A 57,671-nucleotide genomic window follows, 5' to 3' on the forward strand; every position below is an offset into this window, starting at 1 on the left:
CGGTCGACGAGGTGAGGCGGCGTGTCCAACAGGAGACGCTCGGGCATCGCGGACGGAAGGGCGACCCGCTCTACGGGATCCAGACCATCTTGCGCGCCGGACGGGAACGCCTCACCGAGAAGCAGCGCGCTCGCCTGGCCCGGGCGATCGAGGCCGACCCCGCGCACGAGGAAGTGCTCGTCGCGTGGCAGTGCGCCCAACAGCTCCGCGACGCGTATCGACAGGACAACCTCGCCGCGGGACGCCAGATCGCCGAGCAGGTCGTCGCGTCGTTCTCGTCGTGTCCGATCCCGGAGATCGCGAGGCTGGGACGGACATTGAAGCGCTGGAAGGACGCGTTCCTCGCCTACTTCGGCACGAGCCGCGCGAACAACGGCGGCACTGAGGCGATCAACGGCATCATCGAGCTCCACCGACGACTCGCCCGCGGGTTCCGCAACCGAGACAACTATCGACTCCGGATGCTCCTCGCCGCGGGCGGCCTCACGCCATGACCCCTACCGGATGTCCCAAGAGCCCCTTTCGTCAACTCGTGGTTCCCGCCGAGCGGGCGGGGCCTCGCCCTGGGCATCTACGGCGCCGGCATGGTCGGCACCGCGATCTCCGCGTTCACCACCGTGCCCCTCTACGTCGAGGCGGGCGAGACGATCCCGTTCCTCGTCGCCGCCGTGGTGCTCGCCGCCTACGCGGTGACCGCCTGGTTCCTCATGAAGGACGCACCGGGCTGGACCCCCTCGCGCACCTCGATGGTCGCCAAGGTCGGCGCAGCCGCCAAGCTGCCACTGACCTGGCAGGCGATGTACCTCTACGCCATCGCGTTCGGCGGGTACGTCGCGTTCTCCGTCTACCTGCCGACCTACCTGCAGAACGAGTACGGGCTCGACCCGGGCGACGCCTCCGCGCGGATGGGCGGGTTCGTCGTCCTCGCCGTCGCCTGCCGCGTGATCGGCGGGCTGCTCGCCGACCGGATCGGCGCCGTGACGACCCTGCTCACGTCCTACGTCACGGTGACCGCGATGGCGGTCGTCCTCAGCATCAACCCCTCGCTCGGCGGCATCGGCACCGTGGCCTTCCTCGTCATGGCGATCGGCCTCGGCCTCGGCACGGGCGCCGTGTTCGGTCTCGTCGGCCAGGCCTCCGACCCCGCGAAGGTCGGCGCGATCACCGGCCTGGTCGGGGCCGCCGGCGGCCTGGGCGGCTTCGTCCCCCCGCTCATCCTCGGCCAGCTGTGGATCAACCAGTCCAACTACGGGCTCGGGCTCCTCGCCCTCGCGGTCGCCGCCGCGGGCGCCATCGTCATCACGCTCATGGTGGGCCGGGCCGCGAGACGCAGGGCCGCCGACGTCGGCACCCCCGCCACCACCACCTCGTCCGACGACGCCGCACCGGGCGCCACCACCGACCACGGGAGGACCTCATGACCGTCAAGGACTCCGACCGAGGCACCGCGGCCGGGCTCGACAGCTCGCTGTCCGACGCCCTCATCGGCGTGCGGAAGATGTTCTCGAAGGCGCCGGTCTCGACCGACAACCGGGAGATCCACTACGAGGGCGGCCGCTCGGGCGACTCCTTCTACCGGGACCGGTGGAGCCACGACAAGGTGGTCCGCTCCACCCACGGCGTCAACTGCACGGGGTCGTGCTCGTGGAAGGTCTACGTCAAGGACGGGATCATCACCTGGGAGTCGCAGCAGACCGACTACCCCTCGACCGGGCCCGATCGCCCGGAGTACGAGCCGCGGGGCTGCCCGCGCGGCGCCTCCTTCTCCTGGTACACGTACTCGCCCACGCGGGTGCGCTACCCCTACGTGCGCGGCGAGCTCGTGAGGATGTTCCGCGAGGCGAGGGCGCAGGTCCCCGGCGGCGACCCGGTGCTCGCGTGGAAGTCGATCGTCGAGGACCCGGAGAAGGCCCGCCGGTACAAGTCGGCGCGCGGCAAGGGCGGCCTCGTGCGGGCCACGTGGAACGAGGCGGTCGACATCGTCGCCGCCGCCTACGTCTACACGGTCAAGGAGCTCGGCCCGGACCGGGCCACCGGGTTCTCCCCCATCCCCGCGATGAGCCAGGTGTCCTTCTCCTCGGGCGCCCGCTTCCACCAGCTCATCGGCGCCTCGATGCTCAGCTTCTACGACTGGTACGCCGACCTGCCGCCCGCCTCGCCGCAGGTCTTCGGCGACCAGACCGACGTCCCGGAGTCGGGCGACTGGTGGGACGCGTCCTACCTCATCATGTGGGGCTCCAACGTCCCGCTCACCCGCACGCCGGACGCCCACTGGATGACCGAGGCCCGCTACCGGGGCCAGAAGGTCATCTCCGTGGCGCCGGACTACGCGGAGAGCGTGAAGTTCGCCGACGAGTGGCTCTCCCCGCACCCGGGCACGGATGCCGCCCTCGCGATGGCGATGGGCCACGTCATCCTCCGCGAGTTCTTCGTCGAGTCCCCCACCGCGTACTTCACGGACTACGTCACCAGCTACACCGACCTGCCGTTCCTCGTGGAGGTCACGCAGGACGAGCACGGCACGTGGCGGTCCGGGAAGTTCGTCGTCGCCGAGGACCTCGGCGCGGACCTCGTGGGCGAGGAGGCGAGCACCGAGCACGCCGCGTTCAAGCCCGTCGTCCTCGACGCCGCCACCGGGCGGCCCGCCGTCCCCGGCGGCACGCTGGGCCACCGCTTCGCCGCGGACGGCGAGGGGCGCTGGAACCTCGAGCTCGGCGACATCGTGCCCGCGCTCGGCCTGCTCGAGCACGCCGAGGAGTCGGTCGAGGTCGCGCTGCCCCGGTTCGACACCGCGGACCAGGGCGAGGCCCACGACGTGCTGCGCGGCGTGCCGGTGCGGCGGGTCGGCGACCGCCTCGTCACCACGGTCTACGACCTCCTGCTCGCCCGGTACGGGGTGAGCCGTCCCGGCCTGCCCGGGCAGTGGCCCACGGGCTACGAGGACGCCACCCAGCCTGCGACCCCGGCCTGGCAGGAGGCGATCACCGGTGTCCCCGCGGCCGCGGCCGCCCGGATAGCCCGCGAGTTCGCCGCCAACGCGCGGGACTCCAAGGGCCGCTCGATGATCATCATGGGCGCCGGCACGAACCACTGGTTCCACTCCGACACGATCTATCGCACGTTCCTCACGCTGACGAACCTCACCGGCTGCCAGGGCGTCAACGGCGGCGGCTGGGCGCACTACGTGGGCCAGGAGAAGGTCCGCCCCATCAGCGGGTGGCTGCACCTCGCCAACGCCCTGGACTGGTCCCGCCCGCCGCGCCAGATGACGCAGACGACCTACTGGTACATGCACACCGACCAGTGGCGCTACGACCAGTTCGGCGCCGACCGGCTCGCCGCGCGCACGGGCGCCGGCTCGTTCGCCGGCACCACGACCGCCGACGCCGTGGCCCTGTCCCAGCGCCTGGGCTGGCAGCCCTACTTCCCGCAGTTCGACATCAGCTCCCTCGACGTCGCCGACCGCGCGAAGGAGGCGGGCCAGGAGACGATCCCCTACCTGGTCGACCAGCTCAAGCAGGGCGGGATCAGCTTCGCCGCCGAGGACCCGGACGCCCCGCAGAACTACCCGCGGATCTGGTCGATGTGGCGCGCGAACACGCTCGGCAGCTCCGCCAAGGGCGACCAGTACTTCCTCAAGCACCTGCTCGGGGTGGACAACGACGTGCGGGCGGAGGAGACGCCGCCGGAGTTCCGGCCGCGCGACGTCACGTGGCGGGACGAGGCGCCGGCGGGGAAGATCGACCTCGTCCTCACGCTCGACTTCCGGATGACCTCGACGACCCTGCACTCGGACGTCATCCTTCCGGCGGCCACCTGGTACGAGAAGCACGACCTCTCGACGACGGACATGCACCCCTTCGTCCACTCGTTCAACCCGGCGATCTCCTCGCCCTGGCAGTCGCGCACCGACTGGGACTCGTGGGGCACGATCGCCAAGCGGTTCAGCGAGCTCGCCGTCGGCCACCTCGGGACGCGGACCGACGTCGTCGCCTTCCCCCTCCAGCACGACTCCCCGGACGCGATGGCGACCCCCCGGGGCAAGGTCCTCGACTGGAAGAAGGGCGAGTGCGAGCCCGTCCCGGGCAGGACGCTGCCGAAGCTGGTCGAGGTCGAGCGGGACTACACGAAGATCCACGAGAAGTTCACGTCCGTGGGCCCGCTCCTCGAGAAGCTCGGCATGACGACGAAGGGCGTCACCTACGACGTGCGCGAGGACGTCGAGGAGCTGAGGGCGCTCAACGGCCGCGTGGAGTCGGGCGTGGGGGCCGGTCAGCCGAGCCTCGAGACCGACCTCAAGGCAGCGGAGTTCATCCTGCGACTGTCCGGCACCACCAACGGCGAGATGGCACTCCAGGGCTTCCGCACGCTGGAGAGACGCACCGGCGTCCGCCTCGCGGACCTCGCGGAGGAGAACGCCGGCCGGCACGTGACGTTCAAGGACACCCAGGCGGCCCCGGTGCCGGTGGTCACCTCGCCCGAGTGGTCCGGGTCCGAGACCGGCGGGCGGCGCTACTCGCCGTTCACGATCAACGTCGAGCGGCGCAAGCCCTGGCACACCCTCACCGGGCGCCAGCACTTCTACCTCGACCACGACTGGATCCTCGAGATGGGCGAGTCGCTGCCGGTGTTCCGCCCGCCGCTCGACATGACGGCGCTGTTCGGCGAGACGCGGGTGGGCGAGCGCAGCGGGGACGGCATCGCCGTCCGCTACCTCACGCCCCACAACAAGTGGGCGATCCACTCGATGTACATGGAGAACTTCTTCATGATGAACCTGTCCCGCGGCGGGCAGACGATCTGGATGAGCGTCGAGGACGCCGAGGCCGTGGGCATCGCGGACAACGACTGGATCGAGGCAGTCAACCGCAACGGTGTCGTCTCGGCCCGGGCGGTCGTCAGCCACCGGATGCCGCGCGGCACGGCGTTCATGCACCACGCGCAGGACCGCACGGTCAACGTGCCGCTGTCCGAGACCTCGGGCCGCCGCGGCGGCATCCACAACTCGCTCACGCGGATCATGCTCAAGCCGAGCCACCTGGTCGGCGGGTACGCCCAGCTGGCCTTCGCCTTCAACTACTACGGCCCCACCGGCAACCAGCGCGACGAGGTCACCGTGATCCGCCGCCGCACCACGCCGGTCGAGTACTGACCGCCCCCGCCACCGAAGGAGATCCGACATGCGAGTGATGGCCCAGATGGCGATGGTCATGAACCTCGACAAGTGCATCGGCTGCCACACCTGCTCGGTCACGTGCAAGCAGGCGTGGACCAACCGGCAGGGCACCGAGTACATCTGGTTCAACAACGTCGAGACGCGGCCCGGCCAGGGCTACCCGCGCGGCTACGAGGACCAGGAGAAGTGGAAGGGCGGCTGGGAGGTCTCCGGCTCGGGCCGGCTGCGCCTCAAGGGCGGCGGGCGCGTGAGCAAGCTGTTGCGCATCTTCAACAACCCCAAGCTCCCCGGCATCGAGGACTACTACGAGCCGTGGACCTACGAGTACGACAACCTGCTCGCCTCGCCCCAGCAGCAGCACATCCCCACCGCTCCCCCGAAGTCGCTCATCACCGGTGAGCGGGTCCAGGTCCAGTGGTCGGGCAACTGGGACGACGACCTCGGCGGCACCTACGCGGCGGGCGACAAGGACCCGATGCTCAAGGGGCTCGAGGACAAGGTCAAGCTCGAGTTCGAGAACACCTTCATGTTCTACCTGCCCCGCATCTGCGAGCACTGCCTCAACCCCAGCTGCGCGGCGAGCTGCCCCTCGGGCGCGATCTACAAGCGCGAGGAGGACGGGATCGTCCTCGTCGACCAGGACCAGTGCCGCGGCTGGCGCATGTGCGTCTCGGGGTGCCCGTACAAGAAGATCTACTTCAACCACAAGACCGGCAAGGCCGAGAAGTGCACGTTCTGCTACCCCCGCATCGAGGCGGGCGAACCGACGGTGTGCTCCGAGACCTGCGTGGGACGGCTGCGCTACATCGGCCTCGTCCTCTACGACGCCGACCGCGTGACGGAAGCCGCGTCCGTGAAGGACGAGCACGCGCTGCTCGAGGCGCAGAAGGACGTCATCCTCGACCCGCACGACCCCGAGGTGCAGGACGCCGCCGAGAAGGCCGGCATCCCCTACGACTGGATCCAGGCGGCCGGGCGCTCCCCGGTGTGGCGGCTCATCAAGGAGTTCGAGGTCGCCCTCCCCCTGCACCCGGAGTACCGGACGATGCCGATGGTCTGGTACGTCCCGCCGCTGTCCCCGGTCGTCGACGTCGTCCAGGAGACCGGTGCCGACGCCGAGGACGCCGCCACGCTCTTCGCCGCGATCGACCAGATGCGGATCCCGGTGGAGTACCTCGCCAACCTCTTCACGGCGGGCGACGTCGTGCCCGTCCAGCGGGTGCTGGCCCGCATGGCCGCGATGCGCTCGTACATGCGGGACATCAACCTCGGCGGCGAGCCCGACGAGGAGATCGCCGAGGCGGTCGGCATGACCGGCGCGTCGATGCAGAAGATGTACCGGCTGCTCGCGATCGCCAAGTACGACGAGCGATACGTCATCCCCGTGGGCCACTCCGAGCAGGCGCACCAGCTCGAGGGGACCGGGACCGACTGCCCGCTCAACTCCGACGGCGGCCCCGGCATGATGCACCTGCCCGAGCAGGACATGGGCATGGCCGGCGTCTCGGCGGGCGGGCCGGCCGGCCCGATCAACACCCGCCCCGAGGAGCCCGGCCGCGTCAACCTTCTCAACTGGGACGGGAAGGGGATGCCGTCCGGCCTGTTCCCCTCGCGCCGCCCCGCCGCGGGGACCGCCTGATGGGTGCCCTCGCGCGGCTCGTCGAGCGCGCCTTCCCCGCGCTGGGCGGGCGGTCCGGACAGGCAGGGAACGGCCCGACGACGAACGGCGGTTCGTCGTCGAGGGCCGCCGGGAGCCCTGCCCGCGGCCCGTCGGCGCCCGGCCGTACCGCCGCCGGTGACCCGGTCGAGGAGACCCAGGCCGTGTGGGCCGCGGCGTCGTGGCTCGTGGACTACCCGGGCGACGAGCTGCTCGCCCGCCTGCCCGACCTGCGCCGGCTCGTCTCGCGGCTGCCGCAGCGGTTCGGGCCGATGCTCGACCCGGTGCTCGACGCGCTGTCGGCCACCGACGTCGAGGAGCTGCGCTCGACCTACGTCGACACGTTCGACACCCGCCGGCGCGGGTGCCTCCACCTCACCTACTTCAGCCACGGCGACACGCGGCGCCGGGGCCTCGCGCTCGTGCGGGTCAAGGACGCCTACCGCCGGGCCGGGCTCGTGGTCCGCGACGACGAGCTCCCGGACCACCTCACGCTCGTCCTCGAGCTCGGTGCGGGCCACGACGCGGCGGCGGCCGAGAAGATCCTGCTCGCCAACCGCGCGGGCCTCGAGCTCCTCCGGCTCCACCTCGAGGACATCGGCTCGCCGTGGCACGGCGCCGTCGAGGCCGTGTGCGCGACCCTGCCCGAGCTCGACGGCGAGGACCGTGCGGCGGTCCGCCGCCTCGTCGAGGAGGGGCCGGCGGAGGAGATGGTCGGCCTCGACGGCTACGGGGCCGAGCACGACATGCCGCCGCTCATGCACGGCGACGACACCTGCTCCGGGCACGACCACGGCCCGGTGCCCGCCGGCGTCGGTGCCGGCGCCGCCCCCGCGACCGGCCCGGGCGGGCACGAGCTCCTCCCCCTGACTCCCGTGAGGAACCGGTGATGAACGAGACGCTGCAGACCGTGCTGTGGGTGGTCGTGCCGTACGTCGCCCTGGCGGTGTTCGTGCTCGGCCACGTGTGGCGCTGGCGCTACGACCAGTTCGGGTGGACCACCCGGTCGAGCCAGATCTACGAGTCGAAGCTCCTGCGCATCGGGTCGCCGATGTTCCACTTCGGCATCATCGGCATCTTCTTCGGCCACGCCGTGGGACTGGGCATCCCCGCCTCGTGGACGGACGCGATCGGGCTGAGCGACCACGCCTACCACCTCATGGCGATCACCATCGGGCTCGCGGCGGCCGTCGCCTGCGTGGGAGGGCTGTTCCTGCTCATCTACCGGCGACGCACGAACCGGCGGGTCTTCGGCGCGACCACCGTGATGGACAAGGTGATGTACCTGCTCCTCACGGTGACGATCCTCGCCGGTGTGGCCGCGACGATCTTCGACTCCGCGCTCGGCGACTACGACTACCGGCAGGGTGTGTCGATCTGGTTCCGCCAGTTCTGGACGCTGCAGCCCGACGTCGAGCTGATGTCCGCCGCCCCGGTGCTGTTCCAGACCCACGTGTTCTCGGCCGTCCTGCTGTTCGCGCTGTGGCCGTTCACGCGGCTCGTCCACGTCTTCAGCGTGCCGCTCGGCTACCTCACCCGCCCCTACATCGTCTACCGCTCGAAGTCCGGCGCCGCCCCGCAGGGCCGCCGGGGCTGGGAGAAGGTGAACTTCTGATGCCGGCCGCGATCGTGCTCGCGGGCGGCGAGGGCCGGCGCCTCGGGGGTGTCTCGAAGCCGGACGTCACCGTGGGCGGGCGCCGCATGCTCGACCTCGTGCTCGACGCCCTCGCCGGGGCGCACCCACGGGTGGTGGTCGCGTCCGACGCGGTCGAGGTACCGGCAGGCGTGCTGCGCACCCTCGAGGACCCGCCGCTCGGAGGGCCGGCCGCGGGGATCGCCGCCGGCCTGCGCGCGCTCGACGGCGGGGCGAACCGCACTCTCGGCAACGAAGGCTCGGCGACGCCCGACACGGCTCCCAACCGCACTCTCGACGACGAGGTGCTGGTCCTCGCGTGCGACCTGCCCGGGGCCGCGGCGGTCGTGGCCACGCTCGAGGCAGCGGGGCCGTTGCCCGACGGCGTCGACGGCGTGGTCCTCGAGCGACCCGACGGCCGCCGGGAGTGGCTCGCCCTGCGCGCCCGTACGGCGTCGCTGCGCCGGGCGGTGACCGAGCTCGGCTTCCCCCATGACAGGTCGGTGCGCGACCTGCTCGCCCCCCTCGTGCTCGCCGGCGTCCCTGCCCCGGGGGCACAGGCCGACGACGTCGACACCCCCGCGGACCGTCGCACGTGGGAGCGTCGCGCGCGCGGGTCCGGCCGTCCGCCGGTGACCGAGCAGGAGGACTGGGACACGCACCTGCGTCCGTGGCTCGAGGCGGCATGCCGCGAGCTCGGCCTATCCACCGCCGGGGAGGCCCCGCTCGTCGACCCGGCCGGCGACGTCGACACCGTCCACGTGCTGACCGGCGAGGTCGCCGAGGGCGTCCAACGCTCGATGGCCCCGGTCTCCTCCTACCTCGTCGGGATCGCGGTGGGGCGGGGCGCCGCCCTGCCCGACGCGATCGACGCCGTCCGGCGCACCCTGGAGCGGTCGTGAGCACCTCGACGTGGGGGCGGGCCAAGGTCGCCGAGCAGGACCACGACCACGACGCGTGCGGGTCGGGCCCCGCGGTCCCGGTGGAGCAGCACCTCGATCTCCTCCTCCGCCTCGGCCGCGACGCCGTCGCCGCCCGCGGACCCGTCGCGGCGGAGCACGTCTCCCTCGCGGACGCGCCGGGCCGGGTCCTCGCGGGCGAGGTGGCCGCCGTCGTCGCCGTGCCGCCCTTCACCGCGTCGGCGATGGACGGCTTCGCGGTGCGCACGTCCGACGTCGACCTGCTGCCGGACGGCGCGCTCGAGCTCGTCGTCGCCGGGGACCTTCCCGCCGGCTCCGGCCCGGCCGTGCTGCCGCCGGGAACGGCGATGCGGATCATGACCGGGGCGGCGCTGCCGGCGGGCGCGGACGCCGTGGTCCCGGTCGAGTGCACCGACCACCGCGCGGGTGCCGGGCCGGCGCCGGCCCGGGTCCGTCTCGACGTCCGGCCGGGCGCCTGGGCGCACGTGCGCCCCGCCGCCGAGGACGCCCGGGTCGGGGACGTCGTGCTGCCGGCGGGCGAGCGCGTGACCCCCGCCCACGTCGCTGCCGCCGCGTCGGTCGGCCACGCGACCCTCGCCGTCGTGCCCCGCCCGCGGGTCCTCGTCGTCGCCACCGGGGACGAGCTGGCCGAGCCCGGCACGCCACCCGGACCGGGCGAGGTCCCCGACTCGGGCGGGCCGCTGCTCGCCGCGCTCGTCGCGCAGGCCGGCGGGATCCCCACCCTCGCGCGCTGCGCCGACGACGTATCGGCGCTCCGTGCCCTCCTCGCCGGCGCGCACGCCGATCTCGTGCTCACTGCCGGCGGGGTGTCGCAGGGCGCCTACGAGGTGGTCCGGGAGGCACTGGGGGACGACCTCGTGCTCGAGGACGTCGCCATGCAGCCCGGCCGCCCGCAGGGCGCGGGCGCGGTCGAGGTCGGTGGCCGCGCGGTGCCGCTCGTCGCGCTGCCCGGCAACCCCGTGAGCTCGTTCGTCGGGTTCCACGTGCTCGTGCGCCCCCTGCTCGCGCTGCTCGCGGGCACCGAGGCCCCCACGCGCACGCTGCCGGTCGTGGCGGGCCGAGCGTGGCGGGCCCGCGCGGGTCGACGCCAGTACACGCCGGTCGCGCTGCGCCGCACGGGCGACGAGCTCGTCGCCGAGCCACCGCACCCGCTCGGCGCCGGCTCGCACCTCGTGGCGAGCCTCGCCCGCGCGGAGGCCCTGGCGATCGTTCCGGCGGAGGTCGACGGGGTACGCGCGGGTGACCGACTCGAGGCGCTCCCGGTCCGCGACTGGACCGCCTGAGCCGCCCGAGCCGCCCGCGCGAGCTCAGTAGTCGTCGGCGTCGTCGCTCTCGCGCGGGGTCGCGGGTGCCCGGGGCGTGAGCGCGTCGGCCGCGCGCACGAGCCCGAGGTGGCTGAACGCCTGCGGGTAGTTGCCGGCGAGGCGCCCCGCGCTCGTGTCGTACTCCTCGGCGAGCAGCCCGAGGTCGGACGAGACCGCCACGAGGGCGTCCATCGTGCGCCGCGCGTCGCCCACACGCCCGGAGCGGGCGTACTGCTCGACCAGCCAGAACGAGCAGATGAGGAACGGGTACTCGTCGCCCTCGAGACCGTCGAGTCCGGAGGCCGTGCGGTAGCGGTGGAGGAAGCCGTGCTCGTCGAGCAGGTCGGCCTCGATGCGCGCCACCGTCGAGAGCATCATCGGGTCGTCGTAGGCGACGAACCCGATGTGCGCGAGCTGGAGCAGCGACGCGTCGACCTCGCGCGAGCCGTAGGTCTGGGTGAACGAGCCGATCTCGGCGTTCCAGCCGTGGGCCAGGATCTCCTCGCGCATGAGGTCACGGCGCTCGCGCCACGTCTCGACGTCGCCGTCGAGCCCGTACCGCTCGACCGCGCGGACGCCCCGGTCGAACGCCGCCCACATCATGGCCCGGCCGTGCGTGAAGAACGCGGGCTCGCCGCGCATCTCCCAGATGCCGTGGTCCTTGTCGTCCTTCCGCTCCCACGCGTAGTCGAGCAGCGCGCGCTGGAGCCCCCAGGAGAACTCGGTCTCCTCCAGCCCGGCCTCACGCGCGAGCTCGAGGGCCACCATGACCTCCCCGACGACGTCGGCCTGGAACTGGTGGGCCGCCCCGTTGCCGATCCGGACGGGGCGGGACCCCTCGTAACCCTCGAGGTGCGTGAGCTCCAGCTCGGGCAGGTGCCGCGAGCCGTCGAGCCCGTACATGATCCGCAGGTCGTGCGGGTCGCCGGCCATGGCACGCAGGAGCCAGGTGCGCCAGGCGCGGGCGCCGGTGACGAAGCCGTGGCTGAGCAGGGCCTCGATCGTCAGCGCGGAGTCGCGCAGCCACACGAACCGGTAGTCCCAGTTGCGCTCGCCGCCGAACTCCTCCGGAAGCGAGGTGGTCGGGGCCGCGACGATGCCGCCGGTGAGCCGCTCGGTGAGCGCGCGCAGGACGAGCAGGGACCGGCGCACCTCGGCGGCGTAGGGGCCGCTCGCGTCGATCCGCCGCGCCCACGCCCGCCAGTAGGCGATCGTGGCGACCGGGGTGAGGGTCTCGGGCCGCGGCTGGGCGTCAGGCAGGTAGGACGGCGACCAGGACAGGACCCAGGTGAGCGTCTCGCCCTCGCTCATCGCGAAGGTGCCTCGGCACGAGCCGTTGACCTGGGCGAGCGACGGCCCGCGCAGGGCGAGCGAGTCGGGGCCGGCGATCGCGTGGATCTCGGAGGCGCCGTCGACCTCCACGGTCTGGAGCCAGGGGGTCGCCGCGCCGTAGTCGAAGCGGAGCCTGAGGTCGTGCTCGACCTCGACGTGCCCGGACGTGCAGGTCACGGAGCGCACGAGGTCCGCCGTCGGGGCGGCGGGGTCCTCGTCGATCGGCAGGAAGTCCGTGACGGTGAGCGTGCCGGTCGGCGTGGTCCAGTGGGACTCGAGCACGAACGTGTCCTCGACGTACTCGCGCGAGTCGAGCTCGCCGCCCGGCGGGAAGAGCCGCCACCGGCCGTCGCCCGGCGTCCCGAGGATCGCGGTGAACACCGCGGAGGAGTCGAAGCGGGGGAAGCAGAGCCAGTCGATGCTCCCGTCCCGAGACACGAGAGCGGCCGTGCGCTGGTCGGACAGCAGGGCGTAGTGCTCGAGCGGAGTGCTCACGGGTCAGGCCTTCTGGGTCGGGGGCGTGTCGGGCTGATCGACGGGAGTGTCCTCGTCAGCGTGTCGCGGCTACGGCCACGACCTGCACCGGGACCGGAGCGGGAGCGGACCGGCGGCACGGCGATCGTCCAGGCTAGCCGCATGCCCGGGTGCGCGGCGCAGGACGGGGCCCGCGCGTCGGGCGGTTCGGTCGATGAGGTCACGATTCGGCGACCGCCGGTCACCGGTGCGCCACGACTCGCCCGATGTCGCCGACCGGAGGCCACCATGGAGGGCGCCGCCGGGACCCGCCGTGCGGGTCAGGACCGGAGGACGCCGTGCGACGACTCGCCCCCTCGTTCGCCGCCGTGGTCGGCGCGATGATGCTCGCCGGCTGCTGGTCCGCACCGGTCACGGACGGGACCGCGCCTCCGGACGAGTCGCCCTCCGCCGGGGCCCCCTCCGACGGCTCGGCGACGGACGGCTCGGCGTCCGACGGCTCGCCATCGGAAGGGACCGGGTCCGACGGCGCAGATGCCCTCGACCGGGACACCTTCGCCGTTCCCACCTGGGCGCACTCGCCGGGACAGATGGTGATGGAGGCGCTCATCATCGGCGACCTCGTCGCGTCGCCGGAGGGATGCCCGGTGATGACGGGCGAGCACGGCTACGACGGGGACGGGACAGGGATCATGCTCCCCAACGCCGTCGGGCGTCGGACCGAGGACGGCCTCGTGGTCGAGTACGAGATGGAGGGCGAGCACCACGTGGCCCGGCTCGACGGCAGCGAGCAGAGCTTCGGCGGCGGGGGCGGCACCCCGGAGAACGAGGCCGAGTGGGAGCGGGTGTGCCCGCACACTCCTGTCAGCGACATCTGGCAGGGGTACTGACCGGCGTGGGATCGCTCACGCACGGAGACATCAGCCCACCGGCCTTCTCGACCAACCGTCCACGCTCTTGTCCGCCACACGCGACATGATGTACATTCTGTTTGTCATTCTGTTGAATGCGCTGGACACGAGGAGCTGGGGCCATGTCCTACCGGAGCAAGCGGTCGATCGCCTACATCGTCGGCGTCGTCGCACTCGTCGCGGCCTACGTCGTCGTCGCGCTGGGACGGAGCGGGACGGGCGCCGACCTACGGTCGTGGGCCACACTCATGCTGATCTTCGCCGGCCTGTGGGTGGTGGTCCTCGTCGTCGTGCAGATGGTCTTCCACGTCGGGCTCGCCGTGGGGGTCGCCGCCACGGAGGCCCGCGAGGACACGTCGCAGGTCGAACGCATCATGCGCGCATCGATGGCGGACGACGAGCAGAACTCGCTCATCGAGCTGCGCGCGGGGAGGGTCGACGCGATCGTCGTCGGGCTCGGACTTGTCGTCGCGCTTGCCGCGATGGCGCTCGGGGCGTCCGCAGTGGCTGGGCTGCACGTCCAGCTGGCGGCGGTCGCGGTCGGCTCTCTCGCCGAGAACGTGTGGACGATCGTGGCCCACGAGGGCGGGGGCGCTCGTGGCTGAGCGGCTGCGCATCACGAACAACATCCGGCGCCTGCGATTCTTCGCCGACGAGATGACGCAGCTCGAGCTCGCCGAGCGGATCGGCGCCTCTCGGCAGACGATCGTCAACCTCGAGGCGGGGAAGTACTCGCCGTCGCTCGAGCTGGCCTTCCGGATCGCCGACGCGTTCGGCGTGCCGATCGGCGAGGTGTTCGCGCACGAGCCGGCCTGAGCACCGCGGCGCCCGGCCGGATCGCCGCGAGCGGGCGTCATCCGTCAGACTGTCTCCCCGACCGTCGACCGGCCCCGCGGACGCGGCGCCAGGTCGAGGAGCACGCAGGACACGACGACGAGGAGACCGGCATGGGGCTCGACAAGTACCTCAACAAGGCCAAGGACGCGCTGCGGGGCGAGCAGGGCGAGCAGCTGCTCGACAAGGTCGAGGGGGCGGCGCGCAAGGCCACCGGCGGCAAGCACGACGGCATCATCGACAAGGCGCGCGATGCCGCCGGGAACGCCCTCGGGCACGACGGCGACGCGCAGGACGCGGCGGCCGACCGCGCGCCGGAGGGCGGCGACCGCGACCGGGAGGCAGGCGACCGCGCGCCGGACTCCCCCGGCGCCGGCACCTCAGGCGGCGCCGCGGCGGGCGGTTCCGAGGCCGGTGGTTCCGGGGCCGGTGGTTCCGGGGCCGGCACGGATGCGACTGGCACCGACTCCGGGACTGCGGAGACGCGCACCCAGACGGAGCCCGGGACCCGCAGCTGAGCGGCCGTCGGGGTCGACCAGGGCCCGGGACCCGCAGCTGACCGGCCGTCGGGGTCGACCAGGGCCGACAGTCGGCGGCCGACCGGCCCTGACGCGCGAACCGACGAGAACGGCCGGCCCCCTCGAAGGGGGCCGGCCGCATTCTGTGTCCGGAGGGGGACTTGAACCCCCACGCCCTAATACGGGCACTAGCACCTCAAGCTAGCGCGTCTGCCATTCCGCCACCCGGACAGGGTGTCTGTTCGGCTTCCGGAAGGCTCCCGGTCACCTGAACAACGACGGAAACTCTAACACGCAGCCCCCGCCGTTCCGACGCCCGATCGACCTCCTCGAACGTGAGTCGCGGCACGCTCCGGCGAGGTGCCCGACGAGCTACCAGGCGAGCCGCGGCGGCCGTCGCGCGACAAGTCGCGATGTCGACGGACCTGAGCCGCACTCTCGACCAATGCGTGGCGACCTCGGCAGCCCCCCGCCGCACGGCCGACCGATCCACGCCGCACGCTCGGCAGTTCGCCGCCTCTCACCCGCACGCTCGACCAGTCCCCCGCTCCCAACCGCAATCTCGGTGAGCACCAACCGCTGTGAGTGTGGGGGTGGCTGGTCTGGGACTGGCTGGCAGGGTGGTGGCTGGTCGTTCCGCTCGTGGGTGTGACTCGGCGAACCGCAGACCCCTTGTTGGGGGTGTCTGGAGATTGATCTGTCCGCCCATGGGTGGGGTGGCCGGCACCGTCCTGGCCCATCTCGGAGACCTGATCAGAAGGTTGTCCGCCACTGGTGTGGCGTGACTCGTCACAGTGTTGTCCCGAGGTGACTCCTACCCAGAACGGCACCGGCCACCAGCGACCAGACCATCCACTCATTGGTAGGAAGGACACCAGGCCGCTATGGCTATCGTCGCGCACTCCCATCCGTTCGTCATCGGGGTCGACACCCACGCCCAGACCCATTCGTTGGCGGTGCTGGCCGCCCGCGGCGAGCTGATCGATTCTGCCCAGTTCCCGACCACGCCTGCGGGCATGGCCCGCGCGATCGCCTGGGCCGCTCGCCGCACCGGGGCCGATATGGCCGCGTTGTGGGTCATCGAGGGCGCCGCGTCCTACGGCGCGACCCTGGCCGGCGTTGTCCAGGACGCCGGCTATCAGGTCGTGGAGGCCGCGCGGATGAACCCGCGCGGGAACCGGGGCGTGGGTAAGTCCGATGCCCTGGATGCCTACCGCATCGCGGCCGCCGTCCTCCCGCTTCAGGTCAGCCGGCTGCGGCACCTCCGCGCCGCTAGTGGGGTCCGGGCCGCGCTGCGGGTCCTGCTCACCGCCCGCGAGCAGATGAACAGCGAACGTACCGCGGCCACGAACGCGCTGACCGCGCTGCTGCGCGTCAGCGACCTGGGTATCGATGCGCGCCGGGCCCCGGGCAAGAAGGTGATCGCCATGATCAGCCGGTGGCGCGAGCGCGATGAGGACATCGCCACCGCGACCGCCCGCAGCGAGGCCGTCCGCCTGGCCGCCCAGATCCTGGCCCTGGACGTCGAGCTCGCCACGAACAAGAAGCGCATCACCGTTCTGGTCAAGTCCAGCCTGGCCGCGCCGCTGCTCGAGATGCATGGTGTCGGGCCGATCACCGCGGCCGTGTCACTGACCGTGTTCTCCCACCCGGGCCGGTTGCGTTCCGAGGCCGCGTTCGCGGCCCTGGCCGGGGTCAGCCCGATCCCGGCCTCCTCGGGCAACACCGTGCGACACCGCCTCAACCGCGGGGGCGACCGGCAACTCAACCGCGTCCTGCATACCGCGGTCGTGACCCGGATGAGTCACGACCCCGAGACCCGCGCCTACGTCGAACGCCGCGCCGGCGAGCACCGCACCAAGGCCGAGATCCGCCGCTGCCTCAAGCGCTACCTCGCCCGCCGCATCTACCGCACCCTCAACAGCACCCCCGAACCCACCATGGCCGCTTGACGAAACATAGAAGGATCAATCTCGACGAGAGGGGCGGTCGGCGGGTCGGGCTTGACACGCGGGCTCGCCGTCCGCACCATACTGACACCTGAATCACTCGTCAGGTTCTGCGGTCGGACAGCCCCCGTCGGTCCGCACCTCTCCACCAACGAAGGCGGAATCATGCGAGTAGGCACGAAGATCCTGGCCCTGGCTGCGGGCGTCGCGACCGCGACCGCTCTCGCCGCGTGCGCCCCCAGCGAGGACGACGCCGAGGCGGACGGCGGTTCCGAGTCCGGCGGCGAGTCGGGATCCGGCGGCGGCGAGGCCACGGGCGACCCCGTCCCCGTCGCGCTCATCACCTCGACCACCGGCCCCCTGGCCGCCTACGGCGAGGCGTTCGTCGACGGCTTCGAGGCCGGCCTCGACTACGCCACCGACGGCACCGGCGTCGCGGGCGGCCACGAGATCGAGGTCGAGATCCTCGACGACGCCGGCGTGGTCGACACCGCGCTCGGTCACACCCGCGACGTCATCGGCGCGGGCACGCAGATCATCACCGGCACGGCGTCGTCGGGCATCGCCCTCGCGCTCGCCGAGCAGGCCGAGCAGAACCAGATCCTCTACGTCTCCGGCCCTGCCGCGGCGGACCCCGTCACCGGCATCAACGAGTACACCTTCCGCTCGGGCCGCCAGTCGCTGCAGGACGTGGCCACGGCCGGCCAGTTCACGGACGTCGACGGCCAGACCGTGGTCGTCCTCGCGCAGGACAACGCGTTCGGACAGGGCAACGTCGCCGCCGTCGCGGCCGTGCTCGGCGAGCAGGGCGCAGAGGTCGTGCCCGTGCTCGTGCCCGAGGACGTCACCGAGTTCACGCCGTTCACCACGCAGATCCAGGGCGAGGAGCCGAACATGGTGTTCGTCGCCTGGGCGGGCGCCACCTCCGGCGCCATGTGGCAGTCGCTCTCGCAGCAGGGCGTCCTCGAGTCGACCACGGTCGTCACCGGACTCGGCGACGTCTCGACCTACAACGCCTTCGGCGACGGCTCGGGCGAGATCGACTTCCTCAACCACTACTTCGCGGGCGCCGGCGGCAACGACATCGAGGCCGCGATGATCGAGCACGTCGAGGCGGCCGGCGGCACCGTCGACCTCTTCACGCCGGACGGCTTCACGGCCGCCCAGATGATCGTCCAGGCCATCGAGGAGGGCGCGGCCGACGACGTCGACGCGATGGTCTCCGCCCTCGAAGGCTGGGAGTTCGAGGGCCCGAAGGGCGACTACTCGATCCGCCCGGAGGACCACGCGCTGCTGCAGCCGATGTTCCACGCCCACCTGGTCGACCAGGACGGCGAATGGGTCCCCGAGCTCGTCGACACGATCTCCGCCGAGGACGCGGCCCCGCCCGTGGCCGAGGGTTCCTGACCGACCGCGTCGGGGGCGGCGCAGCACAGCGCGCCGCCCCCGTCCCGCGCCCTCCCCGTACCCGCCAGAGAGGCAGCCGATGAGCACCCCCACGGACTCCGGTCCGGACACCGATCCGTACGCTGCACCGACCACACCGGACGACGTCGCCCTGCGCGTGGCCGGCCTCTACTTCCAGGTCGGCGGCGCGAAGATCCTCACGGACATCGACCTCGACGTCCCGCGCGGCCAGATGCTCGGGGTCATCGGCCCCAACGGCGCCGGCAAGACCACGCTGTTCAACATGATCTCGGGGATCCACCGGCCCACCGCGGGCCGGATCCTGCTCGACGGCACGGACATCACCCGCGCCCGCGTCCACACCCGCGCCCGGGCCGGGATCGGCCGGACCTTCCAGACCTCGAGCCTGTTCCCCGCGCTCACCGCACTGGAGAACGTGCGCCTCGCGGCCCAGACCTCGATGGGCGGCGGCCTGTCGGTGCTGCGCTTCCCCACCCGGAACGACGCCGCCGCCAAGGTCGCGCTCGACCGCCTCGACGAGGTCGACCTCGGGCACCGCTCGGCGGTCACCGCCGGCGGCCTGTCCCACGGCGACAAGCGCAAGCTCGAGATCGCCGTGCTCCTCGCGATGGAGCCGAAGGTCATCCTGCTCGACGAGCCGATGGCCGGCGTCTCCCGCTCCGACGTCCCCTCGCTGGTGGAGGTCATCCGACGGCTGCACCGCACCCGCTCGACCACGGTCCTCATGGTCGAGCACCACGTCGACGTCGTCATGGGCCTCGTCGACCGCGTCGCGGTCCTCCACCAGGGCTCGGTGCTCGCCGTCGACGAACCGGAGACGATCATGAACGACCCCCGCGTGAAGTCCGCCTACCTCGGAGGTGCCGCATGAGCGCGGTCCTCACGGTCGAGAAGCTGCGCGCCCACATCGGTGGCCAGCAGGTCGTCGAGTCCGTCTCCTTCGAGGTGCCCGCCACCGGCGTGACGGCGGTCCTCGGCCGCAACGGCGTCGGCAAGACCTCGACGATCAAGGCGGTCATGGGCCTCATCGAGCGCACCGGCACCGTGACGTTCGCCGGGGAGCGGATCGACCGGCTGCACACGCACGCCATCGTGCGGCGCGGCATCGGCTACGTCCCCGAGGACCGCGAGGTCTTCGGCACCCTGACCGTCGCCGAGAACCTGCGCCTCGCCGAGCGCGACGGCGGCAACCCCGAGCGCCGCGAGCTCGTCGACGAGCTGTTCCCCGACCTCGTGGCCCGTGCCGGCCAGCGCGCCGGCACGCTCTCGGGCGGCCAGCAGCAGATGGTCTCCCTCGCCCGCGCCCTGCTCAACGACAACCGCCTCCTCCTCGTCGACGAGCCGACCAAGGGCCTCGCCCCGCGGATCGTCAACGAGGTGGCGGACGCCCTGGCGATCGCCGCGCAGACCGTCCCGGTCCTGCTGGTCGAGCAGAACCTGCCCGTCATCGAGCAGCTCGCCACGGACGCGATCGTCATCGACGCCGGGCACGTCGTCCACACCGGCCCCGCCGCCGAGCTCCTCGCGGACCCAGACGCCGTCTCCCGCCTCCTCGGGGTCGGCTCGCACGAGCAGCCCGCCACCGCCGGCGCCGGAGCAGGCGCCGGCGCCACCCACGACCGGGCGGAGGCCCCCCGATGAGCACCCTCGTCCTCCTGCTGTTCACGGGCCTCGGCCTGGGGGCGCTGTACTTCCTCGCCGCCTCGGGGCTCTCCCTCATCTACGGCCTCATGGGCGTGCTCAACTTCGCCCACGGCGCGTTCCTCTCCCTCTCGGGCCTCGTCGGCTGGGAGGTCGCCAAGATCGTCGGCGCGGGCACGTGGGGCGGCTTCCTCGTCTCCCTGCTCGCGGGCGTCCTCGTCGGCGCCGTGTTCGCCACGCTCACCGAGCTCCTGCTCATCCGGCCCCTGTACAACCGCCACATCGAGCAGGTCCTCGTCACCGTCGGCCTCGGACTCGGCGGGATCGCCCTCTTCGAGGGCATCTGGGGCTCGAACGCCGACTTCTCGCTCACCTCGCCCGCGTGGATGACCCGCACGACGTCGATCCTCGGCGCGAACGTCCCGAACTCGATGTTCGTCTTCATCGTGGCCGCGGGCCTCGTCCTCGCGGCCCTCGCCCTGTTCCTGCGCTACACCCGGTACGGGCTCATCATCCGCGCCGGCGTCGAGAACCGGTCGATGGTCACGGCGCTCGGCATCGACGTGCGCCGCTCGTTCACCCTGATGTTCGCGATCGGCGGCGCCGCGGCCGGGCTCGGCGGCGTCCTCGCCTCGCACTTCTACCAGTACACGTCCGCGCACCTGGGCCAGACGATGCTCATCTTCGCCTTCATCGTCACCGTCATCGGTGGCATGGGCTCGCTCCTGGGCGCGGCGATCGCCGCCGTCCTCGTCGGGGTGCTCCAGCAGCTGGCCAACGCCTACCTCGGCGTGGGCGACCTCGTCGCGGTGCTGCTGCTCGCCGTGGTGCTTCTCGTCCGACCGGCCGGCCTCATGGGGAGGACCGCATGACCACCGATCCCACCGCCACCGGCGGCACCACCGGAGCCACCGCGGCCACCACCACCCGCGACCGCGGCGAGGACGCGTCCGCCACGACCGGACCGGCGACAGCGCCCACGACCGGCCCCGACGGCGCCACCCGCTCCGGCGCCACCGCCGCCACGCCCACCAGCGTCCCGCCGCGCACCGGCGTGCGCCGTAGTTGGGTGGCGCCCGCGGTCGTCGGGGTCGTCCTCGTCGTCTTCGCCGGCCTGCTGCCGCTGCTCAACATCAGCGTCCCCGGCGTCCTGCCCGGGCCGACCTACCTCCCCGGCGCCCTCGGCCTGCTCGCGCTGTGCTTCCTCTACGCCGCGCTCGCGCTGAGCTACCACCTCGTCTACGGGGTGGCGGGCATGCTGAGCTTCGGCCACGCCCTCTACTTCGGCGCCGGCGCCTACGGGCTCGCCCTGCTGCTCAAGTACGAGATCGACTTCGCCGTGGCCATCGTCCTCGTCGTCCTCGGCGTCGCGGTCCTCGCCCACGTCGTCGGCGCGGTCTCGCTGCGCGTGGCCGGCGTGTCCTTCGCGATGGTCACCCTCGCGTTCGCCCAGGCCGGCAACGTCGCGGTGCGTCGCGGCTCCGCGATCACCGGCGGCGAGGAGGGCCTGCGCCTCGAGACCGCCGACGTGCCCGACCTGCTCGTCGGGGTGCTCAACACCAAGCACATGTTCTGGCTGGCGCTGGCGATCCTCGTCCTCGTCTACGTGGTCGTCACGTGGTTCCAGTCCTCACGCGCCGGCCACGTCGTCGAGGCCACCCGCGAGAACGAGACCCGCGTGCGCGTCATGGGCCAGGGCCCCTACCCGATCCGCGTCCTCACCTTCGGCCTTGCCGGCGTGCTCGCCGCGATCGTCGGCATGGCGTACGTGCTCCTGCAGTCCACGGCGACCCCGCACACCACGAGCGCGGACATGACGATCTCGGTCCTCATCATGGTGGTGCTCGGCGGCGTCGGGTCCCGCTGGGGCGCGATCACGGGCGCCATCGTCTACACGCTGCTCGTCAGCCGGCTCTCGACCCTCGCGGCCACGGAGTCGATCCAGTCCCTCCCGGCCTGGCTCGAGATCCCGCTGTCCGAGCCGAACTTCATCCTCGGGGCGCTGTTCATCCTCGTCGTCCTGTTCACCCCCGGCGGCATCGCGGGCGGTCTCACGCGCCTGTGGGCCCGCCTGACGGGTCGCCGCACCGGCGGCGCACGCGCCTCCCGCGCCCGGCTGGAGGACGTGGCCTGATGCCCACCCGCCCGCTCGACCACACGCGCGCACCCGCGCCCGGCGGACACACCGTCGGCCGCTGGGTGAGCGCCTCGGCGCGCCTCGCGCCGGGGCGCATCGCGGTGGACGAGCGGGGCCGGCTGCTGACGTACCGCGAGCTCGACGACCGCTCGAGCGCCCTGGCCGAGGCGCTGCGGGCGGCCGGCTACCGGCGGGGCGACCGGGTCGCCACGCTCACCCGCAGCTCGACCGACCACGTCGTCGCGTTCTTCGCCTGCGCGAAGGCCGCCCTCGTCCTCGCGCCGCTGTCCTGGCGGCTCGCCGGCGCGGAGCTCGCCGACCTCGTCGCGCACTGCCGGCCGGCCCTCCTCCTCGCCTCCGCCGAGCTCGAGGGGGCGGCGCGGGCCGCGGCCTCGGCCTCCCCGACTCCCCCGCCGCTCGCGCTGCTGGGACCGGACGGCGTCGAGTCCGCCGTCCCGGCGCGGGGAGCCTCGGTCGGTCCGGCCGGCGCGGACGCTCCCACGCCCGACGACGACGAACCCCGCACGCCCGACGACGAACCCCCCGGCGCGTCCGTCCCCGCCGACGAGGACCCCGTCCTGCTGCTGTACACCTCGGGCTCGACGGGCCGCCCGCGCGGCGTGCTGCTCACCCACGCCAACTGCTACTGGACGAACGCGTCCCTCGGCGACGCCACCGGCATGACCAGCCAGGACGTCGTGCTGGGGATCATGCCGCAGTTCCACTCCGGCGGCTGGAACGTGCAGCCCCTGCTCGCCTGGCGCACGGGCGCCACCGTCGTCCTCGAGCCCGACTTCGACCCCGGCGCCGTCATCGACCTGCTCAGTCGCCGCCGCGTGACGACGATGATGGGCGTCCCGGCGCACTACCGGATGCTCGCCGAGCACCCCGACTTCGCCTCGGCCGACCTCCACGGGCTCACCCATGCGATCGTCGGCGGCGCCCCGATGCCGCACGACCTGCTCGCCGTCTGGCAGTCGAGGGGCGTGCGCGTGTTCCAGGGCTACGGGCTGACCGAGGCCGCGCCGAACGTGCTCGTGCTGCCCGCCGAGGAGGCGGGCGACCACGTCGGGTCCGTCGGGCGCCCCTACGCCCACGTCGAGGTCGCGCTGCTCACCGGCGGCGAGGTCCACCACGGCGCCGGGACCGGGGAGCTGCTCGTGCGCGGCCCCGCCGTGTTCGCCGGCTACGCGGACGACCCCGAGGCGACCCGGGCGGCGTTCCACGACGGCTGGCTGCGCACCGGCGACCTCGCCGAGCGCGACGACGCCGGGTACGTGCGGATCGTCGACCGCCGCTCGGCCATGTACATCACGGGCGGGGAGAACGTCTCCCCCGCCCAGGTCGAGTCCGTCCTGCGCGCGCACCCGGGGATCGCGGACGTCGCCGTCGTCGGGGTCCCGGACACCGACTGGGGCGAGGTCGGGCACGCTGTCGTCGTCGCCCGTCCCGGCGCGGACCTCGACGCACGGTCCGTGGTCGCGCACGCCCGGGAGAGCCTCGCGGCGTACAAGTGCCCGAGGTACGTGACGTTCGTCGACGAGCTGCCCCGCATCACGCTGCTCAAGGTCGACCGCGCACGACTTCCCCTGCCGTCCGGCGACCCGGTCGGCCCCCGAGAGACGAGGAGCGACGCATGAGCACCCGCCCGACCACCGCCCGCGGCACGCGCACCCGGGCCGCGATCCTCGCCGCGGCGACGGACGTGTTCGCCGAGCACGGTTTCCACGACGCCTCCGTCGCACGCATCACCGACCGCGCGGGCGTGGGCCAGGGGACGTTCTACCTCTACTTCGACACCAAGCTCGCGGTGTTCGAGGAGGTGGTGCGCGACCTCAACTCGCGCGTGCGCCGCGCGATGTTCACCGCGTCCTCCGAGCACACCGACCGCATCGCCGCCGAGCGCGCCGGGTTCGCCGCGTTCTTCCGGTTCACCGCGGAGAACCCGGCCCTCTACCGGATCATGCGGCAGGCCGAGTTCGTCGCCTCGGACGTCCTCCACATGCACTACGAGACCATCGCCCGCGGCTACACGACCGGGCTGCGCGCCGCCCAGGAGGCCGGCGAGGTCGCCGAGGACCTCGACCCGGAGGCCGTGGCCTGGGCCCTCATGGGGGTCGGCGAGCTCGTCGGCATGCGCTGGGTGATGTGGGAGCGCGAGACCACCTCCGACGACGAGGAGCGGTCCGTCGAGCACGGGCTGCCCGAGAAGATCTTCGACTCGACCATGGCCATGGTCGAGCGCGGGCTCCGGCCTCCCGCCGGGCCCGGCACCACCCCCGACACGCAAGGAGACACCCCGTGAGCAGCATCAACGGCAAGCGCGCAGTGGTCACCGGCGGTGGCTCCGGCATCGGTGCCGCGGTCGCCCGCCGCCTCGCCTCCGACGGCGCGACCGTCGTCGTCGCCGACCGGGACGAGGCCGCCGCCGAGCGGGTCGCCGGCGAGATCGGGGGCGAGAGCTGGGTCGTCGACCTCGACGACACGCGCGCCCTCGACGACCTCTCGCTCGAGGCGGACATCCTCGTCAACAACGCGGGCATCCAGGTGGTCCGGCCCATCCACGAGTTCGACCCCGAGGCGTTCCGCCGCATCCAGCGGATCATGCTCGAGGCGCCCTTCCTCCTCGTCCGCGCCGCGCTGCCGCACATGTACGCCGCCGGCTGGGGCCGGATCGTCAACCTCTCCTCCGTCCACGGGCTCGTCGCCTCCCCGTTCAAGAGCGCCTACGTCACCGCCAAGCACGGGCTCGAGGGCCTGAGCAAGGTGACCGCGCTCGAGGGCGCCGAGCACGGCGTGACGTCGGTGTGCGTGAACCCGGGCTACGTGCGCACCGCGCTGGTGGAGAAGCAGATCGCCGACCAGGCCGCCACGCACGGCATCGGCGAGGACGAGGTGCTCGAAAAGGTCCTGCTCAAGGAGGCGGCGGTCAAGCGGCTCGTCGAGCCCGAGGAGGTCGCCTCGCTCGTGTCGTGGATCGTCGGCGCGGACGGCTCGATGGCCACCGGCGCCTCGTTCGTGCTCGACGGCGGGTGGCACGCGAAGTGAGCCGCAGCCCCGTCCGCAGCGACGTCGCCGTCACCGGCGGCGCGCTCGCGGTCCACACGTGGGAGGCGCCGTCGAAAGCCCCCACCGTCGTCGCCGTCCACGGCGTCACGTCCTCGCACGCCGCCTGGGCGTGGCTCGCCGACGCCCTGCCGGACGTACGGGTGGTCGCCCCCGACCTGCGCGGACGGGGACGCTCCTCGGGCCTCGGTGGCCCCTACGGGATGGCCGCGCACACCGACGATCTCGCCGCCGTGCTGCGGGGGCTCGACGACGGGCCGCACCTCGTCGTGGGCCACTCGATGGGCGCCTTCGTCTCGCTCGTCCTCGCCCACCGGCACCCCGACCTCGTGGCGGAGCTCGTCCTCGTCGACGGCGGTCTCCCGCTGCGGGCGCCGGAGGGGATCGATCCCCAGGACGCGATGGACGCCACGCTCGGGCCGGCGGCCGACCGGCTGCGCGCCACGTTCGCCGACCGCGCCGGGTACCGCGACTTCTGGCGGGACCACCCGGCCTTTGCCGGGGTCGAGGACGAGCGGTTCGACGCCTACACCGACCACGACCTCGAGCCGACGCCGGACGGGCGTCTGCGGCCGGCGACCGCGGTCGAGGCGCTGCACGCGGACCAGGTCGAGCTCGTGGGCGGGACCTCGGTGCGCGAGGCCCTCGACGCGCTCGACCCCGCCGCGCGCCCGACGACCTTCGTCCACGCCCCGCGCGGGCTGCTCGACGCCGAGCCGCTCTACACCGCGGACGAGGTCCACCGCTGGTCCGCGGAGCTGCCGGGCGTCCACGTGGTGTGGAGCCTGGACACCAACCACTACACGGTCGTCATGTCCGACCGGGGTGCGACGGACCTCGCCGAGATCCTCCGCCCCGCCCTCGAGGGAGCCCTGCGATGACGATCCACGAGCACGACGTCGGTACGGCGCGGATCCGCGTCCACGTCCGCGACACCGACCCCGAGGGGGCGTCGGAGCACCTGCCCGTGCTGATGGTCCACGGCAACTGTTCGTCGTCGGCGTTCTTCCACCACCTGCTCGGCGCCCTGCCGGGCGGGCGCCGCGGCATCGCCCCGGACCTGCGCGGCTACGGGGACACCGAACCGGCACCGATCGACGCCACGCGCGGGATGCGCGACTTCTCCGACGACCTCGTGGCGCTGCTCGACGCGCTCGGGATCGGCCAGGTCGACGTCGTCGCCCACTCCGCCGGCGCCGGCGTGGTCATGCAGCTCGCCGTCGACCACCCGGGACGCGTGGGTCGCATGCTGCTCGAGGCCCCCGCCTCGCCCTACGGCTTCGGGGGCACGAAGGACGTCGCGGGCACGCCGCACTGGCCCGACTTCGCGGGGTCCGGCGGCGGCACCGCGAACCCGGACTTCGCCGCCGCGATCGCCGCCGGCGACCGGTCGACCGACACCCCCGTCTCCCCGCTCAGCGTGTTCCGCCAGACCTACGTGGCCGCAGGCGCACAGGTCGAGGACGAGGACCTCCTCCTGGACTCCGTGCTGTCCACGCGGATCGGCGAGGACCACTACCCCGGCGACACGACGACGTCGGAGAACTGGCCCGGCGTCGCGCCCGGCACCGCGGGCATGAACAACGCCCTCTCGCCGAGGTACTACGACCTCTCGACGTTCGCCGACGTGCGGGGCGTGGGGCCGGTGGCCTGGGTCCGCGGGGACGCCGACGTCATCGTCTCCGACACGTCCCTGCTGGAGTTCGGGCACCTCGGCAGCCTCGGCGCGGTCCCCGGCTGGCCCGGCCCGGAGGTCTACCCCGCCCAGCCGATGGTCGGCCAGACCCGGGCCGTGCTCGACGCGTTCGCGTCGAACGGCGGCAGCTACGAGGAGATCGTGCTGCCCGGGATCGGCCACAGCCCCCACCTGGAGGACCCGGAGCGGTTCCGCGCGATCCTCGCCGACCTGCTCGACCGGCCCGCCGCCTGACCGGCGCTCGCCCGACCGTAGGATCGGGGCATGCCCACCCCCGCGACGACGCCACCGGTGCGCGCCCGCGCGCTCCGGGCGCTCTGAGCCGTGCTGCCCGAGGAGATCGAGGCGCTGCGGGACGCCGACGGTCGGCGCGCGCGCCGGAACTGAATCGTCGTCGCCGTCCTCACGGTGCTGCTCGCCCTCGTCCCGATCGGCGTCTACGCGGCGGCCACCGGCAGCCTCGACCACCTGCTCGGCCGGAGCCAGGAGGTCACCGCGCGGGTGGAGCAGGTGACGACCGACGGCAGCTGCCGGGGGCGGTCGACCGACCGCCTCGACGTGACCGTGAGCTGGACGGTCGACGGCGTTCCCGGTCGCGACTCCTACTCCCGGTGCGACGACCCGCTCGCCGTGGGCGACCCCGTCCAGGTCTGGGTGGCACCCGACGGGAGCATGTCGCCCGACTCCCCAACCTCGATCCGGGTCGGTCTCGTGCTCGGCAGCGTCGCTCTGGCGCTGGCCGCCGCCGGGAGCGGTGCACTGACCATCGTCATGACCCGGAGGTGGCAACGGCGGCTGCTCGGCGCGCCGACCACGCCGCTCGGCCCACCCGTCCGCGTCCGGGTGAGGTCCGCGGGGCGCGGTCGGGCGCGCATGCACCTCGTCGATCCCGCGCCCGGGGTACCCGACCCGAGGCCGGGCGTCTCGCCGGTGGTCCGTTTCCGCGCCGGGCACGGGCCTCGACCGGCGCCACGGTGTCCTCGTCCGCGACGACGACCGCCTCTGGATCGAGCTCCGCGCCCGCGGGCCGAAGGACCGGTGATCCCAGCCCCGTCGGGACGACGCCGCAGCTCCCGGCACCGCGTCCCCCGACCGCCCCGACTGACAGGTGTCACACGGACCTCGTGACACGACCCCATGGTGGGAGCACGCGCGGTCCGGCGATGCTCGGGCCATGACCACACCTGGGACCGCCGTACCACCGGCCGTCGAGCTCGTCGGGCTGCGCAAGACCTTCGGATCGGGAGCCTCGACCGTCCGCGCCGTCGACGGGCTCGACCTGACGATCAGCCCCGGAGAGGTCGTCGCCTTCCTCGGCCCCAACGGCGCCGGCAAGACGACGACCCTCGACATCGTGCTCGGCCTGACCGAGGCGAGCGCCGGCTCCGCCACGGTGTTCGGGCGCTCCCCGCGCGAGGCCGTCGCCGCCGGCCGGGTCTCGGCGGTCCTCCAGTCCGGCGGCCTGCTGCGCGACCTCACGGTCCGCGAGACGGTCACGCTCATCGCCTCGACGTTCCCCACCCACGAGCCGGTCGACGACGTCATGGCGCGCGCCGGCATCGAGGGCATCGCGGGGCGACGGATCTCGAAGTGCTCGGGCGGCGAGCAGCAGCGGGTCCGGTTCGCGCTCGCACTCCTGCCCGACCCCGACCTCATCGTCCTCGACGAGCCGACCGCGGGCATGGACGTCTCCGCGCGACGCGAGTTCTGGGCCACCATGCACGCCGACGCCGACGCCGGCCGCACGATCGTGTTCGCCACCCACTACCTCGAGGAGGCCGACGCGTTCGCCGACCGCATCGTCATGGTCGCGCGCGGTCGGGTGGTGGCGGACGGCTCGACCGAGGAGATCCGGGCACGGGCGACCGGCCGGACGGTGAGCGCCGCCGTCGACCCGGCCCGCCTCGAGGCCGTGGCCGGGGACCTGCGGAAGCGGCCCGGCGTGCGCACCGTGACGACGTCCGGCAGCCGGCTGAGCGTCGCCGCGGCCGACTCCGACGCGGTCGCGCGCCTCCTGCTCACCGAGCTCGGCGGATCGGAGCTCGAGATCACGGCGGGCTCGCTCGAGAGCGCGTTCGTCGCGATCACCGGCGACGACGTCGCTGCGGCCGACGAGATCGACGACCTGTTCTCTCCCACCGGAACGACGAGCACGACGACGGCGCACACCGGCGCCTCCACCGACCCCGCCCCAGGGACCGCCACCACCTCGATCGGAGCGACCCGATGAACGCGACATACTTCCGGATCGAGATGACGCGGCTGAGCCGCGACGTGACGACGCTCTTCTTCGTCGGCATCCTGCCCGCCCTGCTCTACGTCATCTTCGGGGCGGTCCAGTCCTACGGGGAGGTCGAGCTCGCCCACGGCAACGTGGCGATGACCGTGATGATCGCGATGGCCGCCTACGGCGCCGTCACCGCCACGACCTCGCTCGGCGGCATGGCGGCGGTCGAGCGCATGCAGGGCTGGGGCCGCCAGCTCGGGCTCACACCGATGACCGACGCAGGGTTCGTCGCGGTCAAGGCCTCGGTCGCACTGGTGGTGGCGCTCGTCCCCGTCGCCCTCATCTACCTCCTCGGTGCGCTGACCGGCGCGTCGGGCGACCCCACGGCATGGGCGCTGTCCGCCGTGGTCATCGTCGTCGGGGCCGTGACGTTCGCGTTCTTCGGACTCGCCGTCGGCCAGATCTTCCGCAGCGAGGGATCGGTGGGCGCCGCGTCGGGCATGCTCGTCGTCGTCGCGTTCCTCGGCAACGTCTTCTTCCCGCTGTCCGGGATCATGCTGCAGATCGCGAAGTTCACCCCGATGTACGGCTACGTCGCCCTGGCCCGCCGCCCGGTCACCGACGGGGTTCCCCTGCAGACCGGGATCGGCGACCCTGGCCCCGCGGAGCCGCTCTGGGTCCCGGTGGTTAACCTCCTCGTGTGGACGATCGTGTTCGCCGCCCTGGCGGTGTGGAGCGTGCGCCGCGGACGGTCGCGGCAGTGACCGACGACCCGTTCGCGCGGTCCGGGACGGCGACCGCCCCGGGCCGCGGCCGCACGCCCGAGGCCGACGGCGCGGTGACGCCGGATCCCTCCGCCCGGCCGCACAGCGACGCCGGCACACGAGCCGCACCCGACGCCGGTGCGTCGACGGTCGCCGGAGGGCCGACCGACGCCGGCGCCGGTCCCTCGCGGGCCGTCGCCGCCTCCGGTGACCCGTGGGACCGGATCGGCTGGCTCATGGCCGCCATCTGGCTCGTCTTCCTCGCCTTCCCGATCGGGGCCCTTCTCGTGGAGGGCCACGCACCCTGGGTACAGGTGGCCGGCCTGGTGCTCATCGTCGCGTTCGCGCTGGTCTACGTCCACGCGTTCCGGAACCTGCCCGAGCGGGCCGGCCCGGAGCGCGTGCGGCACGGCCTCGTCCACCTCGCGATCCTCGTCGGGATCGGTGCCCTCGTGGCGATCCCGCTCGGCGTGGACGCGATCGCGATGGCGACCTACGTCGTCGCCCTCGTCACCTTCACGCTGCCGCCACTGGTCGCGTGGACCCTGACCGCCGTGACCATCAGCGCCGCGATGGTCGTGCCGTGGTTCTTCGGCGCGGCCGACGACGCCCCGTGGTGGCTCTACGGCCCGATCATCCTGCTCGTCGCGGTCGCGTGCTCGATCCCCGTGGCGCTCGACGAGCGCTCCGCACGCCAGCACGAGCTCGAGGCCGAGCTGGCGCTGACCGAGGAGCGCGACCGCGTGGCGCGCGACGTCCACGACGTCCTCGGCCACTCGCTCACCGTCATCACCGTGAAGTCCGAGCTCGCCGAGCGGCTCGTCGACCGGGACCCGGTGCGCGCGAAGGAGGAGATCGCCCAGGTGCGGTCCCTCTCCCGGCAGGCGCTGGCCGAGATCCGGGCGACGGTCGCGGGCCTGCGCGTCGCGCGGCTCACCGACGAGCTCGACGCGGCCGCGGTCGCCCTGTCCGGTGCCGGCATCGCCGCCGACCTCCCCGACGACCCGGACGTCGTCGACCCGAGGCACCGCATCACCATGGCGTGGGCGCTGCGGGAGGCCGTCACCAACGTCGTGCGGCACTCGGGGGCGGCCACGTGCACGGTGCGCTGGAGCGACTCCGGACTGACGGTCGACGACGACGGAAGAGGCGTCTCCGGGCGCGAGGGCAACGGCCTGCGGGGCCTGCGCGAGCGCGTCCGCCAGGCCGGCGGCACCGTCGAGGTAGGCGCCGGTCCGGACGGGGCCGGCACGAGACTGGAGGTCCACCTGTGATCCGGGTGCTGCTCGCCGACGACCAGGCGCTCGTCCGCGGCGCTCTCGCCGCCCTGCTCGACCTCGAGACCGACATCGAGGTGGTCGCCCAGGTCGGCCGCGGTGACGAGGTGGTCGACGCCGCCCGTGCCGCCGACGTCGACGTGTGCCTGCTCGACATCGAGATGCCGGGCCTCGACGGGATCGAGACCGCCAGGGAGCTCGCCGCCGGCCTGCCGGGCACCCGGTCGCTCGTGGTGACGACGTTCGGCCGGCCCGGCTACCTGCGCCGGGCGCTCGAGGCCGGGGCCAGCGGCTTCGTCGTCAAGGACACGCCGGCGGGCGAGCTCGCCGAGGCCGTGCGCCGCGTGCACGCCGGGCTTCGAGTGGTCGACCCCTCGCTCGCGTCGGAGTCGCTCGCCGCCGGGGCGAACCCGCTGACCGAGCGGGAGCGGGACGTCCTGCGGGCCGCGCTCGACGGCTCCCCGGTCGCCGAGATCGCCGCGTCCGTCCACCTCTCCCCCGGGACGGTGCGCAACTACCTCTCGAGCGCGATCGGGAAGACGTCGACGTCGACGCGCGCCCAGGCCGCGCAGGTCGCCCGCGAGCACGGCTGGCTATAGCGAACGGATCCGTGGCCGGCACACGGCCGGCCACGGATCCGTCTCGTCAGTACTCCCAGGCCCAGCCGCTGCCGGTGCCGGACGGGTCGTAGACGAGCGTGCCGGTCTCGGAGGCTACGTCGAGGACGACATAGCCGGAGTCCGTCTCCCCGGGCAGGAGCGACGGAGCCACGAGCTCGTCGATCGTGTAGCAGGACCACGACGCGTCGGTGAGCGTGCCGGGCTGCTCGGCGCCGTCGGGCCCGAGCACCGTGAAGAAGTCCGCCGCGAGCGGCAGGAACACGTCCTCGGGGTTCTCGGCGTCGGCGCCGGCGGCCTCCGCCATGGCGGCGGTGATCTCGACGACGAGGAAGTGCCCGTTGACCGGGTCGAACTGCTCGTCGACCCGGCTCGGGCAGGTCTGCGCCGTCTCGATCGACGTGACGACGAGCTCGACCAGCGGCTCACCGGCGTCGTCGGCCAGGCCCGCGACCTGGCCGACCTCGCGCAGCAGGTGGTCGCCCACCAGCTGGGGCGCGGCGTCGTCGGGCCCGGGGTCCGGCCCGTCGGTGCTCGAGTCGGTGGACGACCCGCTCGTGTCGGTCCCGGGCAGGGTGCCCGTGGTGGTGGCCACGCCGTCGGGCAGGAGCGAGCCGGCGTCGTCGGGCACCTCCTCGGCGAGCGAGAGCGGGACGGGGTCGCCCGCGGCGTCGACGGGCGTGGTGCGCGCGACGTCCACGTCGGCGGCGAGGGTGAACGTCAGGGGCAGACCGACGCCGAGGACGGCACCGCCCGCGAGCAGGGGCTTGATGATCGATCGCATGTCGTTCTCCTCTCAGTACCGGTTGACGTAGTCGCCGTTGCGGACGATCCACCCGATGTCGTGCGCGTAGGCCACGCGCCAGGGGGTGGCGACGTAGACCCACGCGTTCTGGCCGGCCACGTCGGTCCCCCGCAGCTGGCGGGTGTAGTTCATCCGGCTCAGGGGCAGCGCGGGGTCGTAGCCCTCCCAGCGGTCGACCTTGGCGATCATCCGGGCGTAGTCACCGCGGGCGAACCAGAAGGCCTCGGCGACGATGCCGCGCGTGTTCGCGCTGTTGGGGATCGCCCAGGGCCAGTCGAACTCGGTGCGCGGGGTGAGCCAGAGGTCGAACCCGGGCAGGCGCAGGGTGCGCTCGCGGACCGCGTCGGCATGGACGACATGGTGGGCCGGCTGACCCGTGCGCAGCGTCCCGTAGGACGCGATCGGGTACTGGGCGGGCGGGGGCGGCGGAGGCGGCGGGGCCGGGGGGCGTCGCACGCCGAGCGTGTCGGTGCCGTTGCCGTCCCAGTCGCCCACGAGCACCACGTCGTCGTCCCGGCCGTAGTTGACCTCGACGTCGGCGATGCCGCTGGTGATGGCGTTGCGCAGGTAGTACGCGTTCCCGCGGCGCACGCCGAGCGTGTCGAAGTTGTCGCCGTTCCAGTCGCCGACGAGCACCTCGTCGTTCGCCCGCCCGTAGGTGGCCTCGCGGTCGGCGGGGCCGCTGCCGGGCGAGGTGCGGAAGTAGTAGTGGTTGCCGCGGCGGGTCGCGACGTCGTCGCGGCCGTTGCGGTCCCAGTCGCCGATGAGCACCTGGTCCGAGGCGCGACCGTAGGCGAGCTCGGCGTCGTGGCCGCCGGAGCCGGCCGCGTTGCGGATGTAGAACACGTTGCCGCGGCGCACCGCGAACGAGTCCCGGCCGTCCCCGTCCCAGTCGCCCACGTACGTGGTGTCGCTGTCCCTGCCGAACGCCACCTGGGTGCCGGCGCCGCCGCTGAGCGAGTTGCGCTGGTGGTAGACGCGTCCCCGGCGGACGGCGAGGGAGTCGGCTCCGTCCCCGTCCCAGTCGCCCACGTAGAGGCGGTCGCCGGTCCGGCCGTAGGTGAACTCGATCTCGCCGACGGTCTGGATCGAGTTCGACAGGAAGTAGTCGTCCCCGGAGCCGCCGACCTCGCCGCCGGTGGCCCGTGCCGCTGCCGGGCCGACGGCGGCGCCGCCGAGCAGGGTCGCCCCCGCCAGTGCGGCCGCCATCCGGGCGGTCCAACGTCGTCGTCGGCGTGGGGTGCCGGGTGGGCCGCCCGGCTGGTCTCGTTCGGACATGGACTCGGAACTGGAACGCATCTGTGCGTCCACCTGCCTCGGTGTCGTGAGCCGGGCGCGCGGATCTCATGGTGATGGTCAGCGCGTGGTGCACTCGGAGTAAACCAGTGTCATAGAACCGGGGCAAGGGCATTCGCCGGACACGCCGTCCGGAATACCCGACGACGACGGACGGCCGGTGGTCTGCCACGACGACGGAGGGCGGGTGGTCCGCTACGACGACGGACGGGCGGTCCGGCGCGAGTGCGCCGGACCGCCCGTCCGGGTGGGAGCGTGCCCCCGAGGTGCTGGGTCGGGGCTGGCGTCAGGGGTGGTGGATCAGCCCTGGCCGTAGCCGCCGGGCTGGTAGCCGCCCTGCTGGCCGTAGCCGCCGGCCTGGCCACCGCCGTAGCCACCCTGCTGACCGCCGGGCTGGCCGTAGCCGCCGGCCTGGCCGCCGCCGTATCCGCCCTGCTGGCCGTAGCCGCCGCCCGCGCCGGCCGGCTGACCGGACGGGGTCTCGCCACCCTTGATGGTGCCGAGCGACGTGAGGGCGATCCAGGCGCCGACACCGAGCGCAGCGATCGCGAGGATCAGCATGAGGATCGCACCGAATCCGAGGCTCGCGCCGCCCGCGCCGGAGTCTCCGATCGCGTCGTTGGCGGTGCCGACGTCACCCGCGACGTCGATGAAGCCGATCAGACCGAGCAGGAAGATGAGCACACCGCCACCTGCCGCCGCGAGCGTGCCGATGGCCACCTTCTGCCGGATGGCGACGAGGACACCACCGGCGCCGGCGGCGAGCGCGGCCAGGAGGATGATGACCGCATAGCCGGTGTACTCGCCGAACCCGTTCCCGCTGTCGTTCGTCGTCTCGCCGAAGAACGAGTACTCCACGGATGCCCAGGGCAGAACGAGCGCGAGGATGGAGAGCACCGCGACGCCGAGCATCACCCAGCCGGAGATCGCCGGCGGGAAGAGCCTGAACGGCCCGATGGGCCCGCCGGCCTTGGCCGAGGTGGAGGTCGCCACGCCGTAGGCGCCGGCCTCTCCGTAGGAGCCCTGACCGCCCTGTGCGCCGTAGGCGTTGCCGCCGTAGCCGGCGGCCTGTCCGGCCGAGGCTGCCGACTCGTGCTGCGCGGGCGAACCGTAGGAGCTCGGCGAACCGCCGGCCGGGGAGCCGTAGCTGCCCTGCCCGTAGGCGGGCGAGGTCGACTGGCCGTAGCCCGCGGGCGCCTGGTCGGGCGACTGTCCGGACATCGGCTGCTGAGCCTGCTGCCCGTAGCCGCCCTGCTGGGCCGGAGGCTGCTGGCCGTAGCCGCCCTGCTGGGCCGGAGGCTGCTGGCCGTAACCGCCCTGCTGGGCCGGCGGCTGCTGGCCGTAACCGCCCTGCTGGGCCGGCGGCTGCTGGCCGTAACCGCCCTGCTGGGCCGGCGGCTGCTGCCCGTAGCCACCCTGCTGGGCGGGGGGCTGCTGCCCGTAGCCACCCTGCTGAGCGGGCGGCTGCTGCTGGCCGTAGGTCGGCATGGGGCGACGCGCGAGCATGGTCGCCTCGACGTCGTCCTCCGCCTCGGCGGGCTGGTTCTCGTCAGGCTGCGGAGTTCCGGGGTACTCGGGCGAGCCGGAGTTCGGCGGGTTCGTCATGACACGATCTAATCACGCGGCACCGACAGTACGTGCGACATTCCGGTGTCCGGGGAGAAGTCCCCATCGACCACGGGCGCCCGATCGGGATGGGTGCCGATCCCCCGGGCGACCGCGGGTGCGCGTCAACCCTGCGCGGCGGGCGGCTGCGGATCGATCTGCGTGAGCCCGGCGTCCTCGGCCTGCTCGCCGATGAAGGCGTCGAGGACCTCCGCCGCGAGGGTGTCGAGCTGGGCGCGCAGGGTCTTGGTCTGCGCCTTCCTGACCTTGGGGCTCATCGCCTCGAGCAGCGGCACGGCAGCCTCGATCTTCTCCAGCCGCCTGCGCCAGCCGGCCACGCGGGCGAGCTCGGCGTCGTCGTCGGCGGAAGCGACGAGGTAGTTGATCTGCTTGCGCACCACCTCGGCCTGGGTCGCGAGGTTGCCCGCGCCCGGCCGGACCGAGCCCGCGAGGCCCTTGACAGAGCCGGCGACCTTGTCGAACGCCGCGGGGTTCTTGTTGCGCAGGTCGATGAGGACGGGCCCGTACCGGGAGACGATCTTCCAGATGGCGGGGCCGGCGACGACGGCCACGTTGAGCAGCTTGGCGAGCGGGATGCGGGCCATGGACTCCCTTTCTGTGCGCGGCTCCAAGCGTCTCACGAGGAGGCGGGAGGGTGCGCGGCGGACGGCGCTCCGGCTGACGACCTGTGCCCCGCTGATGGTTCGCGCAGCGGCCGGTCAGGGGACGGGAGGGTGCGCGGCGGACGACGCACCCGCCGCGGGGCGGCGCGGCAGCAGGAGGGCGAGCACGCCGGCGAGCCCGAGCAGGACGACGGCGCCGACCACCGTCGCGCCCCACTGGCCCACGTCCCAGGCGAGACCGAGGACCACGCCGCCGACCGAGGAGCCCAGGTAGTAGAAGAGCGTGTACCGGCCGGACCCGTCGGAAGGCCTGGGGCTCAGGCGGGCGGCGTTGGCCGAGGCGAGCGCGTGGAGGACGAAGAATCCGCCGGCGAGGAGGAACAGGCCCGCCCAGATGAGGACCATCGGCGTCGCGAGCGTGAGGAGCACGCCGCCGACGCACACCGCCAGCCCGAGCAGGATCCCGGCCCTGATTCCCGTGCGCGCGGCCAGACGCCCGGCGTAGGCGGACGTGAACGTCCCGGCGATGTAGGACAGGTAGAACATCGAGCCGAGCCCCGCGCCCAGGGAGTAGGGCGGCAGCGAGGTGCGGAAGCTGATGACGTTGTAGACGCCGACGAAGGTCGCCATGCCGAGGAACGCGAGGCCGTAGAGGACGAGTCGGCTGCGCCGGGCCTCGGTGGTGTCCGGCCGGGCGGGGTTCGCCCGTCGGCCGCCGCGCGCGGGGGCGTTCCGGGCGGGCGGCAGGAGGAGGTGGGCGACGATCGAGAACACGGCGCCGAGGACGCACACGACGACGATCGCGCCGCGCCAGTCGACGAGCTCCGAGGCGAACCCGGCGAGCACGCGGCCACCCATGCCGCCGAGCGTGTTGCCGGCGATGTAGAGGCCTCCGACACGCGTGATGGCGTTCGGGTGGATCTCCTCGGCGACCCATGCGAGCGCGGCAGCAGGGACGCCCGCGAGCGCCGCGCCCTGGATCGCGCGGAGGACGAGCATGAGCGCGAAGCTCGGGGCGATCGCGCTCGCCACCCCGGTGACCACGGAGACGACGAGCCCGCCGATGATGATCGGCTTGCGCCCGAGGTGCTCCGAGAGGCGGGCGAGCGGGAGCACGGCGATCGCGAGGGCGAAGGTCGTGACGGTCATGAGCATCGTCGCCGACGTGGCCGAGACGTCGAGGTCCTGCGCCGCCACGGCCAGCAGCGGCTGGACCGAGTAGATCATCGCGAAGGTGGCGATGCCGATGGCGAACAGGGCGAGCAGCGCACGTCGGAAGGCCGGCTCACCGCTGCGGTGGCCGAGGAAGGCGCTGCTCACCCGGTCACCATAGGACGGCCGACGACCGGCTCGGCGTGGTCGACCACTCTCGCGCCGGGGCCGTCGACCACCGCCGTCCACCTCACCGGAAGTCGCGCGACGTGGTGGAGACGCTGAGGCTGAGCGGGGTGATCTGGTCGGCGACGAGGTTCGTCACGCCGTCCGCGCGCTCGACGATGCCGCGGATGACGAGGGCCGCGGAGGTGCGCGCGGCCTGCCGGTACCGCGCCCACACGCCGGCGGAGCACACGACGTTGGCGAGCCCGGTCTCGTCCTCGAGCGAGAGGAACGTGACGCCGCGCGCGGTGTGCGGTCGCTGCCGGTGGGTGACGACGCCGGCGGCGCGCACCCGGCGCCCGGACTCGGCCCGGGGCAGGTCGGCGAGGCGGAGCACGCCCGCATCGTCGAGGTCCGCGCGGCGGTACTGGGTGGGGTACGTGCCCGGGGAGACGCCGGTCGCCCACACGTCGGCGACGGCGGTCTCCACCTCCGTCATGCCGGGCAGCTCGGGGGCGCTCACCCCGGGGGTCGTCCCCGGCAGGGGCGGCTGGATCCACCTCTCGCCCGACGACGAACGGCGCGTGGTCCCGTGCGCGCCCGCGAGCGCCCCGGCCGTCCACAGGGCCTGGCGACGGTCGCCGCCGAGGTCGAGCGCGCCGGCGGTGGCGAGGGCCTCGAGCTGGGCGGTGGTGAGGTCGACGCGTCCGGCGAGGTCGGCGATGCTCGCGTACGGCCCGCCGTGGTCGCGCTCGGCGACGATCCGCTCCGCGGCCTCCTCCCCCACGCCCCGCACGGCGGCCAGGCCGAGGCGGATCGCCCGCCCGGGGTCGGGTCGCACGAGCCGAGCCACGGACTCGACGGGGGCGACGCCGCCGGGGGTGTCGTCGTCGGGCGTGGGGGTGTGCCCCTCGGGCGCGACGACGACGCTCGCGTGCACGGACGAGCCGTTGATGCTCGCCCGCTGGACGCGCACACCGTGGCGGCGGGCGTCGGCGACGAGGGTCTGCGGGCTGTAGAACCCCATGGGCTGGGCGCCGAGGATCGCGGCGTAGAACGCCTCCGGGTGATGGACCTTGAGCCAGGCGGACGCGTAGACGAGGTAGGCGAACGAGAAGGAGTGGGACTCGGGGAAGCCGAAGTCGGCGAAGGCCTTGAGCTTGTCGAAGATCTGCTCGCCGACGCCCCGGTCGATCCCGTTGCCGGCCATGCCCTCGATGAGCCGGGCGTGCAGGGCCTCCATCCGCTCCTCGGAGCGCTTGGCGCCCATGGCCTTGCGGAGCTGGTCGGCCTCGGCGGGGGTGAAGGAGGCGGCGTCCATGGCGATCTGCATGAGCTGCTCCTGGAAGAGCGGGACGCCGAGGGTCTTCTCGAGCGCGGGACGCAGCAGGTCGTGGAGGTAGGTGACCGGTTCCCGGCCGAGCCGGCGGTTGATGTAGGGGTTGACCGAGTTGCCCTGGATGGGGCCGGGGCGGATGAGGGCCACCTCGACGACGAGGTCGTAGAAGGTGCGCGGCCGCAGCCTGGGCAGGGTGGCCATCTGGGCGCGGGACTCGACCTGGAAGACGCCGACGGTGTCCGCGGCGCAGAGCAGGTCGTAGACGGCGTCGTCGTCCTGCGGGAGGTTGTGCAGGCCGAGCGGGCGGCCGTCGACGCCGCGGACGCCGCGGTCGGTGAGCTCGGTGAACGCCAGGCGGAGGGCGGTGAGCATGCCGAGGCCGAGGAGGTCGAACTTCACGAGCCCGGCGTCGGCGCAGTCGTCCTTGTCCCACTGCAGGACCGTGCGGCCGGGCATCGTGGCCCACTGGACGGGGCAGACCTCGATGACGGGGCGGGAACACAGGACCACCCCGCCGGAGTGGATGCCGAGGTGACGGGGCAGGCGCAGGAGCTGCTCGGCGATGTCCACGACCTCGCCGGGGATGCCGAAGACGTCGTCGGCGCCGGGGGCGGGCGCCGAGGGCGGTGCGGCCTCAGGGGCGATCACGGGGGCGACGCCGGAGCGGCCGACCTGCTCGACGTCCCACCAGGTGGTGCCCGGCCAGCGCGGGTCCTCGGGGGTGGCGGGGGCGGAAGAGGCAGCGGGCGCGGGGGTACCTGACGGTGCGTCCGGGACCTCGTCACCGGCGTCAGGAGTCCGGAGTGACCCCCACCGCTCGACGCTCTTCGCCCACGCGTCCTGCTGGCCGGTGCCGTGGCCGAGGGCGCGTGCGGCGTCGCGGACGGCGGAGCGGGGTCGGTAGGCGATGACGTTGGCGACCTGGGCGGCGTGCTCGCGGCCGTAGCGCTCGAACACGAACTGGATGACCTCCTCGCGGCGGCCGGACTCGATGTCGAGGTCGATGTCCGGCGGGCCGGAGCGCCCCGGCGAGAGGAAGCGCTCGAAGAGGAGGCGGTGGGTGACGGCGTCGACGGCGGTGATGCCGAGCGCGAAGCAGACGGCGGAGTTGGCGGCCGAGCCGCGGCCCTGGCACAGGATCCCGTTCTCGACGCAGAAGTCGACGATCTGGTGGACGATGAGGAAGTAGCCGGGGAAGCCCAGCTCGTCGATGATCTCGAGCTCGTGGTCGATCATGTCCCACGCGCCGGGGATGCGCTCCGCCCCGCGGGGCCCGTAGCGCCGCTCCGCCCCGCGATGGGTGAGCTCGCGCAGCCACGTGGCCTCGGTATGGCCGGGCGGAACGGGGTGGGGCGGCAGGTCCGGGGCGACGAGCCGCAGGTCGAACGCGAGCTCGGCCGCGAGGTCCGCCGCGGCGGTCACCGCGTGCGGGTGGTGCCGGTGGATGCTCAGCATCTCCTCCGCGGAGCGCAGGTGGGCGGGCGCGGCGGGCAGCCAGCCGTCGATCTCCTCGAGCGAGGCCCGGGCACGGGTGGCGGCCATGACGTGGGCGAGCGCCACGTCCTGCGGTCGCGCGCAGTGCACGCCGCCGGTGGCCACGAGGGGCAGGCCCGCGTCCTCGGCGAGCTGGGCGAGCGCGGCGGAGCGGACCTGGTCGAGCGGGTCGCCGGTGTCCGTGATCTCGACGGCCACGTTGTCCCGGCCGAACCTCTCGGCGAGGCGGGCGAGCTCGCGGGCCGCGGAGGCGGGTGCGAAGCGGCCGCGCTCGGGCTCGAGCGCGCGGCGGACGGCCCCCTTGCGGCAGCCGGTGAGGATCATCCACTGCCCGGCGGCGGTGTCGGCGAGCTCGGCGAGGTCGTAGCGCGCGCGGCCCTTGACGCCGGTGGCGAGATGGGCGCGGGAGATCGCGGCGGAGAGCCGGGCATAGCCCTCGCGGCCGCGGGCGAGGACGAGGAGGTGCTCGCCGTCCGGGTCGGCCGGGCCGCCGAGACCGTGGGTGCCGCCGCCGGCCGCGGCGGAGGTCCGTCCGGTGGAGCCGATCCCCAGCTCGGCGCCGATGACGGTGGGCAGGCCGAGGGTGCGGGCGGCCTCCGCGAGCCGGACGACGCCCGGCAGGCCGTCGTGGTCCGTCAGCGCGAGCGCCTCGAGGCCCAGGCGGGCGGCCTCGGCGGCGAGGTCCTCGGGCAGGTTGGCGCCGTCGAGGAAGGAGAAGGCCGAGTGCGCGTGCAGCTCGGCGTAGCGGGCGCCCACGGCCACCTCCCGGGTCTGCACGGCGGCGCCCGGATCTCGAACGCATGTTCGAGGATAGCGGCGGGGGCCGACAGCGGCGAGCGGGCACCACACGCTGCCCCACGCCACGAATGGGGGGCAAGCGACCAGAATCCTGCCGGAAAATGGTCGCTTGCCCCCCATTCGTGGAGGCGCGTGCTGACGAGGCCGCGTCAACGGGGGTGCCGGCGGCCGGAGACCGCCGGGTCAGCGGCTGGAGGTGACCCCGATCGCCGTGGCCGCGCCGGCCGCGAGGCCGAGGAGGGTGTGCGGCGCCGGGATACCGCGAGCGCCGAGGTACTTCGCGCTCTGGTGGCCGATCGAGTCGACGACGACGAGCGTCGCGAAAGCTGCGCCGCCGTAGACCGCGCGGCGGGCGATCGTCGCGCCGCGGGACTCGGGGTCCGGGGCGTGCGGGCGGGGCCGGTCGGCACCGAACTGCACGAGGCCCTTGGGGAGCTTCGCCTTCCGGGCACGGTCCTGGACGACGGCCCACGCCGTCACTCCCCCGAGGATCCCCAGCTTGAGCACCGCGCGGGCGCCGCGGCCGTGCAGGACGTCCGGCAGCGCCATCCAGGCCGCGACGGCACAGCCGGCGACGGCCGCGCCGGGCAGGTCGGAGAAGGGGTGAGCCTCCGCCGCTCCCCGCGCGTCCTCGATGCGCATGGGCGTGGCCGCCGAGGCCGGCGCCCACGCGGAGTTGGGGTCGGCGTTCGGGCCGGGCAGGGTCGGCCGGCCGGCCGCGTCGGGCGAGGAGGCATTCGGCAGACGGTCACCGCCGGGTCGTCCGACGACGGAGCCCGAGCGAGCGGTCGGAATCTGCTGGGTCATGGCACTCCTGTGACGCGACGGAAGACGGGCACCTGCGAGGCTATCGCTCCGACGCCGTCACGCGCGCGGGAGTCTGCGAGACGCACCGTGCTTGAGCGCACTGCTGTGGACCTTCATCCGGCAAAGTCAGCAAGGGCGGACCGGATGGCGTCCGACCTGCTCATGTGGTTCTCCCCCGCCTTGGCGTCGAGCGCGTCCAGCTCCTCGACCGTCAGACGAACGGCAACCACCTGCATCGGCACCGCACCACGCCCCGGGCGACCGCGTCCACGCCGCTTGAGCTCGTCGACGTCGCACCCTCGCTCGGCCTCGTCGACCCACTTCTGGATCTGCTCCTCGCTCGCCATCGCAATATCGTATGACGATAATCGCCAGCGGGCCAATGTGTGCTCGACAATCACGCCCCAGACGTCCGACCTGCTCATGCGGTTCGCGCACGACCGTCCGTCAGTCGTAGACCGCATCGAGCAGCCAGCCGTCGCTCGTGCCGACGAGGAGCACCGCCTGCGGCTGGTCGCCGACGAGGCGGGCCTGCAGGTAGACGCGGTCCCGGTCGGCCAGATCCTCGGCCGCGAGGTACTTCCCCCCGGCGCCACCCGGTGGTGTCGACGTCGTGCGTCCTTCCGGCCGTATCGACGCCGCGCGACCTCGCGGCGACCCCGACGTCGCGCCTCCTCCCGCGGGCCGTCGCCCACGCGCCCACCAGCGCTCGACCACCGGCCACGGCCCCGCCCAGCCGGCCACGCGCCGCGGCTCGGGCAGCAGGACGCTCGCCGGGTCGGCGTCGAGCAGCCCGCGCGCGCCGAGGCGGACGTCGGCGCCGTCGGCGTCGAGGACCCGCACCGGGCGGGGCTCGGCGAGAACGGTCGCGGGCCACGGGTCGGGCGTGGCCCCGGGCCAGGGGGCGTCCGGGCGGCGCAGCGGCGTGGCGTCGTCGCCCCAGGCGACCAGGCGGGTGGTCGAGCGCGGGTCGCGGCCGCCCTGGAGGACGGGGACGAGCACGGACTCGGGACCGAGCAGCCCCTGGACGCGCAGCGCGGCGCGCTCGGCCTGGAGCCGCCCCCGCCGGCCCGGCCCCCACAGCACGTCCTGCAGCGCGCCGGCGGGCGCGACCTCCTGGGCCACGAGGACGAGCTGGGTCAGCGGCGCCGACGGTGCCCGCCCCGAGCGGCCGGACAGCCAGCCCTCGAGCTGCCAGCGCACGCGGTCGGTGAGCTCGGCCGCCGTCGGCGGTCCGTCGAGCCCCCACGTGCGGGCGAGCTCGTTCCCGTCCTCGGTGCGGGCGCGGACCTCGAGGCGCCCGCAGGCCACCCCGCGTCGGCGCATCCGCTCGGCGAGGTCCTCGGCGAGGGCGCGGGCGGCGAAGGCGGCGACGTCGCTGCGCTCGGCGGGCGGGTCGAGGACGCTCGACGCCGTGACGTCCTCGAGGGGGCGGCGTGCGGCGGGCGGTCGGGCGTCGAGGCCGCGGGCGAGGCGGTGGGCGGTGAGGCCGACGGGTCCGAACCGGGCGGAGACGTCGGCGGCGTCGAGGGCGGCGAGCGCCCCGAGGGTGCGCAGGCCGAGCCGGCGCAGGACGTCGACGAGCTCGGCGGTCGCCCGGGCGGCCTGCGCGCTCCGCGCGGCGTAGGCGAGCACCCCGACGTCCTGGGCCGCGAGGAACTCGAGCGTGGCGCGTTCGCCGGGGGCGACGACGACGCCGGCCCGCGCGGCGAGGGTGGCCGCGAGCGTGCCGTCGGCGAGGCCGACCTGGGACTCGGCGCCGGTGTCCATCGCGACGGCGGTGACGAGCCGCTCGGCGAGCGCCTCCTCCCCTCCGGCGTGCCGCGCGGGCCCGCGGGCGGGGAAGGTGAGCAGCCCGGGTCGCAGGACCTCGACGAAGGCGACGACGTCCTCGACGGACTGCGCGACGGGCTCGAACGCGCGGGCGTCGCGGACCGGGTCGGCGGCGATCAGGGTGATCCCGGGGCAGACCTGCTGGGCGCTGCGGCGGCGCATGCCGCGGCGCACCCCGGCGCGCCGGGCGGCCACGGACGTGACGACGACGGCGCGCTGGTCGTGCACGCCGACGGACTCGCCGACACCGACGAGCCCCTCCGTCACCGCGGCGGCCACCGGCCAGTCCGGTACCCACACGACGACCCGGCGCACGGCGGGCGGGCCGGAAGGCTCGGCGGCGTCCGGCCCGGAGGGCGCGGGCGCGCCGGTCCGGCCGGCGGAGTCGACGCGGACCCCCTCCGCGCCGAGGGCACCGTCCGACGGGACGGTGCTCGCGGACGCGTCGCCGCCGGCCGTGAGGTCGAGCGCCGCCTGCGTCGACGCGGGGGCCTCGGCACTCACGCGCCCACCGCCCGCAGCTCGGTCCGGCCGGCGGTCGCCCGCGCCCCGCCACCGACCTCCGCGCCCTCCACACCCTCCGCGTCCCCGGGCAGCGCGGAGACGCCGTCGGCGCCGAGGAGCACGCGGACGGACCCGCCCGCCGCGGCGCCGCGGCGGCCGTCGATCGCGACCTCGACCTCCTGGGCGGTGAGCAGCCCGCGCCCCGGCGCGAGCCCCTGCCACGAGCGCCCGCGCACGGAGAGCACGGCGTCCGCGCCCTCCCAGTCGTGCGCGGTCAGCAGGACCGAACCGCGCAGCCGGAGCCGGGACAGCAGCGAGCGCCGGTCCCGCGGCGCCATCGCGGTGCAGCGGCCGACGAGGAGCACCTCGACGCCGTCGACGAGCGCGCCGAGCACCGCGGGCGCGCCCGGTCCCGGGTCGGGCACGACGACGACCCGGTCGAGCGGGAGGCCGGCGGCCGCGGCGGCGTGCCACCCGACGTCGGGCATCGCGGTGAGTGCCGCCCAGCCCTCCTCGCCGCAGGCGGTGCCGGCGAGCGCCAGCAGGAGCGCGGCCGAGCCGGTCACGCGGGTCACCGTGCCGCGCGGCAGCCCGGCGGGCAGCAGCGGGGCGAGCGCGGCGGGCACGGGCAGGTGCTCGGCGTCCCCCGACGTCGTCCGCCGGCTCCCGGGGCGCGCCCCCCCCGCCCGGACCGCCACCGAGGAGGAGGCGTCCCCGCCCGGGTGAGCACCGCCGTCGGGGGCATTCCCGCCGAGATGAGCACCGCCGTCGGGGGCATTCCCGCCGAGGCGAGCACCGCCGTCGGGAGATGCCCCGGACTCGTGACCGGAGGCCTCGGAACCGCCGACCACCCGCAGGCGCGTGCGCAGCCCCGTCGCCGTCTCGGCGCGGGCCAGCGCGGCGCGCGCCGTCGCCAGCCGGTCCTCCTGCCCCTCCATCGCGCGCTCCTCCCACGACCTCGACCGAACATCTGTTCGAACATGATGGTAGGGCGGGGCACCGACACCGCACCAGGGGGCGTCGTCTCGCGTGCGCGTCGCTGGCCGCTCCCCCGGCCCGCGCCCCCTAGGTTGGAGATGCGCCTCGACGCGCGGCCCCGGAGGGAAAGGACCGTCATGAACCTCGACCGACCGCTCGCCCAGCACCCCTACGACAAGCTGCCCGCCGTGCCGGACTTCACGGTGACGTCCACGGACGTCACCGACGGGCAGCCGATGGACCCGCAGTTCTCCGGTGCGGGTGAGAACGTCTCGCCCCAGCTCGCGTGGTCGGGCTTCCCCGCCGAGACCCGCAGCTTCCTCGTCAGCTGCTACGACCCGGACGCGCCGACGCCGTCGGGCTGGTGGCACTGGACCGTGGTCGACCTCGACAGCTCCGTGACCGAGCTGCCCACCGGCTCCGGGGAGTCGGACCTCATGCTGCCCGGCGCCGCGTTCCACGTGCGGCACGACGGCGGCGAGCAGTCCTACTTCGGCCCGCTCCCGCCCGAGGGCGACCGGCCGCACCGCTACGTGTTCGCGGTGCACGCGCTCGACGTCGACACGCTCGAGGTCGAGGAGGACGCCACGCCGGCGGCGGTCGCGCTCCAGGCGACGTTCCACACGATCGCCCGCGCGATCGTCACGCCGACGTTCCAGCGCTGACACCTCTTCCGGGCCACGCGCCCGGCCGACGCCCCGGCGGTCCGACCAGGTCCGCCGGGGCGTTCGTCGTCGGTGACCGAGCACCCGCCGGACGGCCGGTCCACGACGTCGCAGCACCCGACGACGCGGACCGTGGAGTCGCCGACCCTGGCACGATGCACCGGTGCTGCACGTCGTCCTCGTCCACCCGCTCATCCCACCGAACACCGGCAACGCCATCCGCATGACGGCCGGCGTCGGGGCCCGGCTCCATCTCGTCGAGCCGCTCGGGTTCGAGCTCACAGACGCGCACCTCCGCCGGGCCGGCCTGGACTACCACGACCTCGCCGACACCCGCGTCCACGCCGACCTCGACGCCTGCCTCGCGGACCTCGAGGAGTCCGGGGCCGGGTCGCTGTGGGCGATGACCGGGCGGGGGGAGCTCGGCCTCGGCGAGGTGACCTTCGGGCCCGACGACGCGCTGATGTTCGGCACCGAGACCACCGGCCTGCCGGAGGAGATCCTCGCCCACCCGCGCGTGACGGGGCGCGTGCTCATCCCCATGCGGCCGGGGGTGCGGTCGATGAACCTGTCGAACTCGGCGGCCGTCGCGACCTACGAGGCATGGCGGCAGCTGGGGTACCCCGGCGGGGTCTAGGGGCGGGGACTCACGGGTGGCCGGCGCGATCCGTGCCGGATCACCGCACCCGGGTCGCCCAGAACAGCACCGCCGAGCTCGCGGCCACGTTGAGAGAGTCGACCCCGCCGCTCATCGGGATGACGACCTCGAGGTCGACCGCCCGCATCGTCGCCGGCTTGAGGCCGTGGCCCTCCGAGCCGAGGACGATCGCGAGCCGCTCGGGCGGCTCGGCGGCGAGCTCGTCGAGGGCGATCGACCGCTCGGACAGCGACGCCGCCGCCACCGTGAACCCCGCCTCCCGCAGCGCCCCCACGCCGCCGGGCCCGTGCGGCCAGGTGGGCAGCCGCGTCCACGGCACCTGGAAGATCGTGCCCATCGAGACGCGCACGGCCCGCCGGTAGAGCGGGTCGGCGCAGCTGGGGGTGACGAGAACGGCGTCGACGCCGAGGGCCGCCGCGCTGCGCACCACCGCCCCGACGTTCGTGTGGTCGACGATGTCCTCGAGCACCGCGATCCGCCGGGGCGCGGGACGGTCGGCGGGCTCGAGGATCTCGCTCAGCGGCGGCGGGACCGGCCGGTGCATCGCTGCGATCGCCCCGCGGTGCAGCCGGAAGCCGACGATCTCCCGCAGCAGCGGCTCCTCGGCGACGAACACCGGGACCTCTCCCCCGTCCGGCGCTCCCGTGGCGGTCTCGAGCACCGGTGCCAGGTCGTCGAGCCAGCGCGGCGCCGTGAGTACGGACCGCGGCCGGTGCCCCGCCTCGATCGCACGCGTGATGACGGTCGTCGACTCGGCCATGTACAGCCCCGCGGGCTCCTCCGTGCGCACGCGCAGCGCCACGTCGGTGAGGTCGCGGTAGTCGCTCAGGCGGGGGTCGGCGAGGTCGGGGACGGGTACGAGCACCGACACATTGTCCGACGCCGGAGCTCACCTCCGTGCATCGCGTCGCGTTCCGGTCAGGCGGCGGCCTCGGCGTCGAGCCCCCACGCCTCGGCGAGGAGGGCGAACGACCGCAGCCGGACCTCGGGGTCGTAGGCATAGGTGACGGTGATGATCTCGTCGGCGTCGGTGGCGTCCGCGATGCCCTCGAGCTTCTCGACGACCTGCTCGGGCGTACCGATCGCGGAGACGGCCTGCATGTTGGCGGTGGCGTCGAGGATGCGCTGCGGGACGACGCTCGTGATGTCGTCGACCGGCGGCTGCAGCAGCTCGCGGGCGCCGGTGACGATGCCCGCCGCCATCATCTGGTGGGTCGTGAAGATCCGCTTCGCCTCGGCCTCGGTGTCCGCGACGACCACGTTGACGCCGACCATGAGGCGGGGCGCGTCGATCTGCGCCGTCGGGGCCTCGGTGGAGAACTGCGCCCGGTAGACGCCGACGGCCTCGGCGAGCGCCTGGGGTGCGAAGTGCGAGGCGAACGAGAACGGCAGGCCGAGCTGGCCGGCGATCGAGGCCCCGTTGAGGGAGGAGCCGAGGACCCAGATCGGGACCTCGGTGCCGCCGGCCGGGACCGCCTGGACCCGGGAGCTCGGCGCCGTGTTGGCCTCGGAGAAGTAGCCGCGCAGCGCGAGGATCTCGCGCGCGAAGGACTGCGGGTCCGCCTCGCCGCGGCGCAACAGGGAGGCCGTGACCTGATCGGTGCCCGGCGCGCGGCCGAGGCCGAGGTCGACCCGGCCCGGCGCCACCTGGGCCACGGTGCCGATCTGCTCGGCCACCGACAGCGGCGGGTGGTTGGGGAGCATGACGCCGCCCGAGCCGATGCGGATACGGCGCGTGCGCTGGGCGGCGAGCGCCATGAGCACCATCGTCGCGGAGGACAGGAACGTCTGCGTGTTGTGGTGCTCGGCGAACCAGTAGCGGGAGTAGCCGAGCCGGTCGGCCTCCTCCGCGGCGCGCATGGCGTTCTCGATCGCCTGCTGCGGGGTGCTGCCGGCCGGGCGGCCCACGAGCTCGAGGACGGACAGATCGGGACGCTTGGCGGCTGATTCGGTGCTCACACCAGCGTCAGCGCGGCCGGGCGCGGGTCTATTCCCGGTCGGGTGCCCCCGTGCACCACGAGATCAGGTGAAACGTGCGAGATCAGGTGCAATAACCCCAGAGCTCGCCAACGTCACCTGATCTCGTGCGGGCGAGCCGACACGTCACCTGATCTGGTGCACCAACGGAAACCGCTACTGCCCCGAATCTTCCGCCCCGGCACCCTCACCATCAGCAGCATTCGCATCCCCCACCATCGCGCCCACGAACTGCGACTGGTAGAGCCGGAAGTACGCCCCCTCGGCAGCCAGCAGTTCCGCGTGCGCCCCCTGCTCGACGATCGCGCCGGCCTCCATGACGAGGATGACGTCGGCGTCGCGGATGGTGGACAGCCGGTGGGCGATGACGAACGCGGTGCGCCCCTCGCGCAGCCGCCCCATCGCCTCCTGGACGAGGACCTCGGTGCGGGTGTCCACGGAGCTGGTCGCCTCGTCGAGCACGAGGATCGCGGGGTCGGAGAGGAACGCCCGCGCGATCGTGATGAGCTGCCGCTCCCCCGCGGACACGCCCCCGCCGTCCTCCTCGATCATCGTGTCGTACCCCTGCGGCAGGGAGTGGACGAACCGCTCCACGCCGGCGGCGCGCCCGGCCTCCTCGACCTCCTCGCGCGTGGCCCCGTCGCGGCCGTAGGCGATGTTCTCCGCAACGGTCCCCTCGAACAGCCACGTGTCCTGCAGGACCATGCCGATGTGGCTGCGCAGGTGGTCGCGGGTCATCTCGCGGGTGTCCGCTCCGTCGACCAGGATCCGCCCCCCGCGCACCTCGTAGAACCGCATGAGCAGGTTGACGAGCGTCGTCTTCCCCGCCCCGGTGCGGCCGACGATCGCCACCGTCTGCCCCGGCCGGGCCCGCAGGTCGAGGCCGTCGATGAGCGGCACGTCGTCGACGTACCGGAAGGCGACGTCCTCGAAGTGCACGTCCCCGCGCACGTCCACCACCTCGCGCGGCTCCGAAGACTCCGGCTCCATCTCGTCGGCGTCGAGCAGCTCGAACACGCGCTCGGCGGACGCCCCGCCGGACTGGACGAGCGCCGCCATCCCGGCGAGCTGCCCGATCGGCTGTCCGAACTGCCGCGAGTAGGTGACGAACGCCTGGACCTCGCCCACGGTGATCCCGCCCTGGGACACTCGCAGAACCCCGAACACGGCCACGAGCACGTAGCTGATGTTCGAGACGAACTGCATGAGCGGCATCATCGTGCCGGAGAGGAACTGCGAGCGGTCGGCGGCGGCGACGAGCCGGTCGTTCTGCTCGACGAACCGGGTGCCGAACTCGTTCTCCGCGCCGAAGGCCTGGACGAGCTGGTGCCCGGTGAACGCCTCCTCCACGGTGCCGCCGACCTCGCCGGTCGCTGTCCAGTTCGCCACGTGGTGCGGCTGGGCGCGCTTGGCGACGATCGCCATGATGGCCGCCGAGACCGGCACGGTGACCACGGCGACGATCGCGAGCCGCCAGTCGATCCACACCATCATGGCGAGCACGCCGACGATCGTCAGCACCGAGGTGATGAGCTGGGACATCGTCTGGTTGAGCGCCTGGGTGATGTTGTCGATGTCGTTGGTCAGGCGGGAGAGCAGGTCGCCGCGCGAGCGGTGGTCGAGCTCGGCCAGCGGCATGGCGTCGACCTTGGCCTGGACCTTCGCGCGCAGCCGCACTCCGACCCGCTGGACCACGACGTTGAGGATGAGCATGTTGGCGGCCATCGCCATCGCGGCGCCCGCGAACACGCCGAGCGCCATCGCGAGGGCGCGGAGCAGCTCGGCACGGTCGAGGCCGGCGCCGGGCACGATGTCCCCCATCCCGGCGAGCATGTCCGCCACCTCGTCCTGCCCCACGGCGCGCAGCCCGCCGATGGCCTGGTCGAGCGTCACCCCCTCGGGGATGAGGCGGCTCGCGAACCCCTCGACCACCACGTCGGTCGCGTCGCCGAGGAAGCGCGGACCGAGGACGGACAGGAGCACGGAGAGAACACCGAGGAGCACGACGACGACGAGCAGCAGCCGCTCCGCCCGCATCTCGCCCAGCAGCCGCCTGATCGCGCCGCCGAAGTTCGCCGGCTTGTCCCCGGGCACGGGGCCGTGACGCTCGCTCATGCCGCCTCCTCCCGCGAGATCTGGGACAGGACGATCTCCCGGTACGTCGCGTTGCCGTCCATCAGCTCGGAATGGGTGCCGAGCCCGACGACGCGACCGGCGTCGAGCACGCAGATCTGGTCGGCGTCGCGGATCGTCGAGATGCGCTGGGCCACGACGAGGGTGGTCGCCCCGGCCGTCATCGTCGGCAGCGCGGCCCGCAGGCGGGCGTCGGTGGCCATGTCGAGCGCGGAGAAGGCGTCGTCGAAGACGTAGATCTCGCCGCCGCGGACGAGGGCCCGGGCGATGGCGAGGCGCTGCTTCTGGCCGCCGGAGAAGTTCGTGCCGCCCGGCTCGACGGCGGACTCGAGCCCGTCGTCGAGGTCCCGGACGAAGTCGGCTGCCTGTGCCACCTCGAGCGCCTGCCAGAGGCGGTCCTCGGGGACCTCGCTTGAGCCGAGCGACAGTGTCGAGCGCACGGTGCCGCCGAACAGGAACGCCTGCTGCGGGACGAGCGCGACCCGCGAGCGCACGTCGCCCAGCGCCGCGGCGCGCACGTCGACCCCGCCGATCCGCACGGAGCCCGCGGCCACGTCGAGCAGCCGCGGGAGCAGGTTGACGAGGGTGGTCTTGCCGGAGCCGGTCGAGCCGACGACCGCCGTCGTCGTGCCCGGTTCGAGCGTGAGCGTGACCCGGTCGAGGACGGGCTCCTCCGCGCCGGGGTAGCCGAAGGTCGCCTCGACGAGCTCGACCCGCCGGCCGGCCTGGCGCGGCCCGATCTCCTGCGGCTGCGCGGGCGGCGCGATCGCGGGCGTGATGTCGAGGACCTCGGTGATGCGGCGCGCGCAGACCTCGGCGCGCGGGATCATCATCAGCAGCATGACCGAGAACATCACGGACATGAAGATGAACATGAGATAGCTGAGGAAGGCGACGATCGAGCCGATCTCCATCTCCTGCGCGTCGACGCGCAGCCCGCCGAACCAGACGACGGCCACCTGCCCGCCCATGACGACCAGCTGGACGAGCGGGAACGTGATCCCGAAGATCACGCCGATGCGGCGCTGGGTGCCGGCGAGCTCGCGCGAGGCGGAGTCGAACGTGGCGCGCTGCGTCGACTGGCGGGTGAACGCGCGGATGACGCGGACGCCGGAGATCTGCTCGCGCATGAGCCGGTTGATGCGGTCGATGCGCTTCTGGACCACCTCGAACAGCGGACGCGCGAGGAGGATCGCGCCGAGCATGACGGCGAGGAGCACCGGCACCGCCGCGACGATGAGCCAGGACAGCGGCGGGTCCTCGAGGACGGCCATGACGATGCCGCCGACCATCATGAGCGGCGCCATGACGAGGAACATCGAGCCCATGAGGGTGACCATCTGGACCTGCAGGACGTCGTTGGTCGAGCGGGTGATGAGCGACGGAGCGCCGACCTGCGAGACCTCCGCGACCGAGAGCCGCTGGACGGTGGCGAACACCGAGCGCCGGATCTCGCCGCCGACCCGGGCCGCCATGCGCGCCGCGAGGAACGCCGTCGAGATCTGGGCGACCATCTGGATAGCCGAGATGCCGAGCATGACGAGCCCGATCCGGATGACGGCGTCGGAGTCGGCCGCGAGCAGGCCGTCGTTGATGACGTCCGCGGTGAGGCTGGGGAGCATCATCGCGGCGAGCGTCGAGACCAGCTGCAGCAGGAGGATGGCGCCCAGCGTGCGGGCGTGCGGGCGGAGGTAGAACCTCAGAAGGCGCAGAAGCACCCGGACATCCTGGCACCAAGCGGACAGGTCGTCGTCATCGGGTCGGGGCCCGGCGGGAATCCCGCCGCCGACCTGCACCGCGACCTGCCTCTCCGGGACGACGAGAGCCGGCCCTCGGCAGCGGGTGCGCTGCCGGGAGCCGGCTCTCGTTCAGGTCTCGCGTCGGTGGGCGGAACCTCCCGCCCGACGCCGAAGGGTCACCCCGGGTGGGTCAGCTCCCCTGCGGGGGCTGGCCGCCCGGGTTCCAGGCGCGCGTGGTGCCCGCCGGGCCGCGACCGGTCGCGGGGCCGCCGGGGCCGCCGGGGCCTCCGGGGCCTCCGGGGCCTCCGGGGCCTCCGGGGCCAGCCTGGCCGGCTCCCGGACCACCGACGACGGGTCCACCGGCCGCAGGACCGCCGGCCGCAGGACCGCCGGTGCTCGGCGCCGACGCGGCGCTCGCCTGCCCGGGACGGGCGGCCGCGGGGTCGGGCGAACCCGCACCCGCACCGCTCGCACCGGCACCGGACGCGGGGCTCGCGGCGGCACGTGCGCGCTGAGACCGGCGCCCACCACCGATGCCCGGGTCCTCGCTGGCCTCGCTCTCGGCGGTCTCGACCTCGGCGCGGGCCTCGCGCAGCGCCTCCTGCGGGTCCTGCAGGCTCACCGAGTTGAACGCGGTCGTCGGGGGCGGGCCGGAGCGTCGCGGCCCGGTCGGACCGTCGCCCTTCGGGGCGCGCGGCGGCGTCGGCGCCTTGAACCCACCGGTGGAGCCGTCCTCGGGACCGAACGCGCTGGACAGGGAGGCCATCGCGCCCGTGACCTCGGCGGGGATGAACCACATCTTGTTCGACGGGGTCTTCGCGATCTCCGGCAGCGTCTGGAGGTACTGGTAGGACAGCACCTTGTCGTCGGCATCGGCGGTGTGGATGGCCTCGAAGACCTCGTGGATGGCGCGGGACTCACCCTGGGCGCGGAGGACGGCGGCCTGGGCCTCACCCTCGGCGCGGAGGATCTGGGACTGCTTCTCACCCTCGGCCGTGAGGATCGCGGACTGCTTGACACCCTCGGCCGTGAGGATCGCGGCGCGGCGGTCGCGCTCGGCGCGCATCTGCTGCTCCATCGCGCCCTGGACGGACTGGGGCGGGTCGATCGCCTTGAGCTCGACGCGGTTGACGCGGATGCCCCAGCGGCCGGTCGCCTCGTCGAGGACGCCGCGGAGCTGGCCGTTGATCTGGTCGCGCGAGGTCAGCGTCTGCTCGAGGTCCATCGAGCCGATGACGTTGCGGAGCGTGGTGACGGTCAGCTGCTCGATACCGGTGATGTAGTTGGCGATCTCGTAGACCGCGGCGCCCGGCTCGGTGACCTGGAAGTAGATGACCGTGTCGATCGAGACCACGAGGTTGTCGGACGTGATGACGGGCTGCGGCGCGAAGGAGACGACCTGCTCGCGGAGGTCGACCCGGGCGCGGACCTTGTCGAAGAACGGGACGAGGACGTGGAAGCCGGCGAACATCGTCGAGTGGTACTTGCCGAGTCGCTCGACGATGAGGGCCCCGGCCTGGGGGACGATGACGACCGCCTTGCTGAGGATCACCACCACCGCGACCACGATGACGCCGAGGATGATCCACTGCGTGAGGTTGTCCACGTATCTCTCCTGTGTCGGTGCTGCGACGGCCCGGTCGGGGCGCCGGGGTCAGTAGCGGGGCTCGTGGCCGCCGGGGGCGGAGCCCGGGCGGTAGCTCGGCGGTCCCTGGTGCCCGGGGCCGAACCCGGTCGTCCACGGCTGCGCAGGGGGCCGGGTCCCGTAGGGATCACCCTCCACGTCGAGCGGGGCGACGACGGCGAACGCCCCGTCGATCTCGACGACCCGCACGTCCTCCTCGGGCGGCCGCGGCAGGACGTCGGGCGCGGTGCGGGCCGACCAGATCTCTCCGGCGAGCTTGACGCGGCCCTCGCGCTCGTTCACCTCGGTGACCGTGCGCGCCACCTGGCCGACCAGGCCGCGGACGTTCATCGGGGTGTCGGGCGTGGAGCGCGCGAGCATCTCCTTGACCCAGGGGCGCACGACGGCGAGCAGCGTGATGGCGACGAGCGCGGCGACGAGCGCCTGCACCCAGATCGGCGCGCCGGTGAGGGCGACGAGCGAGCCGGCGGCGGCGCCGCCGGCCAGCATGAGGAAGATGAGGTCGACGGTGAGCATCTCGACGATGCCGAGCACGATCGCCGTGACCAGCCAGATCCACCACATGGCCGGGCCTCCTCCCAGTAGGTGGGGCCAGTCTACCGGCGCGACCTAGTCCTTCCGGCGGGAGTGGTACCTGCCCTCGTCGACCGTGAGGGTGAGCGGCATGCGGTAGAGGGAGGAGATCGCCTCGGCCGTGAGGACCTCGTCGATCGGCCCCGCGGCGACGGCCGCGCCGTGGTCCATGAGAAGCGCGTGGGTGAACCCGGGCGGGATCTCCTCGAGGTGGTGGGTCACGAGGACCATGACCGGCCCGTGCGGGTCGCGGGCGAGCCGCGCGAGCGAGGCGACGAGCTCCTCGCGTCCGCCGAGGTCCATGCCGGCGGCGGGCTCGTCGAGGACGAGCACCTCGGGGTCCGGCATGAGGGCGCGCGCGATCTGGACGCGCTTGCGCTCGCCCGTGGACAGGGACCCGAAGGTCCTCTCGCGCAGGTCCTTCGCACCCACGTAGCTGAGGAGCGCACGGGCCCGGCCCGTGTCGAGGTCCTCGTAGGCCTCGCGCCAGCGGCCCGACATGCCGTAGGCGCCGGTGAGGACGACGTCGAGGACCGTCTCGGAGGCGTACAGTCGGCGCTCGTTCGCCGAGGAGGCGAAGCCGACGACCTGGCGCAGCTCGCCGACGTCGACCCGGCCGAGCCGCTCCCCGATGACCTCGACCGACCCGGTGGTGGGGAAGATCTGGCCCACGAGCAGCGAGACGAGCGTGGTCTTGCCCGCCCCGTTCGGGCCGACGATCACCCAGCGCTCGCCGTCGTCGACGGACCAGTCGACCCCCGCGAGCAGCTCGGAGGTGCCACGGCGCACGCGCACGTCGGACAGCGTCAGGACATCACCCATGGGCCCCAGCGTAGGTCGCGCGCGGAGGGCCCGCGGCCCGACCCGCCCGGCCCGGGCGTAGTGCCGGCCGGGTGCGGCCGCCCCGGCCGACGTGCCCGAAGAAGCCTCCGATGCCGGTCCCCGCGCCTACTGCCCGGCCAGCACGCTCTCGTAGACGGCGATCGTGCGCTCGGCCACCGCGGTCCAGGCGAAGTGCTCCTCGACGCGGCGGCGGGCGGCGGCGCCCTGGGCCCGCGCCTTCTCCCGGTCCGTCGCGAGCGCGGTGAGCGCGGCGGCGAGGTCGGCGTGGAACCGCTCGGGGTCCGTCGGCGTGCCGGTGCCGTCCTGGAGCTGGTCGATGGGGACGAGGGTGCCGGTCTCGCCGTCGACGATGACGTCCGGGATGCCGCCGGTGGCCGAGCCGACGACGGGGAGGCCCACCGCCATGGCCTCGAGGTTGACGATGCCGAGGGGCTCGTAGACGGACGGGCACACGAAGACGTCGCTCGCGGCGAGGACGGCGACGAGCTGCTCGCGCGGCAGCATCTCCTCGATCCACACGATGCCGGTACGGCGCTTCGCGAGCTCGGCCACGGCGCCGGAGACCTCCGCGGCGATCTCCTGGGTGTCCGGGGCGCCGGCGCACAGGACCACCTGGATCTCCTCGGGGAGCTGCTCGATCGCCGCGAGCAGGTGCGGCAGGCCCTTCTGCCGGGTGATGCGGCCGACGAACACGACCGTGGGCCGGTCGGCGTCGAGCCCGTAGCGCTCGCGGGCGGCCGCGATCGCGGCCTCGCCGTCGGGCCCCGTGGGACGTGCCCACTCGTCGAGGTCGATCCCGTTGTGGACCACGTGGACCTTGTCCGGGTCGACGCTCGGGTAGGCGCGCAGGATGTCGGACCGCATGCCGTTGGACACGGCGATGACGCCGGCCGCGCCCTCGTAGGCGGTGCGCTCGGCCCAGCTCGACAGGGCGTAGCCGCCGCCGAGCTGCTCGGCCTTCCACGGGCGCATCGGCTCGAGCGAGTGTGCGGAGAGCACGTGGGGCGCGCCGTGGAGCAGCCCGCCGAGGTGGCCGGCGAGGTTGGCGTACCAGGTGTGGGAGTGGACGAGGTCGGTGCCCTCGAGCCGGTCGGCGATCTGCAGGTCCACCCCGAACGTGCGCAGGGCGGCGTTCGCGCCCTCGAGCTGGGGCACCTCGTCGTAGCCGGTGACGGGCACGCCGCCGGGGCCGTCCTCGGTGCGCGGGCCGTCGAAGGCGTGCACGCGCACGTCGAGGTCCGGCCGCAGGACGCGGGCCAGCTCCGAGACGTGCACGCCGGCGCCGCCGTAGATGTGCGGCGGGTACTCGCGGGTGATCAGGTCGACTCTCACGGTGCTCTCCTCGGCATCGTCGCGCGTGCGTGCTGGGGCCCACTCTGCCGGGGCCGTGCGGCGGCGGCAACGCGTGCTGCGGGTCACAGGTTCGGCTTAGGGTGTCCCCATGGCATCCCCACGCGTGCTCGCGATCGTCCTGGCCGGCGGCGAGGGTAAGCGGCTCATGCCGCTCACCGCGGACCGCGCCAAGCCCGCCGTCCCCTTCGGTGGGACCTATCGACTCATCGACTTCGCCCTGTCGAACATCGTCAACTCCGGGTACCTCAAGATCGTGGTGCTCACGCAGTACAAGTCGCACTCCCTCGACCGCCACATCACCCAGACCTGGCGGATGTCCAACCTGCTGGGCAACTACGTGGCGCCGGTGCCCGCCCAGCAGCGCAAGGGGAAGAACTGGTTCCTCGGCTCCGCCGACGCGATCTACCAGTCGCTCAACCTCATCGACGACGAGCGGGCGGACATCGTGGTGGTGGTCGGTGCCGACAACATCTACCGCATGGACTTCTCCCAGATGGTCGACCAGCACATCGAGTCCGGGTTCCCGCTCACGGTGGCCGGGATCCGGCAGCCGCTGTCGCTGTCCGACCAGTTCGGCGTCATCCAGGCCTCGGCCGACGACCCGCACAAGATCGAGAGCTTCCTCGAGAAGCCGAAGGACGCCGTGGGCCTGCCCGACGCGCCCGACCAGATCCTCGCGTCGATGGGCAACTACGTGATGGACGCCGACGCCCTGCGCGAGGCCGTCATCGCCGACGCGGACGACTCCGGGTCGAACCACGACATGGGCGGCAACATCGTGCCGAGCTTCGTCGCCGAGGGCCGGGCGGGGCTGTACGACTTCACGTTCAACGAGGTCCCCGGGGCCAGCGACCGGGACAAGGCGTACTGGCGCGACGTCGGAACCGTGGACGCGTTCTACGAGGCCAACATGGACCTCATCTCCGTGGTCCCGGTGTTCAACCTCTACAACGATCAGTGGCCCCTGCACACCGGCTACCACGGGCTCGCCCCGGCGAAGTTCGTCTACGGGCACCAGGAGCGCCTGGGCCACGCGCTCGACTCGATCATCTCCCCCGGCGTCATCATCTCCGGCGGCGAGGTCGTCGGCTCGATCCTCTCCCC

General features: G+C 73.5%; 49 protein-coding genes and 1 tRNA gene (2 of these 50 cut by a window edge). 30 read left to right on the top strand and 20 right to left on the bottom strand.

Features of this window, described 5'->3' with window-relative positions; all coding sequences use genetic code 11:
- The 8 genes from AC24FB_RS00790 to AC24FB_RS00825 all read left to right on the top strand — a co-directional run.
- A protein-coding gene (locus tag AC24FB_RS00790) for an ISL3 family transposase (protein WP_425715872.1) crosses the window boundary here: on the top strand, positions 1–494 show its final stretch. Its footprint begins 826 nt before the window's first position; the window shows 494 of its 1,320 coding nt (coding positions 827–1,320); its start codon lies off the left edge, out of view; it ends in the stop codon at positions 492–494.
- A 75-nt stretch (positions 495–569) separates the two neighbouring features.
- Entirely contained in the window at positions 570–1,421 is an 852-nt protein-coding gene (locus AC24FB_RS00795; protein WP_487561503.1) for an MFS transporter, read from the top strand.
- A complete protein-coding gene (locus AC24FB_RS00800; protein WP_425715874.1) occupies positions 1,418–5,152 on the top strand; it encodes a nitrate reductase subunit alpha in 3,735 nt (1,244 codons plus the stop codon). Before AC24FB_RS00795 ends, AC24FB_RS00800 begins: the two co-directional genes overlap by 4 nt.
- 28 nt (positions 5,153–5,180) lie before the next feature.
- Positions 5,181–6,815, top strand: a complete 1,635-nt coding sequence (gene narH / locus AC24FB_RS00805) for a nitrate reductase subunit beta (protein WP_425715875.1) — start codon at positions 5,181–5,183, stop codon at positions 6,813–6,815.
- Positions 6,815–7,723: a nitrate reductase molybdenum cofactor assembly chaperone gene (gene narJ, locus AC24FB_RS00810; RefSeq protein WP_425715876.1), complete on the top strand. Its 909-nt coding sequence runs from the start codon at positions 6,815–6,817 to the stop codon at positions 7,721–7,723. Before narH ends, narJ begins: the two co-directional genes overlap by 1 nt.
- Positions 7,723–8,448, top strand: coding sequence for a respiratory nitrate reductase subunit gamma (gene narI, locus AC24FB_RS00815; protein WP_425715877.1), 726 nt, complete (start codon positions 7,723–7,725; stop codon positions 8,446–8,448). The genes narJ and narI overlap by 1 nt, the downstream gene beginning before the upstream one ends.
- The gene (locus AC24FB_RS00820) at positions 8,448–9,368 is read left to right on the top strand and encodes an NTP transferase domain-containing protein (RefSeq protein ID WP_425715878.1); all 921 of its coding nucleotides are present in this window, start codon (positions 8,448–8,450) and stop codon (positions 9,366–9,368) included. The genes narI and AC24FB_RS00820 overlap by 1 nt, the downstream gene beginning before the upstream one ends.
- Positions 9,365–10,690 (top strand): molybdopterin molybdotransferase MoeA, encoded by a 1,326-nt coding sequence (locus AC24FB_RS00825; protein ID WP_425715879.1) that lies wholly within the window; start codon positions 9,365–9,367, stop codon positions 10,688–10,690. Before AC24FB_RS00820 ends, AC24FB_RS00825 begins: the two co-directional genes overlap by 4 nt.
- A 24-nt stretch (positions 10,691–10,714) precedes the next feature.
- Here AC24FB_RS00825 and AC24FB_RS00830 read toward each other — a convergent pair whose 3' ends face one another.
- Complete coding sequence (locus AC24FB_RS00830; protein ID WP_425715880.1) at positions 10,715–12,538, bottom strand: glycoside hydrolase family 15 protein; 1,824 nt, start codon at positions 12,536–12,538, stop codon at positions 10,715–10,717.
- A 317-nt stretch (positions 12,539–12,855) separates the two neighbouring features.
- Here AC24FB_RS00830 and AC24FB_RS00835 point away from each other — a divergent pair, with 317 nt between their 5' ends.
- From AC24FB_RS00835 to AC24FB_RS00850, 4 genes are all read left to right on the top strand, one after another.
- Positions 12,856–13,407 (top strand): hypothetical protein, encoded by a 552-nt coding sequence (locus AC24FB_RS00835; protein WP_425715881.1) that lies wholly within the window; start codon positions 12,856–12,858, stop codon positions 13,405–13,407.
- Positions 13,408–13,550: 143 nt separating this feature from the next.
- Positions 13,551–14,033, top strand: coding sequence for a hypothetical protein (locus tag AC24FB_RS00840; RefSeq protein WP_425715882.1), 483 nt, complete (start codon positions 13,551–13,553; stop codon positions 14,031–14,033).
- On the top strand, positions 14,026–14,244 hold the full coding sequence (locus tag AC24FB_RS00845) for a helix-turn-helix transcriptional regulator (protein WP_425715884.1): 219 nt from the start codon (positions 14,026–14,028) through the stop codon (positions 14,242–14,244). Before AC24FB_RS00840 ends, AC24FB_RS00845 begins: the two co-directional genes overlap by 8 nt.
- Positions 14,245–14,375: 131 nt before the next feature.
- The gene (locus AC24FB_RS00850; protein ID WP_425715885.1) at positions 14,376–14,780 is read left to right on the top strand and encodes an antitoxin; all 405 of its coding nucleotides are present in this window, start codon (positions 14,376–14,378) and stop codon (positions 14,778–14,780) included.
- Positions 14,781–14,926: 146 nt separating this feature from the next.
- Here AC24FB_RS00850 and AC24FB_RS00855 read toward each other — a convergent pair.
- Positions 14,927–15,011: transfer RNA gene (locus AC24FB_RS00855), tRNA-Leu, on the bottom strand.
- A gap of 653 nt (positions 15,012–15,664) precedes the next feature.
- On the opposite strand from AC24FB_RS00855, the gene AC24FB_RS00860 reads away from it, so the two are divergent.
- From AC24FB_RS00860 to AC24FB_RS00930, 15 genes are all read left to right on the top strand, one after another.
- Complete coding sequence (locus AC24FB_RS00860; protein ID WP_425715765.1) at positions 15,665–16,732, top strand: IS110 family RNA-guided transposase; 1,068 nt, start codon at positions 15,665–15,667, stop codon at positions 16,730–16,732.
- A 162-nt stretch (positions 16,733–16,894) separates the two neighbouring features.
- Positions 16,895–18,136 (top strand): substrate-binding domain-containing protein, encoded by a 1,242-nt coding sequence (locus tag AC24FB_RS00865; protein WP_425715766.1) that lies wholly within the window; start codon positions 16,895–16,897, stop codon positions 18,134–18,136.
- A gap of 79 nt (positions 18,137–18,215) precedes the next feature.
- The gene (locus tag AC24FB_RS00870) at positions 18,216–19,028 is read left to right on the top strand and encodes an ABC transporter ATP-binding protein (protein ID WP_425715767.1); all 813 of its coding nucleotides are present in this window, start codon (positions 18,216–18,218) and stop codon (positions 19,026–19,028) included.
- On the top strand, positions 19,025–19,798 hold the full coding sequence (locus AC24FB_RS00875; RefSeq protein ID WP_425715768.1) for an ABC transporter ATP-binding protein: 774 nt from the start codon (positions 19,025–19,027) through the stop codon (positions 19,796–19,798). Before AC24FB_RS00870 ends, AC24FB_RS00875 begins: the two co-directional genes overlap by 4 nt.
- Positions 19,795–20,670, top strand: a complete 876-nt coding sequence (locus tag AC24FB_RS00880) for a branched-chain amino acid ABC transporter permease (protein ID WP_425715769.1) — start codon at positions 19,795–19,797, stop codon at positions 20,668–20,670. The genes AC24FB_RS00875 and AC24FB_RS00880 overlap by 4 nt, the downstream gene beginning before the upstream one ends.
- Positions 20,667–21,932: a branched-chain amino acid ABC transporter permease gene (locus AC24FB_RS00885; RefSeq protein WP_425715770.1), complete on the top strand. Its 1,266-nt coding sequence runs from the start codon at positions 20,667–20,669 to the stop codon at positions 21,930–21,932. The genes AC24FB_RS00880 and AC24FB_RS00885 overlap by 4 nt, the downstream gene beginning before the upstream one ends.
- A complete protein-coding gene (locus AC24FB_RS00890; protein ID WP_425715771.1) occupies positions 21,932–23,575 on the top strand; it encodes a class I adenylate-forming enzyme family protein in 1,644 nt (547 codons plus the stop codon). The genes AC24FB_RS00885 and AC24FB_RS00890 overlap by 1 nt, the downstream gene beginning before the upstream one ends.
- Entirely contained in the window at positions 23,572–24,240 is a 669-nt protein-coding gene (locus AC24FB_RS00895) for a TetR/AcrR family transcriptional regulator (RefSeq protein ID WP_425715772.1), read from the top strand. The genes AC24FB_RS00890 and AC24FB_RS00895 overlap by 4 nt, the downstream gene beginning before the upstream one ends.
- Positions 24,237–24,983, top strand: coding sequence for a 3-hydroxybutyrate dehydrogenase (locus AC24FB_RS00900; protein ID WP_425715773.1), 747 nt, complete (start codon positions 24,237–24,239; stop codon positions 24,981–24,983). The genes AC24FB_RS00895 and AC24FB_RS00900 overlap by 4 nt, the downstream gene beginning before the upstream one ends.
- Positions 24,980–25,882: an alpha/beta fold hydrolase gene (locus AC24FB_RS00905; protein WP_425715774.1), complete on the top strand. Its 903-nt coding sequence runs from the start codon at positions 24,980–24,982 to the stop codon at positions 25,880–25,882. Before AC24FB_RS00900 ends, AC24FB_RS00905 begins: the two co-directional genes overlap by 4 nt.
- The gene (locus AC24FB_RS00910; RefSeq protein WP_425715775.1) at positions 25,879–26,931 is read left to right on the top strand and encodes an alpha/beta fold hydrolase; all 1,053 of its coding nucleotides are present in this window, start codon (positions 25,879–25,881) and stop codon (positions 26,929–26,931) included. The genes AC24FB_RS00905 and AC24FB_RS00910 overlap by 4 nt, the downstream gene beginning before the upstream one ends.
- 940 nt (positions 26,932–27,871) lie before the next feature.
- Entirely contained in the window at positions 27,872–28,927 is a 1,056-nt protein-coding gene (locus AC24FB_RS00915; protein WP_425715776.1) for an ABC transporter ATP-binding protein, read from the top strand.
- Complete coding sequence (locus AC24FB_RS00920) at positions 28,924–29,688, top strand: ABC transporter permease (RefSeq protein ID WP_425715778.1); 765 nt, start codon at positions 28,924–28,926, stop codon at positions 29,686–29,688. The genes AC24FB_RS00915 and AC24FB_RS00920 overlap by 4 nt, the downstream gene beginning before the upstream one ends.
- The gene (locus AC24FB_RS00925) at positions 29,685–30,962 is read left to right on the top strand and encodes a sensor histidine kinase (protein WP_425715780.1); all 1,278 of its coding nucleotides are present in this window, start codon (positions 29,685–29,687) and stop codon (positions 30,960–30,962) included. The genes AC24FB_RS00920 and AC24FB_RS00925 overlap by 4 nt, the downstream gene beginning before the upstream one ends.
- Complete coding sequence (locus AC24FB_RS00930; protein ID WP_425715782.1) at positions 30,959–31,564, top strand: response regulator transcription factor; 606 nt, start codon at positions 30,959–30,961, stop codon at positions 31,562–31,564. The genes AC24FB_RS00925 and AC24FB_RS00930 overlap by 4 nt, the downstream gene beginning before the upstream one ends.
- A gap of 46 nt (positions 31,565–31,610) precedes the next feature.
- Here AC24FB_RS00930 and AC24FB_RS00935 read toward each other — a convergent pair whose 3' ends face one another.
- The 10 genes from AC24FB_RS00935 to AC24FB_RS00980 all read right to left on the bottom strand — a co-directional run bounded on the left by AC24FB_RS00935 (position 31,611) and on the right by AC24FB_RS00980 (position 44,941).
- Entirely contained in the window at positions 31,611–32,366 is a 756-nt protein-coding gene (locus tag AC24FB_RS00935) for a hypothetical protein (protein ID WP_425715783.1), read from the bottom strand.
- Positions 32,367–32,378: 12 nt separating this feature from the next.
- Entirely contained in the window at positions 32,379–33,596 is a 1,218-nt protein-coding gene (locus AC24FB_RS00940) for a gamma-glutamylcyclotransferase family protein (RefSeq protein ID WP_425715784.1), read from the bottom strand.
- Between the two features lie 387 nt (positions 33,597–33,983).
- Positions 33,984–35,288, bottom strand: a complete 1,305-nt coding sequence (locus AC24FB_RS00945) for a hypothetical protein (RefSeq protein WP_487560621.1) — start codon at positions 35,286–35,288, stop codon at positions 33,984–33,986.
- A gap of 125 nt (positions 35,289–35,413) precedes the next feature.
- Complete coding sequence (locus AC24FB_RS00950) at positions 35,414–35,893, bottom strand: hypothetical protein (protein WP_425715786.1); 480 nt, start codon at positions 35,891–35,893, stop codon at positions 35,414–35,416.
- A gap of 114 nt (positions 35,894–36,007) precedes the next feature.
- The gene (locus AC24FB_RS00955; RefSeq protein WP_425715787.1) at positions 36,008–37,231 is read right to left on the bottom strand and encodes an MFS transporter; all 1,224 of its coding nucleotides are present in this window, start codon (positions 37,229–37,231) and stop codon (positions 36,008–36,010) included.
- Between the two features lie 82 nt (positions 37,232–37,313).
- The gene (locus AC24FB_RS00960; RefSeq protein WP_425715788.1) at positions 37,314–40,817 is read right to left on the bottom strand and encodes a PHP domain-containing protein; all 3,504 of its coding nucleotides are present in this window, start codon (positions 40,815–40,817) and stop codon (positions 37,314–37,316) included.
- Between the two features lie 225 nt (positions 40,818–41,042).
- Positions 41,043–41,666 (bottom strand): hypothetical protein, encoded by a 624-nt coding sequence (locus tag AC24FB_RS00965; protein ID WP_425715789.1) that lies wholly within the window; start codon positions 41,664–41,666, stop codon positions 41,043–41,045.
- 113 nt (positions 41,667–41,779) lie between these two features.
- A complete protein-coding gene (locus AC24FB_RS00970; protein WP_425715790.1) occupies positions 41,780–42,013 on the bottom strand; it encodes a ribbon-helix-helix protein, CopG family in 234 nt (77 codons plus the stop codon).
- 100 nt (positions 42,014–42,113) lie between these two features.
- Complete coding sequence (locus AC24FB_RS00975; protein ID WP_425715791.1) at positions 42,114–44,003, bottom strand: Y-family DNA polymerase; 1,890 nt, start codon at positions 44,001–44,003, stop codon at positions 42,114–42,116.
- Positions 44,000–44,941, bottom strand: a complete 942-nt coding sequence (locus tag AC24FB_RS00980; RefSeq protein WP_487560636.1) for a hypothetical protein — start codon at positions 44,939–44,941, stop codon at positions 44,000–44,002. The genes AC24FB_RS00975 and AC24FB_RS00980 overlap by 4 nt, the downstream gene beginning before the upstream one ends.
- Before the next feature lie 177 nt (positions 44,942–45,118).
- On the opposite strand from AC24FB_RS00980, the gene AC24FB_RS00985 reads away from it, so the two are divergent.
- A complete protein-coding gene (locus AC24FB_RS00985) occupies positions 45,119–45,646 on the top strand; it encodes a YbhB/YbcL family Raf kinase inhibitor-like protein (RefSeq protein WP_425715793.1) in 528 nt (175 codons plus the stop codon).
- A 223-nt stretch (positions 45,647–45,869) separates the two neighbouring features.
- Entirely contained in the window at positions 45,870–46,283 is a 414-nt protein-coding gene (locus tag AC24FB_RS00990) for a tRNA (cytidine(34)-2'-O)-methyltransferase (protein ID WP_463654204.1), read from the top strand.
- A 40-nt stretch (positions 46,284–46,323) separates the two neighbouring features.
- Here AC24FB_RS00990 and AC24FB_RS00995 read toward each other — a convergent pair whose 3' ends face one another.
- The 8 genes from AC24FB_RS00995 to glgA all read right to left on the bottom strand — a co-directional run bounded on the left by AC24FB_RS00995 (position 46,324) and on the right by glgA (position 56,546).
- Positions 46,324–47,169, bottom strand: a complete 846-nt coding sequence (locus AC24FB_RS00995; protein WP_425715795.1) for a TrmH family RNA methyltransferase — start codon at positions 47,167–47,169, stop codon at positions 46,324–46,326.
- A gap of 53 nt (positions 47,170–47,222) precedes the next feature.
- Positions 47,223–48,263: an LLM class flavin-dependent oxidoreductase gene (locus AC24FB_RS01000; RefSeq protein ID WP_425715796.1), complete on the bottom strand. Its 1,041-nt coding sequence runs from the start codon at positions 48,261–48,263 to the stop codon at positions 47,223–47,225.
- A gap of 174 nt (positions 48,264–48,437) precedes the next feature.
- Positions 48,438–50,396: an ABC transporter ATP-binding protein gene (locus AC24FB_RS01005; RefSeq protein ID WP_425715797.1), complete on the bottom strand. Its 1,959-nt coding sequence runs from the start codon at positions 50,394–50,396 to the stop codon at positions 48,438–48,440.
- Positions 50,393–52,132, bottom strand: coding sequence for an ABC transporter ATP-binding protein (locus AC24FB_RS01010; RefSeq protein ID WP_425715798.1), 1,740 nt, complete (start codon positions 52,130–52,132; stop codon positions 50,393–50,395). The genes AC24FB_RS01005 and AC24FB_RS01010 overlap by 4 nt, the downstream gene beginning before the upstream one ends.
- A 211-nt stretch (positions 52,133–52,343) precedes the next feature.
- The gene (locus AC24FB_RS01015) at positions 52,344–53,759 is read right to left on the bottom strand and encodes an SPFH domain-containing protein (RefSeq protein WP_463654190.1); all 1,416 of its coding nucleotides are present in this window, start codon (positions 53,757–53,759) and stop codon (positions 52,344–52,346) included.
- Positions 53,760–53,807: 48 nt separating this feature from the next.
- Positions 53,808–54,362 carry an NfeD family protein gene (locus AC24FB_RS01020; RefSeq protein WP_425715800.1) on the bottom strand — a complete coding sequence of 185 codons (555 nt, stop codon included), beginning with the start codon at positions 54,360–54,362 and terminating at the stop codon, positions 53,808–53,810.
- 45 nt (positions 54,363–54,407) lie between these two features.
- A complete protein-coding gene (locus tag AC24FB_RS01025; RefSeq protein WP_425715801.1) occupies positions 54,408–55,193 on the bottom strand; it encodes an ABC transporter ATP-binding protein in 786 nt (261 codons plus the stop codon).
- Between the two features lie 126 nt (positions 55,194–55,319).
- Entirely contained in the window at positions 55,320–56,546 is a 1,227-nt protein-coding gene (glgA, locus tag AC24FB_RS01030) for a glycogen synthase (protein WP_425715802.1), read from the bottom strand.
- A 109-nt stretch (positions 56,547–56,655) separates the two neighbouring features.
- Here glgA and glgC point away from each other — a divergent pair, with 109 nt between their 5' ends.
- On the top strand, positions 56,656–57,671 hold the 5' portion of the coding sequence (gene glgC / locus AC24FB_RS01035) for a glucose-1-phosphate adenylyltransferase (RefSeq protein WP_425715803.1). 226 nt of this gene lie beyond the right edge of the window; the window shows 1,016 of its 1,242 coding nt (coding positions 1–1,016); it begins with the start codon at positions 56,656–56,658; its stop codon lies off the right edge, out of view.

It is taken from the genome of Georgenia sp. Z1344 (assembly GCF_057652375.1).

What these genes read in the sequence shown, in the direction of transcription:
- AC24FB_RS01025 (WP_425715801.1), bottom strand. Translation starts at nt 55,193, where the DNA reads ATGGGTGATGTCCTGACGCTGTCCGACGTGCGCGTGCGCCGTGGCACC.
- AC24FB_RS00895 (WP_425715772.1), top strand. Translation starts at nt 23,572, where the DNA reads ATGAGCACCCGCCCGACCACCGCCCGCGGCACGCGCACCCGGGCCGCG.
- AC24FB_RS00840 (WP_425715882.1), top strand. Translation starts at nt 13,551, where the DNA reads ATGTCCTACCGGAGCAAGCGGTCGATCGCCTACATCGTCGGCGTCGTC.
- AC24FB_RS00915 (WP_425715776.1), top strand. Translation starts at nt 27,872, where the DNA reads ATGACCACACCTGGGACCGCCGTACCACCGGCCGTCGAGCTCGTCGGG.
- AC24FB_RS00865 (WP_425715766.1), top strand. Translation starts at nt 16,895, where the DNA reads ATGCGAGTAGGCACGAAGATCCTGGCCCTGGCTGCGGGCGTCGCGACC.
- AC24FB_RS00870 (WP_425715767.1), top strand. Translation starts at nt 18,216, where the DNA reads ATGAGCACCCCCACGGACTCCGGTCCGGACACCGATCCGTACGCTGCA.
- AC24FB_RS00950 (WP_425715786.1), bottom strand. Translation starts at nt 35,893, where the DNA reads ATGGCCCGCATCCCGCTCGCCAAGCTGCTCAACGTGGCCGTCGTCGCC.
- AC24FB_RS00945 (WP_487560621.1), bottom strand. Translation starts at nt 35,288, where the DNA reads ATGACGAACCCGCCGAACTCCGGCTCGCCCGAGTACCCCGGAACTCCG.
- AC24FB_RS00910 (WP_425715775.1), top strand. Translation starts at nt 25,879, where the DNA reads ATGACGATCCACGAGCACGACGTCGGTACGGCGCGGATCCGCGTCCAC.
- AC24FB_RS00890 (WP_425715771.1), top strand. Translation starts at nt 21,932, where the DNA reads ATGCCCACCCGCCCGCTCGACCACACGCGCGCACCCGCGCCCGGCGGA.
- AC24FB_RS00875 (WP_425715768.1), top strand. Translation starts at nt 19,025, where the DNA reads ATGAGCGCGGTCCTCACGGTCGAGAAGCTGCGCGCCCACATCGGTGGC.
- AC24FB_RS00860 (WP_425715765.1), top strand. Translation starts at nt 15,665, where the DNA reads ATGGCTATCGTCGCGCACTCCCATCCGTTCGTCATCGGGGTCGACACC.
- narI (WP_425715877.1), top strand. Translation starts at nt 7,723, where the DNA reads ATGAACGAGACGCTGCAGACCGTGCTGTGGGTGGTCGTGCCGTACGTC.
- AC24FB_RS00820 (WP_425715878.1), top strand. Translation starts at nt 8,448, where the DNA reads ATGCCGGCCGCGATCGTGCTCGCGGGCGGCGAGGGCCGGCGCCTCGGG.
- AC24FB_RS00985 (WP_425715793.1), top strand. Translation starts at nt 45,119, where the DNA reads ATGAACCTCGACCGACCGCTCGCCCAGCACCCCTACGACAAGCTGCCC.
- AC24FB_RS00920 (WP_425715778.1), top strand. Translation starts at nt 28,924, where the DNA reads ATGAACGCGACATACTTCCGGATCGAGATGACGCGGCTGAGCCGCGAC.
- AC24FB_RS00970 (WP_425715790.1), bottom strand. Translation starts at nt 42,013, where the DNA reads ATGGCGAGCGAGGAGCAGATCCAGAAGTGGGTCGACGAGGCCGAGCGA.
- AC24FB_RS00935 (WP_425715783.1), bottom strand. Translation starts at nt 32,366, where the DNA reads ATGCGATCGATCATCAAGCCCCTGCTCGCGGGCGGTGCCGTCCTCGGC.
- AC24FB_RS01020 (WP_425715800.1), bottom strand. Translation starts at nt 54,362, where the DNA reads ATGTGGTGGATCTGGCTGGTCACGGCGATCGTGCTCGGCATCGTCGAG.
- AC24FB_RS00885 (WP_425715770.1), top strand. Translation starts at nt 20,667, where the DNA reads ATGACCACCGATCCCACCGCCACCGGCGGCACCACCGGAGCCACCGCG.
- narH (WP_425715875.1), top strand. Translation starts at nt 5,181, where the DNA reads ATGCGAGTGATGGCCCAGATGGCGATGGTCATGAACCTCGACAAGTGC.
- narJ (WP_425715876.1), top strand. Translation starts at nt 6,815, where the DNA reads ATGGGTGCCCTCGCGCGGCTCGTCGAGCGCGCCTTCCCCGCGCTGGGC.
- AC24FB_RS00965 (WP_425715789.1), bottom strand. Translation starts at nt 41,666, where the DNA reads ATGACCCAGCAGATTCCGACCGCTCGCTCGGGCTCCGTCGTCGGACGA.
- AC24FB_RS00850 (WP_425715885.1), top strand. Translation starts at nt 14,376, where the DNA reads ATGGGGCTCGACAAGTACCTCAACAAGGCCAAGGACGCGCTGCGGGGC.
- AC24FB_RS00980 (WP_487560636.1), bottom strand. Translation starts at nt 44,941, where the DNA reads ATGGAGGGGCAGGAGGACCGGCTGGCGACGGCGCGCGCCGCGCTGGCC.
- AC24FB_RS00940 (WP_425715784.1), bottom strand. Translation starts at nt 33,596, where the DNA reads ATGGCGGCCGCACTGGCGGGGGCGACCCTGCTCGGCGGCGCCGCCGTC.
- AC24FB_RS00990 (WP_463654204.1), top strand. Translation starts at nt 45,870, where the DNA reads ATGACGGCCGGCGTCGGGGCCCGGCTCCATCTCGTCGAGCCGCTCGGG.
- AC24FB_RS00800 (WP_425715874.1), top strand. Translation starts at nt 1,418, where the DNA reads ATGACCGTCAAGGACTCCGACCGAGGCACCGCGGCCGGGCTCGACAGC.
- AC24FB_RS01005 (WP_425715797.1), bottom strand. Translation starts at nt 50,396, where the DNA reads ATGAGCGAGCGTCACGGCCCCGTGCCCGGGGACAAGCCGGCGAACTTC.
- AC24FB_RS00880 (WP_425715769.1), top strand. Translation starts at nt 19,795, where the DNA reads ATGAGCACCCTCGTCCTCCTGCTGTTCACGGGCCTCGGCCTGGGGGCG.